Annotated in this window: 54 protein-coding genes and 1 pseudogene (2 of these 55 cut by a window edge); 18 read left to right on the top strand and 37 right to left on the bottom strand. The window is 71.4% G+C overall.

Annotated features, from left to right (window positions below; all coding sequences use genetic code 11):
- On the top strand, window positions 1-1,122 hold the 3' portion of the coding sequence (locus KGS77_RS34835; protein ID WP_347404423.1) for a GNAT family N-acetyltransferase. 357 nt of this gene lie to the left of the window's left edge; 1,122 of the gene's 1,479 nt are visible here — the last part of the coding sequence; the start codon falls outside the window, past its left edge; its stop codon occupies window positions 1,120-1,122.
- Window positions 1,123-1,171: 49 nt separating this feature from the next.
- On the opposite strand, the gene KGS77_RS02000 is transcribed toward KGS77_RS34835, so the two are convergent.
- Window positions 1,172-2,023, bottom strand: a complete 852-nt coding sequence (locus tag KGS77_RS02000; RefSeq protein WP_242578388.1) for an SDR family oxidoreductase — start codon at window positions 2,021-2,023, stop codon at window positions 1,172-1,174.
- Between the two features lie 251 nt (window positions 2,024-2,274).
- Here KGS77_RS02000 and KGS77_RS02005 point away from each other — a divergent pair, with 251 nt between their 5' ends.
- A complete protein-coding gene (locus KGS77_RS02005; protein WP_242578389.1) occupies window positions 2,275-2,664 on the top strand; it encodes a spore germination protein GerW family protein in 390 nt (129 codons plus the stop codon).
- A 153-nt stretch (window positions 2,665-2,817) separates the two neighbouring features.
- Here the strand turns inward: KGS77_RS02005 and KGS77_RS02010 are convergent, their stop codons facing one another.
- Entirely contained in the window at window positions 2,818-3,327 is a 510-nt protein-coding gene (locus tag KGS77_RS02010; RefSeq protein ID WP_242578390.1) for a rhodanese-like domain-containing protein, read from the bottom strand.
- A gap of 94 nt (window positions 3,328-3,421) precedes the next feature.
- Here KGS77_RS02010 and KGS77_RS02015 point away from each other — a divergent pair, with 94 nt between their 5' ends.
- A complete protein-coding gene (locus KGS77_RS02015) occupies window positions 3,422-3,868 on the top strand; it encodes an Lrp/AsnC family transcriptional regulator (RefSeq protein WP_242578391.1) in 447 nt (148 codons plus the stop codon).
- Window positions 3,869-3,972: 104 nt separating this feature from the next.
- On the opposite strand, the gene KGS77_RS02020 is transcribed toward KGS77_RS02015, so the two are convergent.
- From KGS77_RS02020 to KGS77_RS02040, 6 genes and pseudogenes are all read right to left on the bottom strand, one after another.
- On the bottom strand, window positions 3,973-7,380 hold the full coding sequence (locus KGS77_RS02020; RefSeq protein WP_242578392.1) for an SMC family ATPase: 3,408 nt from the start codon (window positions 7,378-7,380) through the stop codon (window positions 3,973-3,975).
- Window positions 7,377-8,543, bottom strand: coding sequence for an exonuclease SbcCD subunit D (locus KGS77_RS02025; protein WP_242578393.1), 1,167 nt, complete (start codon window positions 8,541-8,543; stop codon window positions 7,377-7,379). The genes KGS77_RS02020 and KGS77_RS02025 overlap by 4 nt, the downstream gene beginning before the upstream one ends.
- 362 nt (window positions 8,544-8,905) lie before the next feature.
- Window positions 8,906-11,224: an excinuclease ABC subunit UvrA gene (locus tag KGS77_RS02030; protein WP_347404572.1), complete on the bottom strand. Its 2,319-nt coding sequence runs from the start codon at window positions 11,222-11,224 to the stop codon at window positions 8,906-8,908.
- 336 nt (window positions 11,225-11,560) lie between these two features.
- Window positions 11,561-11,752 (bottom strand): annotated as a pseudogene (locus tag KGS77_RS34840) (hypothetical protein); the annotation flags it as partial.
- A complete protein-coding gene (locus tag KGS77_RS02035) occupies window positions 11,686-11,943 on the bottom strand; it encodes a hypothetical protein (RefSeq protein WP_242578395.1) in 258 nt (85 codons plus the stop codon). The gene KGS77_RS02035 and the pseudogene KGS77_RS34840, both read right to left, overlap by 67 nt.
- A 102-nt stretch (window positions 11,944-12,045) precedes the next feature.
- Complete coding sequence (locus KGS77_RS02040; protein WP_242587250.1) at window positions 12,046-13,662, bottom strand: APC family permease; 1,617 nt, start codon at window positions 13,660-13,662, stop codon at window positions 12,046-12,048.
- A 377-nt stretch (window positions 13,663-14,039) separates the two neighbouring features.
- Here KGS77_RS02040 and KGS77_RS02045 point away from each other — a divergent pair, with 377 nt between their 5' ends.
- A complete protein-coding gene (locus KGS77_RS02045) occupies window positions 14,040-15,425 on the top strand; it encodes an alpha-L-fucosidase (RefSeq protein WP_242578396.1) in 1,386 nt (461 codons plus the stop codon).
- Between the two features lie 66 nt (window positions 15,426-15,491).
- Here KGS77_RS02045 and KGS77_RS02050 read toward each other — a convergent pair whose 3' ends face one another.
- Complete coding sequence (locus tag KGS77_RS02050) at window positions 15,492-16,724, bottom strand: erythromycin esterase family protein (RefSeq protein ID WP_242578397.1); 1,233 nt, start codon at window positions 16,722-16,724, stop codon at window positions 15,492-15,494.
- Between the two features lie 69 nt (window positions 16,725-16,793).
- On the opposite strand from KGS77_RS02050, the gene KGS77_RS02055 reads away from it, so the two are divergent.
- Window positions 16,794-17,579, top strand: coding sequence for a TioE family transcriptional regulator (locus KGS77_RS02055; protein ID WP_242578398.1), 786 nt, complete (start codon window positions 16,794-16,796; stop codon window positions 17,577-17,579).
- A gap of 65 nt (window positions 17,580-17,644) precedes the next feature.
- Here KGS77_RS02055 and KGS77_RS02060 read toward each other — a convergent pair whose 3' ends face one another.
- The 3 genes from KGS77_RS02060 to KGS77_RS02070 form a co-directional block, all read right to left on the bottom strand.
- Entirely contained in the window at window positions 17,645-18,271 is a 627-nt protein-coding gene (locus tag KGS77_RS02060; RefSeq protein WP_242578399.1) for a YigZ family protein, read from the bottom strand.
- A gap of 71 nt (window positions 18,272-18,342) precedes the next feature.
- The gene (locus tag KGS77_RS02065; protein ID WP_242578400.1) at window positions 18,343-21,225 is read right to left on the bottom strand and encodes a hypothetical protein; all 2,883 of its coding nucleotides are present in this window, start codon (window positions 21,223-21,225) and stop codon (window positions 18,343-18,345) included.
- A gap of 88 nt (window positions 21,226-21,313) precedes the next feature.
- Complete coding sequence (locus KGS77_RS02070; protein ID WP_242578401.1) at window positions 21,314-21,493, bottom strand: hypothetical protein; 180 nt, start codon at window positions 21,491-21,493, stop codon at window positions 21,314-21,316.
- A gap of 213 nt (window positions 21,494-21,706) precedes the next feature.
- Between KGS77_RS02070 and KGS77_RS02075 the strand changes: the two genes are divergently transcribed.
- The 3 genes from KGS77_RS02075 (at window position 21,707) to KGS77_RS02085 (ending at window position 24,556) form a co-directional block, all read left to right on the top strand.
- Entirely contained in the window at window positions 21,707-22,114 is a 408-nt protein-coding gene (locus KGS77_RS02075; RefSeq protein ID WP_242578402.1) for a CoA-binding protein, read from the top strand.
- A 395-nt stretch (window positions 22,115-22,509) separates the two neighbouring features.
- Complete coding sequence (locus KGS77_RS02080; RefSeq protein WP_242578403.1) at window positions 22,510-22,899, top strand: hypothetical protein; 390 nt, start codon at window positions 22,510-22,512, stop codon at window positions 22,897-22,899.
- A 154-nt stretch (window positions 22,900-23,053) separates the two neighbouring features.
- Window positions 23,054-24,556 (top strand): prolyl oligopeptidase family serine peptidase, encoded by a 1,503-nt coding sequence (locus KGS77_RS02085; RefSeq protein ID WP_242578404.1) that lies wholly within the window; start codon window positions 23,054-23,056, stop codon window positions 24,554-24,556.
- Here KGS77_RS02085 and KGS77_RS02090 read toward each other — a convergent pair.
- Window positions 24,516-25,088 carry an XRE family transcriptional regulator gene (locus KGS77_RS02090; RefSeq protein WP_242578405.1) on the bottom strand — a complete coding sequence of 191 codons (573 nt, stop codon included), beginning with the start codon at window positions 25,086-25,088 and terminating at the stop codon, window positions 24,516-24,518. The genes KGS77_RS02085 and KGS77_RS02090 overlap by 41 nt on opposite strands.
- Before the next feature lie 118 nt (window positions 25,089-25,206).
- On the opposite strand from KGS77_RS02090, the gene KGS77_RS02095 reads away from it, so the two are divergent.
- Complete coding sequence (locus KGS77_RS02095) at window positions 25,207-26,076, top strand: DMT family transporter (RefSeq protein ID WP_242578406.1); 870 nt, start codon at window positions 25,207-25,209, stop codon at window positions 26,074-26,076.
- Here the strand turns inward: KGS77_RS02095 and KGS77_RS34535 are convergent.
- The 4 genes from KGS77_RS34535 to KGS77_RS02120 form a co-directional block, all read right to left on the bottom strand.
- Window positions 26,032-26,940 (bottom strand): acyltransferase, encoded by a 909-nt coding sequence (locus KGS77_RS34535; RefSeq protein ID WP_277994176.1) that lies wholly within the window; start codon window positions 26,938-26,940, stop codon window positions 26,032-26,034. The two genes, KGS77_RS02095 and KGS77_RS34535, sit on opposite strands and share 45 nt — an antisense overlap.
- Window positions 26,941-27,177: 237 nt before the next feature.
- Window positions 27,178-28,665 (bottom strand): tetratricopeptide repeat-containing protein, encoded by a 1,488-nt coding sequence (locus tag KGS77_RS02115; RefSeq protein ID WP_347404573.1) that lies wholly within the window; start codon window positions 28,663-28,665, stop codon window positions 27,178-27,180.
- Window positions 28,557-29,378 carry a hypothetical protein gene (locus tag KGS77_RS34845; RefSeq protein WP_347404424.1) on the bottom strand — a complete coding sequence of 274 codons (822 nt, stop codon included), beginning with the start codon at window positions 29,376-29,378 and terminating at the stop codon, window positions 28,557-28,559. The genes KGS77_RS02115 and KGS77_RS34845 overlap by 109 nt, the downstream gene beginning before the upstream one ends.
- 10 nt (window positions 29,379-29,388) lie before the next feature.
- Complete coding sequence (locus KGS77_RS02120; RefSeq protein WP_242578408.1) at window positions 29,389-29,886, bottom strand: DUF4231 domain-containing protein; 498 nt, start codon at window positions 29,884-29,886, stop codon at window positions 29,389-29,391.
- 239 nt (window positions 29,887-30,125) lie between these two features.
- Between KGS77_RS02120 and KGS77_RS02125 the strand changes: the two genes are divergently transcribed.
- Window positions 30,126-30,686 (top strand): gamma carbonic anhydrase family protein, encoded by a 561-nt coding sequence (locus KGS77_RS02125; RefSeq protein ID WP_242578409.1) that lies wholly within the window; start codon window positions 30,126-30,128, stop codon window positions 30,684-30,686.
- Between the two features lie 94 nt (window positions 30,687-30,780).
- Here KGS77_RS02125 and KGS77_RS02130 read toward each other — a convergent pair whose 3' ends face one another.
- The 3 genes from KGS77_RS02130 to KGS77_RS02140 form a co-directional block, all read right to left on the bottom strand.
- Window positions 30,781-31,803, bottom strand: a complete 1,023-nt coding sequence (locus KGS77_RS02130) for an alpha/beta fold hydrolase (protein WP_242578410.1) — start codon at window positions 31,801-31,803, stop codon at window positions 30,781-30,783.
- A 508-nt stretch (window positions 31,804-32,311) separates the two neighbouring features.
- A complete protein-coding gene (locus tag KGS77_RS02135) occupies window positions 32,312-32,986 on the bottom strand; it encodes a DedA family protein (RefSeq protein ID WP_242578411.1) in 675 nt (224 codons plus the stop codon).
- Window positions 32,987-33,358: 372 nt separating this feature from the next.
- Window positions 33,359-33,817 (bottom strand): DUF4442 domain-containing protein, encoded by a 459-nt coding sequence (locus tag KGS77_RS02140; RefSeq protein ID WP_242578412.1) that lies wholly within the window; start codon window positions 33,815-33,817, stop codon window positions 33,359-33,361.
- Between the two features lie 316 nt (window positions 33,818-34,133).
- Between KGS77_RS02140 and KGS77_RS02145 the strand changes: the two genes are divergently transcribed.
- Window positions 34,134-35,501, top strand: coding sequence for an MFS transporter (locus tag KGS77_RS02145; protein ID WP_242587252.1), 1,368 nt, complete (start codon window positions 34,134-34,136; stop codon window positions 35,499-35,501).
- Window positions 35,502-35,503: 2 nt separating this feature from the next.
- On the opposite strand, the gene KGS77_RS02150 is transcribed toward KGS77_RS02145, so the two are convergent.
- The 4 genes from KGS77_RS02150 to KGS77_RS02165 form a co-directional block, all read right to left on the bottom strand.
- A complete protein-coding gene (locus tag KGS77_RS02150; protein WP_242578413.1) occupies window positions 35,504-36,358 on the bottom strand; it encodes a fused MFS/spermidine synthase in 855 nt (284 codons plus the stop codon).
- 129 nt (window positions 36,359-36,487) lie between these two features.
- The gene (locus KGS77_RS02155; protein WP_242578414.1) at window positions 36,488-37,333 is read right to left on the bottom strand and encodes a patatin-like phospholipase family protein; all 846 of its coding nucleotides are present in this window, start codon (window positions 37,331-37,333) and stop codon (window positions 36,488-36,490) included.
- Window positions 37,334-37,596: 263 nt separating this feature from the next.
- Complete coding sequence (tuf, locus tag KGS77_RS02160; RefSeq protein WP_242578415.1) at window positions 37,597-38,772, bottom strand: elongation factor Tu; 1,176 nt, start codon at window positions 38,770-38,772, stop codon at window positions 37,597-37,599.
- A 109-nt stretch (window positions 38,773-38,881) separates the two neighbouring features.
- The gene (locus tag KGS77_RS02165; RefSeq protein ID WP_242578416.1) at window positions 38,882-39,082 is read right to left on the bottom strand and encodes a hypothetical protein; all 201 of its coding nucleotides are present in this window, start codon (window positions 39,080-39,082) and stop codon (window positions 38,882-38,884) included.
- A 285-nt stretch (window positions 39,083-39,367) separates the two neighbouring features.
- Here KGS77_RS02165 and KGS77_RS02170 point away from each other — a divergent pair, with 285 nt between their 5' ends.
- Complete coding sequence (locus KGS77_RS02170) at window positions 39,368-40,069, top strand: TVP38/TMEM64 family protein (protein ID WP_242578417.1); 702 nt, start codon at window positions 39,368-39,370, stop codon at window positions 40,067-40,069.
- A gap of 181 nt (window positions 40,070-40,250) precedes the next feature.
- Window positions 40,251-41,126, top strand: coding sequence for an undecaprenyl-diphosphate phosphatase (locus tag KGS77_RS02175; protein ID WP_242578418.1), 876 nt, complete (start codon window positions 40,251-40,253; stop codon window positions 41,124-41,126).
- 210 nt (window positions 41,127-41,336) lie between these two features.
- Here the strand turns inward: KGS77_RS02175 and KGS77_RS02180 are convergent, their stop codons facing one another.
- Complete coding sequence (locus tag KGS77_RS02180; protein WP_242578419.1) at window positions 41,337-41,681, bottom strand: hypothetical protein; 345 nt, start codon at window positions 41,679-41,681, stop codon at window positions 41,337-41,339.
- A 175-nt stretch (window positions 41,682-41,856) separates the two neighbouring features.
- Window positions 41,857-43,356 (bottom strand): DHA2 family efflux MFS transporter permease subunit, encoded by a 1,500-nt coding sequence (locus tag KGS77_RS02185; protein ID WP_242578420.1) that lies wholly within the window; start codon window positions 43,354-43,356, stop codon window positions 41,857-41,859.
- A gap of 24 nt (window positions 43,357-43,380) precedes the next feature.
- Between KGS77_RS02185 and KGS77_RS02190 the strand changes: the two genes are divergently transcribed.
- Window positions 43,381-43,908 carry a MerR family transcriptional regulator gene (locus tag KGS77_RS02190; protein ID WP_242578421.1) on the top strand — a complete coding sequence of 176 codons (528 nt, stop codon included), beginning with the start codon at window positions 43,381-43,383 and terminating at the stop codon, window positions 43,906-43,908.
- Between the two features lie 432 nt (window positions 43,909-44,340).
- Window positions 44,341-45,075 carry a dienelactone hydrolase family protein gene (locus tag KGS77_RS02195; RefSeq protein ID WP_242578422.1) on the top strand — a complete coding sequence of 245 codons (735 nt, stop codon included), beginning with the start codon at window positions 44,341-44,343 and terminating at the stop codon, window positions 45,073-45,075.
- Window positions 45,076-45,188: 113 nt separating this feature from the next.
- Here the strand turns inward: KGS77_RS02195 and eno are convergent, their stop codons facing one another.
- The gene (gene eno, locus KGS77_RS02200) at window positions 45,189-46,496 is read right to left on the bottom strand and encodes a phosphopyruvate hydratase (protein ID WP_242578423.1); all 1,308 of its coding nucleotides are present in this window, start codon (window positions 46,494-46,496) and stop codon (window positions 45,189-45,191) included.
- A 163-nt stretch (window positions 46,497-46,659) separates the two neighbouring features.
- Between eno and KGS77_RS02205 the strand changes: the two genes are divergently transcribed.
- Window positions 46,660-47,082, top strand: a complete 423-nt coding sequence (locus KGS77_RS02205) for a MarR family transcriptional regulator (RefSeq protein WP_242578424.1) — start codon at window positions 46,660-46,662, stop codon at window positions 47,080-47,082.
- Between the two features lie 205 nt (window positions 47,083-47,287).
- Here KGS77_RS02205 and KGS77_RS02210 read toward each other — a convergent pair whose 3' ends face one another.
- Complete coding sequence (locus tag KGS77_RS02210; protein WP_242578425.1) at window positions 47,288-47,761, bottom strand: MarR family transcriptional regulator; 474 nt, start codon at window positions 47,759-47,761, stop codon at window positions 47,288-47,290.
- A gap of 57 nt (window positions 47,762-47,818) precedes the next feature.
- Here KGS77_RS02210 and KGS77_RS02215 point away from each other — a divergent pair, with 57 nt between their 5' ends.
- Window positions 47,819-48,595 carry an alpha/beta hydrolase gene (locus KGS77_RS02215; protein ID WP_242578426.1) on the top strand — a complete coding sequence of 259 codons (777 nt, stop codon included), beginning with the start codon at window positions 47,819-47,821 and terminating at the stop codon, window positions 48,593-48,595.
- 147 nt (window positions 48,596-48,742) lie between these two features.
- Here the strand turns inward: KGS77_RS02215 and KGS77_RS02220 are convergent, their stop codons facing one another.
- From KGS77_RS02220 to KGS77_RS02245, 7 genes are all read right to left on the bottom strand, one after another.
- Complete coding sequence (locus KGS77_RS02220; RefSeq protein ID WP_242578427.1) at window positions 48,743-49,192, bottom strand: peptidoglycan-binding domain-containing protein; 450 nt, start codon at window positions 49,190-49,192, stop codon at window positions 48,743-48,745.
- A 351-nt stretch (window positions 49,193-49,543) separates the two neighbouring features.
- A complete protein-coding gene (locus KGS77_RS02225; RefSeq protein ID WP_242578428.1) occupies window positions 49,544-49,792 on the bottom strand; it encodes a hypothetical protein in 249 nt (82 codons plus the stop codon).
- 49 nt (window positions 49,793-49,841) lie between these two features.
- A complete protein-coding gene (locus KGS77_RS02230) occupies window positions 49,842-50,369 on the bottom strand; it encodes a hypothetical protein (protein ID WP_242578429.1) in 528 nt (175 codons plus the stop codon).
- Window positions 50,370-50,705: 336 nt separating this feature from the next.
- On the bottom strand, window positions 50,706-51,362 hold the full coding sequence (locus KGS77_RS02235) for an SDR family NAD(P)-dependent oxidoreductase (RefSeq protein WP_277994177.1): 657 nt from the start codon (window positions 51,360-51,362) through the stop codon (window positions 50,706-50,708).
- Window positions 51,257-51,535 (bottom strand): SDR family NAD(P)-dependent oxidoreductase, encoded by a 279-nt coding sequence (locus KGS77_RS34540; protein ID WP_277994178.1) that lies wholly within the window; start codon window positions 51,533-51,535, stop codon window positions 51,257-51,259. The genes KGS77_RS02235 and KGS77_RS34540 overlap by 106 nt, the downstream gene beginning before the upstream one ends.
- Window positions 51,536-51,826: 291 nt before the next feature.
- Window positions 51,827-52,690, bottom strand: coding sequence for a barstar family protein (locus KGS77_RS02240; RefSeq protein WP_242578430.1), 864 nt, complete (start codon window positions 52,688-52,690; stop codon window positions 51,827-51,829).
- Window positions 52,691-52,772: 82 nt separating this feature from the next.
- The gene (locus KGS77_RS02245; RefSeq protein WP_242578431.1) at window positions 52,773-53,621 is read right to left on the bottom strand and encodes a hypothetical protein; all 849 of its coding nucleotides are present in this window, start codon (window positions 53,619-53,621) and stop codon (window positions 52,773-52,775) included.
- 361 nt (window positions 53,622-53,982) lie between these two features.
- On the opposite strand from KGS77_RS02245, the gene KGS77_RS02250 reads away from it, so the two are divergent.
- Complete coding sequence (locus tag KGS77_RS02250) at window positions 53,983-54,744, top strand: hypothetical protein (RefSeq protein ID WP_242578432.1); 762 nt, start codon at window positions 53,983-53,985, stop codon at window positions 54,742-54,744.
- Between the two features lie 65 nt (window positions 54,745-54,809).
- Here the strand turns inward: KGS77_RS02250 and KGS77_RS02255 are convergent, their stop codons facing one another.
- Together KGS77_RS02255 and sigJ are read right to left on the bottom strand one after the other, a co-directional pair.
- Entirely contained in the window at window positions 54,810-55,451 is a 642-nt protein-coding gene (locus KGS77_RS02255) for an acyltransferase (RefSeq protein WP_242578433.1), read from the bottom strand.
- A gap of 119 nt (window positions 55,452-55,570) precedes the next feature.
- A protein-coding gene (gene sigJ, locus KGS77_RS02260) for an RNA polymerase sigma factor SigJ (protein ID WP_242578434.1) crosses the window boundary here: on the bottom strand, window positions 55,571-55,910 show its 3' end. The gene runs 596 nt beyond the window's last position; only the last 340 of its 936 coding nucleotides appear in the window; its start codon lies off the right edge, out of view — the gene reads right to left on this strand; its stop codon occupies window positions 55,571-55,573.

Below are 55,910 nucleotides of genomic sequence, written 5' to 3' on the forward strand. Positions count from 1 at the left end.
CGCACGGCCCATGAACTCCCCGGCTGGTACGGCACCTTCGCCGAACTGACCCCGCCCAGCCGCTGGCTGCCGTGCGCACCGGGGCGGGCACCGGACGCCGCCGAGCTGGCGCGGGCGGCCGGTGCGCTCGGCCCCGGCCCGCTGTTCGTCAAGGACTGGGTCAAGTCCCGTAAACACGAGTGGGACCAGGCCGCGTACGTACCGGACGCGGCCGACACCGCGCGGCTGACCGCGGTGGTCGGCGCTTTCGTACGGCTCCAGGAGGAGTTCCTGACCGGGGGCGTGGTGCTGCGGTCCTTCGAGTCCTACCGGGCGGCGACGGGTGAGGCCCGGGTGTGGTGGGTGGACGGCGTACCGGTGCTGACCACCGCCCATCCGGACGCGCCGGAACTGCGGCCGGCGCCCGATCTGTCGGCCGTGGCACCCGCCGTACGGGAGTTGGGCTGCCGCTTCGTGACCACCGACCTGGCGCTGCGCGAGGACGGGGCCTGGCGGGTGGTGGAGGTCGGTGACGGCCAGGTCAGCGGCCTGCCCGAAGGTGCCGACGGCCTTGCGCTGTTCGAGGCGCTGGGCTTGGCGGGCGCGGGGTTCCCGTCGGCGCTCACCGACGGCCGGGTGGTGCTGCGCGCCCAGCCGCCGAGCGCCGCGGCCCGTCTCGCGGACGGTGGGGGCGCCGGGCCGGCGTGGATCGACGGTCAGCCTCCTGAGGGCACCACGCGGACCGCCGCGAGGGTCGTCCAGGCCGTCGCGGCCGGGGTGTACCGGCCCGGCTGGGGTCTGTTCACCATCGTCCGCGGCACCGATGGCACGGCGCTGGGCAGTATCGGCTTCCACGGCCCGCCCGACGAGGCGGGTACGGTCGAGATCGGCTACACCCTCTCGCCCTCGGCACGCGGCGCCGGCTGGGCGACGGCCGCCGCCCGTCTGCTGGCCGGCTGGGCGGCGGCCCGCCCAGAGGTCCGTACGGTCATCGCCCTCACCGCATCGGAGAACACCGCCTCACAACGCGTCCTGGAACGCGCGGGTTTCACCCGGACGGGCGTACGGACCGTGGACGGCGACAGCTTGTACGCGTACGAGTACGCGGGCGTACCGGCGTCCCGGACGTCACCCGCCGCGTAACAGGGCCGGTGTGTCCACATGGGCGCCGTGTGTCCACGTGGGCGCCCGGTCAACGCCGGAAACCGCCCTCCGAGTTGATGACCTGGCCGGTGATCCACCCGGCCTCGTCCGTACTGAGCCAGGCGATCAGGCGTGCCGGGTCATCGGGTACGCCCCACCGCCCGCCGGGAAAACGCCCCGCGACCCGCTCACGCGTCTGCTCGTCGGCGTAACCGGTGTCCACCGGCCCCGGGTTGACGGTGTTGACCGTCACCCCGAGGTCCGCGAGGGCGGTGGCAAGGGTCCGGGTGACGGATGCCAGGGCACCCTTGGCCAGGGCGTAGGCGATCTCCTCGGGCATGCCTCCGCCCAGGTCCTGGCCGGAGGTGAGCATGACGACCCGGCCGCCAGCTCGCCGCTCCGGCCCGCGCAACTTGGCGTACGCCTGCACGAGCAGGATCACGGAGCGGGCGTCGGCCGCCCAGTGGGCGTCGAGCATGTCCGCGTCGACCGCGTCCAGGGTGCCGTCACGGCCGCTGAGCGCGTGATTGGCGACGAGGATGTCCAGCCGGCCGCCCAGCGCGCGGGCCGCGGTGGTGACGAGCCGGGCGGGCGCGTCGGCCGCGGTGAGATCGGCCGGACCGTGCGCCAGGGCCGCGCCGGGCGCGAGGAGTTCACGTACGCCCTCGGCCACCGCCTCGGGGCCTGCCGGGTCGGCTCCCCACGGCTGGGCCGCGTCGTGCAGCACGTGGTGGTGCAGATAGACGCTCGCGCCGTACGCGGCCAGCCGCCGGGCAACGGCGTACCCGATGCCGGCCCGCCGGCTCGCACCGGTGACCAGTGCCGTACGGCCGAGGAGCGGATGAGGCACCCGGCGCAGGGAGTCGGTGACGGGCACTCCGCAGACATCTGAACCAGACACCCGCCAAAGTCTAGGCGCCTTGGTGAAGTTCCTCGGCCGATGCTCGGATCCGGTGTCCTCGGAGCCGGTCTCCTCGGAGCCGGTTTCGCGGCTGGGGCACGGCCTGGTTGACGATCTCCCGTGCTGACCTCGGACGTGTGTATCCTCACCACGGTGAACTGCTTCGCTTTTGCCGAGATTCGCATGGCCTCCCTGGCCGCCACCGGCCTTCTGAGCCGAGCCGAACGCCCGGCCGCCGAGGGCGGCCCCCGATGACCGCCTCTGAGCACGCATCGCTGGAAGCGAGGACGGCGGACCAGGCCACTGCCGATCTGCTGGAACAACTGGCCGGCAAGCTCGGCCGCCGGGCTCCCGGCACCGTCGTGTTCGGTGAGCCCGTCGTGAGCCAGGACGTCACGGTGATCCCCGTGGCGCGCATCGGGTTCGGCTTCGGCGGCAACACCGGCCAGGCTGCCGGTGAGGACGGCTTGGTCGGCGGCGGGGTCGAAGCAAAGCCGCTGGGCTTCATCGAGATCAAAGAGGGCAGGACCACGTACAAGCCCATCCGCGATCCCTGGGTGAACGTCCTCCTACCGCTGACGGGCGGCCTCCTGGCCGGAGCCGCGATCGTGCGCTGCCTGGCGCGGCGCGGGGGGCGCTGAAGCAGAAGCGTCCGCGGATCCGATGAAGGGGGCTGGACCGCTCCATCCGCCGCCACCCACCCCGGAGTTGAACGCACCGAGCCGACCTGGTGGGCAGGCTGAGCACGAGGACTACCCTCAGCGCGTATCAGCAGGAAACGTCACCCAAGCCGCTCAGCAGCCGCAGCCGTCCGTGTCGACCGGTGCCGTCAGAGGGTCGGCCGGGTGCCGCACGCTGCCCTGCCTGGTCTCGACCTCGTACCCCTCCCGGACCCAGTACTCGAAGCCGCCGAGCATCTCCTTGACCCGGTAGCCGAGTCGGGACAGGGCGAGGGCCGCGCGGGTGGCGCCGTCGCAGCCCGGGCCCCAGCAGTACACGACGACGGGAACGGACGGGTCCAGAGTCCTGCCGGCCAGCTCCGGTATGAGTGCGGTCGGCAGGTGCCGGGCGCCGGGGACGTGGCCCTGGTCCCAGGACCGGGCGCTGCGGGAGTCCACGAGGACGAAGCCGGGGTCGCCGGCACCGGCCGTGAGCGCGGTGTGCACGTCGGCGACGTCGGTGTGGAAGGCCAGGCGTGCGGCGAAGTACGCCGCCGCGTCGGCGGGGGCGGCCGGCGAAACGGCCAGGACAGGGCCGGCGGCAGCGGCAGGAGCGGGGACGGGGTCATAGGTGTTCGTGGTCATGGCAAACAATCTACGAACGTCCACCCTGGCCGAGAAGTGATGTTCACCGGGGAAACGCTTGATCCGCCAGGGATTCCACTGCTAGACAGCCATCATGACCGACTATTCCCCGGATGCCACCGACTGGCGCATCCTCGACGTCCTCCAGAGCAACGGACGCGCCGGCTACGCCGAGCTGGCGCGGGCCGTGAACATGTCCGCGAGCGCGGTCACGGAGCGGGTGCGGCGCATGGAGGAGGCGGGGGTGATATCCGGGTACGCGGCGGTGGTCGAGCCGGAGGGCATCGGGCTGTCGGTGCTGGCCTTCGTACGGCTGCGCTACCCGAACGGCAACTACAAGCCGTTCCACGACCTGTTGGAGACCACACCGGAGATCCTGGAGGCGCACCATGTCACGGGCGACGACTGCTTCGTGATGAAGGTCGCCGCACGGTCGATGAAGCACCTGGAGGAGGTGTCCGGGCGGATCGGTGCCCTGGGCTCGGTGACGACCAGCGTCGTCTACTCCTCGCCGCTGCCGCGCCGCCCGCTCAGCCCGTGACCGCCGTCGGCGTACGAGGAGTCCGACGCCGCCCGGCTACGGTCGCCCAGCACGTCGCCGGGCGCGATCCAGCCGCCCGCCACCGTGCGTGAACCTTGGTACCCTTACGCGTCCGCCCGGTGCCGTACGGAGGAGCCCGACCGCTCCTTGACGATCTCCAACTGGGCGGGGATGCGCCGGCGCAGGTCGGCGACATGGCTGACGATGCCGACGCTGCGGTCCCGTTCGCGCAGCGAGTCCAGCACGTCCAGGACCTCGTCCAGGGTCTGTTCGTCGAGGCTGCCGAAGCCCTCGTCGATGAAGAGGGTGTCCAGGCGGGTGCCGCCCGCCTCGTCCGTGACGACGTCCGCGAGACCCAGCGCCAGCGCCAGCGACGCGAAGAAGGTCTCGCCCCCGGAGAGGCTGGCGGTGTCGCGCTCGTGGCCGGTCCAGGCGTCGATGACATGCAGGCCCAGGCCCGAGCGGCGGGTGCCGCCGGTGCGCTCGTCGGAGTGGACGAGGGTGTAGCGCCCGGAGGACATACGGTGCAGACGGGCGCTGGCGGCGGCGGCGACCTGTTCCAGGCGGGCCGCCAGGACGTAGGACTCCAGGCGCATCCGCCGCTCGTTCTCGGCGGAGGTGCCGGCCGCGAGCGAGGACAGCCGGGCGATGCGCTCGTACTCCGCGCGCAGCGGGGCCAGTTCGCGGGCGTCGTGCTGGGCCCGCGCGGAGAGCCGGTCCAGTTCGGCGCAGCGCTCGCCGGCCGCGGAGTGTGCCGTGGCGGCGGCGCGCAGCCGGTGGCCGGCGTCCTCCAGCGCGGCGCGGGCCCGTTCCGGCTGCGCGGGCGGCAGCGCCGCGGCGGCGCGGAGCTGCGGGTCGGCCAGTTCGGCGGCGACCGTGGCGGCCTCGGCCTGCCACTGGTCGAGCCGCTGTTGCAGGGCGCGCCACCGCGCGTCGTCCAGCAGTGCCCCGGCCGCCGCGCCGGGGGTGTCGAACCCGGCGCGGAAGGACGCGTCGGAGAGCTGTGCGTCGGTCTCCTTGAGCCGCTGGGCACACGCCTGCGCGGTACGGGCCGCCTCGGCGGCGGCGGCGAGCAGCGCGACCTGGCGCTCCAGCCGCCCGGCCCGTTCGGCCACGCTGGCGCAGCCGTCCCTGGCGAGCCTCAACTCGGCCTCCAGCGCGGCCTGTTCACGGTCCAGCGCCTCGCGGTGGGAGGTACGGGCCGCGGTCCGGCGTTCGATCCGCCGCTGGTCCTCCCGGCGCTGCTCGTACTCCCGCTCGGCGCGGGCCAGCGCCTCGCGGGCGGCGTGCAGGCCCGCTCCCTCGGCGTGCGCGCGGGCGTAGGAGTCCCGCAGCTCCGTGGCCGTACGGGCGAGTTCACCAACGGATGCCTCCCCGGCACCGGCGAGCGCGCCGGCCAGCTCCTCCTTGAGCCCCTGGAGGGCGGCGTCGGCCTTCTGCCGCGCCTCCTCGGCCGTACGGTAGGCCTCCAGCGCCCGTTCCTCGGTGTCCCGGCCCACATGACCGGCGCCCGCACGGGCCGGCGCCGGGTGCTCGGTGGCCCCGCACACCGCGCACGCCTGTCCGTCCCTGAGCCCCGCGGCCAGTTCGGCGGCGATGCCGCGCAGCCTGCGGTCCTTCAGGTCCAGCCAGTGCTCGTGGGCGGCGGCGGCCCGCTCCCTGGCCCGCAGCAGTTCCTGTTCCGCGTCGCGTACCTGGTCCAAGACCCGGTCCCGTCGGCGGGCGGCCTCCAGGCGCCGTTCGGCCGGCTCGATCTGCGCGCCGAGGTGTTCGGCGCGGGTGGCGGCTTCCTGTGCCGCCTCGATGCGCCGCTGGTGGTCGCGGCGGACGGCGTCCCAGCCGGCCAGCCATTCGGTGGCGTCCAGGAGGGCCTGCTCGTCGGCGCGCGCCTCCCGTTCGATGGCGGCGCGCTCGCTCTCGATGTCCTGCGCCCGGCGCTCCGCGCGGCGGGCCGCCTCCAGCGAGCCCAGATCCTGCCGTACCCGCCGTTCCCGTTCGGCGAGCCGGTCGCCCTCCGCGTCGGCGAGGTCGGGGGGCAGCACGGACCGGCAACGGCGCTCGGCGGTCTGCGCCGCGTCGTGCTCACGCCAGGCGGCGTCGCGCAGGGCCAGCGCGGGGGCGACGTCCGCCGCCGCGCGGGCCCGCTCCAGTTGGGTACGGACGCTCTCCCGCTCGCCGGCCTGCGCGTCGAGTGCGGCGGCACGGTGGCGGGCCCGCTCGTACCGCTCCTGGAGACGGGCACGCTCGCGGGCCTCCTCCAGCCGCCCGGCCGCCGTGGTCTGGTCCGCTTCGGCCAGCGCCAGGGCCGAGGCGGCGATGTCCAGCCGCTCCCGCGCGCCCGCCCTGGCCACGGCCGCCCGGATCAGTACGGCCTCGGCGAAGCCGGGTTCGCCGGGGGCGGGTACGTCTAGGGCGGGCGCATCGGCGGGGTGCGGGGCGGCAGCGGTCCGGGAGCCGGCGGCGCGGGCTGTCGTCCGGGAGCCGACGGCGGCGCGGGGCGCGGAAGCCTGAGCCGGTACGGCTGTCCCGGCCGTCCCGGCTGTTCCGAATGTCCTGGATGCCCCGGCTGTACGCTCCGCGACCGCGGCGGCGCCCGTGGCCGTACGCTTCGCCGCCGTGGCCCGCGGCCCGGTGACCGACGGACCGGAACCCGGGGAATCGAAACCTGACGTATCGGGACCCGGTGACCCATGCACCGTCGGACCGGCCAGATCGGCGCTCGCCCCGGCGGCCTGCGCCATCCGGTGGGCGAGCGCGAGCAGCCGCTCGTCACCGGCGGCGACCCGGTCCGCCGCGGCCTTGCGTCGCGCCGCCAGTTCCTCCTCCAACGCGGCGAAGCGCCGGGTGTCGAAGAGCCGGCCCAGCAGGCGGGCGCGGGCCTCGGCGTCGGCGCGCAGGAAGCGCGCGAAGTCCCCCTGCGGCAGCAGGACGACCTGGCAGAACTGCTCCTTGCTCATGCCCAGGAGCTGGCTGATCTCCTCACCGATCTCCTGATGCGACCGGCTGAGCGCCTTCCACCGCCCGCCGGGAGGCCGCCCGGCCACGTCCGCGTCCCCGAAGCCCCCGGAGTCTCCAGCGCCCTCGGAGTTCTGGGAGTTCCCGTTGCTCCCGGCGCCCCCCGTTCCCTCTCCTTCCGCCCCCTCCCCCACGACGTACTCCCGCAGCCGGCTCTGCGCCTTCTCCCGCGTCGTACCGCTCCCCCGCTTCTTGGGGCGCGGCTGCTCCGGCAGCCGGGTGATCTCCAACCGCCGCCCGGCCACGGTCAGTTCGAGGACGACCTCGGTGGGCGTCCAGGGGTCGGCCAGGTCGCTGCGCAGCGCCTGCCCGCCCTGCCGGGCGCCCGGCACCGACCCGTACAGCGCGAAGCAGACCGCGTCCAGGACGGAGGTCTTGCCCGCGCCCGTCGGTCCGTGGAGGAGGAAAAGGCCGCCGCGCGAAAGGCGGTCGAAGTCGATGGTCTGGGTCCGGGCGAACGGGCCGAAGGCCGTGACGGACAGCCGGTGCAGCCTCATCGCGCCACCTCGCGCACCGCGTCGCCGGCCCGTACGTCCTCGATGGCCGACCGCAGCACCGCCCGCTCCTCCTCGTCGGCCGCGCGCCCGGCCCGTACGTGTTCCACGAAGTCCTCGGCGATCTCCTGGTCGCTGCGTCCGCGCAGCCGCTGCGCGTAGGAGGCCAGGGAGCGCGCGGGGCCCTCCTCGGGGTCGAAGGCGAGGCTGAGGATGTGCGGGAAGCGCGCCGCCAGCCGGGCCATTGGCTCGTGCGGGCGGGCGGCGTCGGTGAGGGTCGCCTCCACCCACGCGTCCTCGTGCCGGGCCAGGTCCGGGTCCTTCAGCAGGTCCGCCAGCCGACCGCGGACGCGGGCCAGCGGCCGGGGCACCGGGCAGTCCAGCCGCTCGGCGCCCACCTCGCCGCCGGGCCCGAGGTCGATGAGCCACATCGACTTGCGGTGGTGGACCTCGGAGAAGGAGTACGCGAGCGGGGAGCCGGAGTAGCGGACCCGGTCGTTGATCGTCTGGCAGCCGTGCAGATGGCCGAGCGCCACGTAGTCCACGCCGTCGAAGACGGCCGCCGGCACGGAGGCGACACCGCCGACGGTGATGTCCCGCTCGCTGTCGCTGGGAGCGCCGCCGGTCACGAAGGCGTGCGCGAGCACCACCGACCGGGTCCCCGCCGGGCGGCTCGCCAGATCGGCCCGTACGCGCTCCATGGCAGCGCCCAGCACCGCGGCGTGGTCGGCCTTCTCCGCGCCGAGTTCCGCACGGACCATGGCGGGCTCCAGGTACGGCAGGCCGTACAGCGCGACCTCGCCGTGCGCGTCGTCCAGCACGACGGGCACGGCGCAGCCCGCCGGGTCGGTCCGCAGGTGGACGCCGGCCTTCTCCATGAGTCCGGACCCGACGCCCAGCCGGCGGGCGGAGTCGTGGTTGCCGGAGATCATGACGGTGGGGACGCCGAGGCCGGCGAGGCGGTGGAGCGCCTCGTCGAAAAGTTCGACGGCGGCCAGCGGCGGTACGGCCCGGTCGTAGACGTCCCCGGCCACGACCACGGCCTCGACCTCACGCTCCTGGACGGTGGCGACCAGATGATCGAGGAACGCCCGCTGCGCGGGCAGCATGTTCACCCGGTGAAAGGCCCGCCCCAGATGCCAGTCGGAGGTGTGCAGAATCCTCACAGCACCGCTCCGGCCCGCATGTCCACCATTTCTCCGCTCACACTCCCACAACGGCACCAGCACCGGCACCGTTCCCAGCACCGACCACGCCGGCGCCGATGGGCACCGTACCCATCACCGACCTCAGTGTGCCTTCTCCGCCGGAAGCCGGTCGAACGAGTGAACGGTCGAACGGAGGTGCTGCCGGTCGGCGACGAGCCGGAAACGGGCCCTTTCGGCCGCGGCCGGGTGGCCAGGTGACCGGGCGGAGTGATCCGCATCACCGTATGAGGCAGGAGGCCCTCTGCTCACACAGGCGCAGGTGAGCACCGGGGCGGGGCGGGCCGGCTGTACGCGGCCCGCCCCGCCCCGCCCTGGTCCGGCTATGCGTCGCCGCCGGTCCCGCTCACGTACTCCCGCAGATGCCGGGCGGTGAGCGTGTCCCCGTGCGAGACGAGGTCGGCCGGGGTGCCGGTGAAGACGACCCGGCCGCCGTCGTGGCCGCCGCCCGGTCCGAGGTCGATGATCCGGTCGGCGTGCGCCATGACGGCCTGGTGGTGCTCGATGACGACGACCGAGTTCCCGTCGTCGACCAGCCGGTCCAGCAGGGCGAGCAGCTTGTCCACGTCCGCCATGTGCAGGCCGGTGGTCGGCTCGTCCAGCACGTAGGTGGCGGACCGCTCCGCCATGTGGATGGCGAGCTTGAGGCGCTGCCGTTCGCCACCGGAGAGGGTGTTCAGCGGCTGGCCCAGGCGCAGATAGCTCAGGCCCACGTCCGAGAGCCGGCCCAGGATGGCGTGCGCCTGGCCGGCGGGGAAGAACTCGTGCGCCTGCGCCACCGACATGCCCAGCACCTCGCTGATGTTCTTGCCGCGCAGTGTGTAGGTGAGCACCTCGGGGGTGAAGCGCCGGCCCTCGCACTTCTCGCAGACCGAGGCGACCCCGGCCATCATGGCGAGGTCGGTGTAGACCAGCCCGATGCCGTTGCAGTGCGGGCAGGCACCCTCGGAGTTGGCGCTGAACAGGGCCGCCTTGACGCCGTTGGCCTTGGCGAAGGCGGTACGGATCGGGTTCAGCAGACCGGTGTAGGTGGCCGGGTTGCTGCGGCGCGAGCCGCGTATCGGGGACTGGTCGGCGACGACCACACCGTCCCGGCCCGAGACGTTGCCGTGGATCAGCGAGCTCTTGCCGGACCCGGCGACGCCGGTGACCACGGTCAGCACGCCCAGCGGGATGTCGACGTCGACGTTCTTCAGGTTGTGCTGCCTGGCGCCCCTGATCTTCAGGTGACCGGTGGGCGTACGGACCGTCCCGCGCAGCCGGGCGCGGTGCTCCAGGTGGCGCCCGGTCAGCGTCCCGGAGGCGCGCAGTCCGGCCACGTCGCCGGTGTAGCAGACCCGGCCGCCGGCGGTGCCCGCGCCGGGCCCGAGGTCGACGACGTGGTCGGCGATGGCGATGACCTCGGGCTTGTGCTCGACCACCAGTACCGTGTTGCCCTTGTCGCGCAGCCGCAGCAGCAGGTCGTTCATCCGCTGGATGTCGTGCGGATGCAGCCCGATGGTGGGTTCGTCGAAGACGTACGTGACGTCCGTCAGGCTGGAGCCGAGGTGGCGCACCATCTTGACCCGCTGGGCCTCGCCGCCGGAGAGGGTCGAGGAGGGGCGGTCCAGGCTCAGATAGCCCAGGCCGATCTCGACCAGCGAATCCAGGGTGTGGCGCAGTGCCTCCAGCAGCGGCGCCACGGAGGGATCGTCGAGGCCGTGGACGAAGCCGGCCAGGTCGCTGATCTGCATCGCCGAGCACTGGGCGATGTTGACGCCGTTGATCGTGGAGGACAGTGCGGCGGGGCTCAGCCGGGTACCCCCGCAGGAAGGGCAGTCGGCGAAGACCACGGCCCGGTCCACGAACGCCCGCACGTGGGACTGCATCGCGTCCCGGTCCTTGGCCAGGAAGGTCCGCTGGATCTTCAGGACCAGTCCCTCGTACGTGAGGTTGTGCGTACCGACGCTGACCTTGACGGACGGCTTGTGGAGCAGGTCCTCCCATTCGGCGGGGGTGAAGTCCTTGAGCTTCTTGTCCGGGTCGTAGAAGCCGGAGTGGGCCATCACCTGCCACTGCCAGGAGCCGACGGCGAACCCCGGTACGGTGATGGCCCCTTCGTTGAGCGAGAGTTCGCGGTCCAGTAGCTGATCGACATCGATCTTCGATTTCTGTCCGAGGCCCTCGCAGTCGGGGCACATCCCCTCGGCGCTGTTGAAGCTGAAGGCGCTGGAGGTCCCTATGTAAGGGGTACCGATCCGGCTGAAGACGATCCGCAGCATCGTGTACGCGTCGGTCGCCGTACCGACGGTGGAACGGGAGTTGGCGCCCATCCGCTCCTGATCCACGACGATGGCCGCGCTCAGATTGCGCAGTTGGTCCACATCCGGCCGGCCGAGGCTGGGCATGAACGACTGGATGAAGGCCGTGTACGTCTCGTTGATCAGCCGCTGCGACTCCGCGGCGATGGTACCGAACACCAGCGAGGACTTCCCGGATCCGGAGACCCCGGTGAAGACCGTGAGCCGGCGTTTGGGGATGTCCAGGGAGACGTCTGCCAGGTTGTTCTCCCGGGCCCCGCGGACCTGGATGGTGTCGTGGCGGTCCGCGGGCGGCGGGGAGCCGGCGGCGGTCGGCTGGTGGCTGGACAGGTCTTGCGGCATACCGGCTCTCCTGGGTTCCCTGTTGATCCGTACGGGTCCGGGCGCCCCGGCGCGACACCTGCCAAGGTGCCTGCTGGTGACGCGGATTGGGGGCTCGGGCAGCCGCACTCTCCCTGGCCGGCCCGCCCGGACCCGTACATACTGCCCTGCGCCGGGCCGTTGCGCCGCTCGATTAGCAGGCCCCATCGGAAAGGGCCGGTTATCAGGACTGGCCCTTACGTTGGCTCCGGCGCACTCGAAGGTGGCGTACCGCGAACCGCCGGCCGTGTCGCGGATGTCCTCCAGGACGAGCGGCCACCAGCTCTCGCGATCGGCGAAGGCCGTCGGGTCCAGGGCGGGCAACCACCGCTCCGCGTCCGCGAACGCCTCCGCCGCGACCTGCGGCCGGCCGGTGCCGAGGATGACGCGCAGCGCTTCGTCCAGGAGGAAAAGTGACCGGGCGAAGACGTCGGCCGAGGTGTTCACATACCGCGACGGCTCGTCGTCGTCGAGGAGTACGGCCTCCACGGCGCCTCCGGGCTGACGCACAACTCGTAGCCCCGGTCCGTACCGAGCCGCACCAGTGCCCGGTGCTCTTCGGCGGCCGGTTCCCGGCCGACGGAGGCCGCGTATTCACCAAGCGCCACGGGATCGGTCGCAGAGGTGGAGAAGTAAGGGCCCACCTGGCAGGGGACGGCGATCTGTCCGATGTGGCGTATGTGGTCTTCCGGGGCCGTCATGCGGTGCTCCTGGATCGATCGTGGGCAGCCGTGAACCGCCGCGGAACATGGTCTTCGCGATCTACGACATCGGCGGGGGCGCACCGGTTTCGATCAGCGTCTTCATTCCGGACCGGATGACCGGCCGGCCCGCGCCGCCGTGCGGTGGGCGACACCTGCCCGTACCGCCCAGAAGAAGACCGCCAGGGCGACGGCCGCCACGGTGAGCGAGTCGTACGGGGCGGGCAGCCGCCCGGAGCCCTTGAAGGTGCCCAGCCAGGACAGGACGGTCAGCGCCGCCAGGTACACCACCAGCCAGGCGCCGGTACGCAGCTCGGCGACGAGGGGGCGCCACCGGCCGGCGCCGGTCGGTCCGGGACCGGCCTGGCCGGCGCCGCCGGTCCGGCCGCCCGGCACGCCCGGCACCCCCGGTTCACCGGTGCGCCGCATGACGGCGAAGAGCAGCAGGCCGCCGAGGACGAGCGGCAGGGCCAGCCGCAGGTCGTGCCAGCCGGACCAGTAGACGAACTCGCTCGCCACCACGAAGCTGACCGGCGCGATCCAGCGCAGCCCCGGCACCCAGCCGGCGGTGCCGCCCGGCTCGGCGCGGAAGACCGCGACGGCGACCGCCGAGGCTGCGTAAATCAGCAGATACATGTCCCCCATGACGCTGACGATCTCCTGCCAGCCCCCGAACGGCAGCAGGAAGACCACGATGACGGCGAGGTTGACCGCCAGAGCCCGGCGCGGCACGCCGAACCGTTCGTTCACCGCCATGAAGAACCGCGGGATGGTGCCGTTCTTGGCGAGCGCGTAGGTGTGCCGGGCGTTGATCGCGACGCCCACGTACGCCGAGCCGCCCGGGGAGAGCACCGCGTCCGCGTAGAGCAGTCCGGAGAGCCAGTGCAGGTTGAGGATCAGTGCGAGCTGCCCGAAGGGCGACTCGAAGGAGACGCCGTGCCAGCCGCCGCCGAGGAGGTCGTCGGGCACGGTGAAAAGGAAGGCCAGTTGCAGCGCCAGGTACATCAGTACGGCCAGGCCGATGCCCGCCAGGACCGCGGCGGGGATGGACCGGCGGGGGTTGCGGGTCTCGCCCGAGAAGTCCAGCGGTGCCTGGAAGCCGTTGACGGAGTAGACGATGCCGCCGCCGGCCAGCGCGGTCAGACAGGCCGCGTAGCCGTACGGGGCGAATCCGCCGTGGTCCGTCAGCCGTCCGGAGTGCCACCCGGAGGCGAACAGGGCGATGACGGTGACCAGCGGTACGGCGATCTTGAAGATCGAGATCAGGTTGTTCAGCCGTGCGAACAGGCGCACCGCGAACCAGTTGAGCGCCGTCAGCAGCACGCTCAGCCCGGCGGCCAGGGCCAGCCCGCCGGCCGTCAGCGTGCCGCCGTCGTAGATGCCGGGCAGGTAGTGCGCGGCGTACTGCATGATCGCGCTGATCTCGGCCGCGGTGCCACCCACCGACAGCAGCACCGACCAGCCGACGAGCGTGCCGACCAGGCGTCCGCTGGCCTGGAGCGGCCAGCGGACGGTGCCTCCGCCCTCCGGGCGGGACGCCCCCAGCTCGATCATGACCAGGGCGACCAGCGCGCACAGCAGGCCCGCCCCGATCCAGGACAGCAGGGCGGCGGGGCCCGCGGTCTGTGCGGCGTACAGGGCCGCGAACAGCCAGCCGGAGCCGACGATGTTGGAGAACCCGATCGCCGTCAGGCCCCAGAACCCCAGGTCCCGGTGCAATCGGCGCTCCTGCGCCAGCACTTCCGGCGCGCCGGTCCCATCGACCCCACCCGGCACCGCCGCCGGTACCGGTCCTGGCTCGGGCACCGGTGCGGGCACCTGACGTTCCGACACGAAATATCCTCCTGGCTTGCTGCTGCGGCTCTGCGGCCCTCTGCGTCTCTGCGACGTCCGTGATGTCCGTGACGCGTCCGACGTGTGTAACACCTGCGGTGAGGGCTCTGGAGCGGATTCTCCCGCTCCGCATCAAGGAAACATCACGTCACCACGCGCTCCGTCAACGCAGGATGACAACTGTGTCAACTTCCGACAGGTCCTCGTGCGTCCCTCCCCATGAAGAGTGAGACGTTCAGGTTTCCTGGCTCAGGAGGTCACCCATGTCCCCCTCACCGGTCCCTTCGTGGTTCGACGAAGCGAAACTGGGCGTCTTCATCCACTGGAACCCGGCCGCCATCCCCGCCTTCGCCCCCGTCCACCTGATCGACGACCTCGCGCCCGGGCTCGGCACCGACCTGCCCAAGTGGCGCCAGGAGCAGATCTGGCGCACCCTGCCGTACGCCGAGATGTACCAGAACACCCTCGCCGTACCCGGCAGCGAGACCGCCCGCTTCCACGCCGAGCACTACGGGAACCGCCCGTACGCCGCCTTCGCGGAGGAATTCCGTACCGTGTCGGTCCCCGGCTGGGACCCCGAACCGTGGGCGGAGCTGTTCTCGCGCGCGGGCGCCGGGTATGTCGTCCTCACCACCAAGACCGAGGACGGCTTCCTGCTGTGGCCCAGCGGCCACCCCAACCCGCGCCGCGCCCGCTGGCAGGTGACGCGGGACGTGGTGGGCGAGCTGGCCGCGGCGGTACGGGAGCGTGGCATCCGCTTCGGCACGTACTACAGCGAGGGCATGGACTGGACCTTCGGCGGCATCCCCGTCACCGACGGCGAGAGCCTGCTGGCCGCGCTGCCGCGCGGTGAGGAGTACGCCGCCTACACCGACGCCCACTGGCGGGAGCTCATCCGGCGCTACCGGCCCGCCGTCCTGTGGAACGACTACGGCTTCCTGCCCAACCCGGACGCGGACGCGCTGCTGGAGACGTACGCGGAACAGGTGCCGGACGGCGTGGTCAACGACCGCTTCGACCCGCGCCAGCATGACGGCGGGCTGCGGGCGGACTTCGTCACCCTGGAGTACGCCCGCACCGACGGGCCCGCCGACCGCAAGTGGGAGGCGTGCCGGGGCATCGGCACGTCGTTCGGCTACAACCGTATGGAGAGCGACGCCAGTTACCTCGGCTCCGCCGAACTCATCCACCTGTTCGCCGGCATCGTCGCGGCCGGCGGCAACCTGCTGATCAACGTCGGCCCGGACGGAGCCGGACACATCCCGCCGGAGCAGGAGGAACGCCTGCTCGCGCTGGGCCGGTGGCTGCGCACCCATGAGGAGGCCGTCCGCGCCACCCGCCCCTGGCACCGGGCCAGGGGCGTCACGACCCGGGGCGTCCCGGTCCGCTACACCAAGGGACGGGAGGCGGTGTACGGGATCGTCCTCGGGGAGCCCGGGGGCGAGGACGTGGACATCGACGTACGCCTGGCCGCGGACGCCACGGTCTCACTGCTCGGCGTGCACGGCGCCCTGCCGTGGACCGCCACTGCGCACGGTACGCGGATCACGCTCCCCGGGCGGCGCCCGGAGGGGCCGGCGCCGGTGCTGCGGATGGCGCCGGCGGACGCGGTACGCGATCCGGACGGACCGGCCGGGCAGCGGCCTTGACCCGGTCGGCCCGTCGGCTGTCGGCTGTCGGCTGTCGGCCCCGTCAGGGAGCGTGGGGCGTCGATGTCACGGGACGTCTTTCGGAACGTCCTTCGGGACGTCCTTGACGAAGGCGATCCCGTCGACTCCCGTCAAGTGGGCCGGGTCCAACGGGGCATAGCCGTAGTAGGGGGACACACGGGGAGCGGGACGTGTGTCGCCGAGGGCGGCGGCCAGCCGGTGGGTATCGACCAGGTGGCGGTCCTCCGGCAGCGCGTACAGAAGTCCTTCGACGGTGTCCGGGGGCGGGGTGTCCACTCCCTGGTGGCGGATCGTACCGAGGCCCGTGGCCAGGAAGGCGTACCCCTCGCCCAAGTGGGCGCTCACGATCGCGCCGGCGCTCCACCACTTCAGCAGCGGCTGGTCCCACATGCGCATCGTGCTCTTGTGGCGTTGGAGATGGCCGTTGTGGGCGTGGATCAGCGCCGGGCCCCGTTCGGCGAGGGCGAAGAGGTTGTCGGCCATCATCTGGTCCCGCAGGGTCACCAGCCAGGTCATGCGGGCCGGTGAGGTGTCGGCCATCCAGTAGTGGTAGCGCAGCAGGCCGGTCGCGGTGCGCCCGTACAGGCGCGCCCGGTCCCAGCCCTCCCGCGAGGTCGCCGTGAACAGGCGGGGCGCCTGCGCGTCGAGCAGTGCCACGAGATCGTCGGCGAGCAGCCGCAGCTCCCTGGCCTCGGCCGACCGTCCCGCGGACCGGGCCGGGTCCGTCATCGCGGCGGGGTCGGTCCACCGGTCGTCGGGGCCGAGCAGGCGGTCGAGGGTTTCCGCGGTGCAGGGGAGCAGGTCCGCGTCCACCCGGGCCGCGAGGTAGTCGTGGAGTGCGGTGAGGGCCTGCCGGGGGCTCGCGGCGCCGGTGATCTCCAGTGGGCCGTCGAAACCGGCGAAGCGGAGCTGCTCGGAGGCGGGCCGGCTGTCGTTGTAGGCGCGTATCCAGCGCACGAGTTCGCGGTTGCCCGCATACGCGCCCCAGCCGTGGCTGAAGCCGTACTCCATGGCCTCCTCCAGGGTGCCCGTTCCCAACGTGACGTAGTCGTCCACGACCAGGCCCGTCATGCAGTCGCTTTCGATCGCGATCGTCCGGTAGCCCTCCTCCTCGACGAGCTGCCGGAACAGCTCGTTGCGCAGGTCGAGCAGCGTGTCCTCGCCGTGGGTGGGCTCGCCCAGGGCGAGCAGCCGGGGCCGGGCCGGAAGCAGTTCCATGACGGCAGCGGCCTCGACGGCATGGGCGGCGTCTTCGATGTCCCTGATGCCTGTAACCATGCCTTCAACGGTATCGTTGAACTCACGGTTGAGACCTTCCGCGAAACCACCCGGGATATGGTCAGGACCATGGGTCGTAACCTTCAAAACGGTGGGCAGCTCAGGCCGGTCGATCTCGCACGCGGGCACGGCCTGTCGACGCAGGCCATCAGGAATTACGAAGAGGCGGGCATCCTTCCGGCCGCCGGTCGCACACCCCACGGTTACCGCACCTACACGCCGCTGCACGCGCGGGCGCTGAGCGCGTTCCTCGCCCTGGTGCCCGCGCACAGCCATCAGACGGCGACGTCGATCATGCGGGCCGTGAACCGGGGTGCGACCGACGAGGCGTTCCTTCTCATCGACGAGAGCCACGCCCAGCTCCTGGAGGACCGGCGGACCCTTCAGGCCGTGGAGCGCGCCCTGGGCGACCTGACGCCCGCCACGGCGTCGTCCGCATCCGACGCGGCGGCGTCCGGGCGGGCCGTGGGCTCCGGGCCGGCCGTGGCGTCCGGGCCCGGCGGCACGGCCAACGGCACATTCATCGGACCACTGGCGGAGCAACTGGGAATCCGGCCCGCGACGCTGCGCAAATGGGAGCGCGCCGGGCTGGTGCGCCCGCGCCGCGACCCGATGACCGGGTACCGCGTCTACGACGAGGCCGACGTACGGGATGCCCGGCTGGCCCACCAGCTCAGGCGGGGCGGTTACCTGCTGGAGCAGATCGCCCCGCTGCTCGCCCAGGTGCGTACCGCCGGTGGGCTGGAACCGCTGGAGGCCGCACTGTGCGACTGGCACGGCCGGCTGTCCGCCCGTGCGCGGGCGATGCTGACCGGGGCCGCCGAGCTGGAGGCGTACCTCCGCGAGCGCGGATGAGACCCCGGTCGTCGGCGGAGAATCTCGTGGGGCGCGCAGCCTCGTGACGCATGGCCCCCGGGCCGTTACATCTCCCCGTACGCCTCGCCGCCCAGCTCCCACCGGGCCGTACCGGCCGTCACATCGGCCAGCCAGGCGCGGAAGGCGTCCAGGTCCGCCTCCGGCAGCCCGACCTCGATCCGTACGTCCGCGCCGTACGTCACCTCGCGCACCGCACGCCCGGACGTGCGCAGGTCGTTCTCCACCCGCCCGGCCCGCTGGTGGTCGACGGTGACGGTGACCAGCCGGTAGCGCTGCCGGGTGACGGTGCCGAGCGCGTCGAGCGCCTCGCCGACCACGCCTCCGTACGCGCGGATGAGGCCGCCGGCCCCCAGCTTGATCCCGCCGAAATAGCGGGTGACGACCGCGGCGGCGTAGCGGACCTCGCGCCGCACCAGCATCTGGAGCATGGGCACGCCCGCCGTCCCGCCCGGCTCACCGTCGTCGCTCGCCTTCTGGATGCCGCCCTGGGCACCGATGACGTACGCGTAGCAGTTGTGCCGGGCGGTGGGGTGCTCCTTGCGGACGCGCGCGATGAAGTCCTGGGCGGCGGCCTCGTCCGCGACGGGTGCGAGCGCGCAGATGAAGCGCGACCTGCTGATCTCGATCTCGTGAACGCCCTCGCGCGCGAGAGTCCGGTACTGCTCCTGCATCGCACCAGCCTATGCGTACGGGATGACGGCGGGCGTCAAGGGTCGATGTCAGCGGGCGTCAAAGGGCGGTGTCAGCGGTGGGGGCGGCCGAACACCTCGGTGAAGTGGGTTCGGACATGGTCCAGGATGTGATGCCTCAACTCGGAGGGTGAGTCGTCCACCAGCACGGCCACGACGAACCGGGCGTCATCCGGACGCAGCCGCGGCAGGTCACGGTCGAGCAGCGCGGTCAGCAGCGGACCGAGGCGCCAGGTGACCAGATCGTGCGGCGAGAGGAAGGTGAAGGCCGCGCCGATCCCGTCGTAGGCCGCCGAGATCTCTTCCACCGTCATTCCCGACCCGCCCTCCAGCCACAACCGCAGCAGATCGTGTACGGCCGAGGTGGCGGGCCTGGACCGGCTCCCGGTAAACGTGGTCATCAGCGGCCCCAGGGCTTCGAACAGCGGACGCAGCGCCAACAGCGCCACCCCGTCGTTCGTCCCGGCCGAGACGTCCATCTTGTGCCATATCTCGTCCCAGTACGTGCGGTGCCACGTAACATTTATCTCCGCTCCCTCCTGCCCTTCCTCTCCTGCCTCCCGCGGTATCCGGAAGAGCCAGTGGGCGTCCACCGGCTCAGGAGAGGTCAACTGGCCGTCTCTGAGCGTGATTTCCAGGTCCCTCCGCTCCCTGTTCGTCCTCACGCGCCGCACCTTCAACGACAGGGCGAAGTCGGTCCACTGCTCCTCGTCGAAGGACGACCGCCACAGCAGCGCACGCCGGTGCCAGGCGCTGCCCGGGTCGACCCACGAGGGGAAGAGTTCGCCGGCCGTCGTCCCGCCGGTCAGCAGCAGGGCGAGCACCACGAGGTTCGCGCCGTAGATCCCGTGCCGGGAGGCGGCGCGGATCCGCCGGGGCAGGTACGCCGCGTGCGGCTGCCCGGCGCGCAGCTCCCGCTCTTCCATGACCTGGATGACCAGGCGGGCCAGGCGCTCCCGCTCCGCTTCCGGCAGCCGTTCGATGCGGGCCCGGGCAAAGCGCAGCAACTGTCGTGAGGACAGGGGTGCGAAGGACAGCAGGGCGAACAGCAGATCGTCGTTGACCGGTTCGCTGCCCACCGACAGCACCGGGCGGTGGTCGAGGAGCCCGGTCAGCAGTTGTACCGCGAGACGGACCGACAGGTATTCACCGAACGTGGCGTGCAGGAACTCGTACGTGGACAGTTTCTGACCGCCCCTGATCGACTGCGCACGCTGGACGAAGAAGAACCGTCCGAGGGCAACTTCGGCCTGCCCCACGGGCGCACGGAATCCGCACGGCCCGGACGACCCGGACGACCCGGACGCCCCGGACGGCCCGGACGGCCGCGTCGGAGACCGCCCGAGGAGAGCCGTCAGATCCTCCTCCAGCTCGTCCGTGGACACCCACTGGCGCCGCCGGTTGAGCATCGCGAAGGCGACCAGCGACAGCCGCTGGAGTTCCTGCTCGACCCGGTGCTCCACCTGGGCGTCGGGCACCGCGCCGCGGGCGTCCTTGCCCACCTCGCGACGGGCGAAGGAGCTGAGCAGCGCTTCGTAGAGATCGGCCTCGCTCAGCGGGCGTTCGTCCGCGCCCTGGAGGTCGTTGCCCGCCGCGTGGTAGAGGGCGAGCATGGTCAGCAGCAGCGGCTGCTCGGCGAGGGAGCGGTGGGGTTCGACGACGTCCCAGGTGAGCGGGGACAGCCCCCTGGCCCGGAAGTCCGTGCCGTTGGACAGGTTCCAGTTCGCGAGCCACGCCTGGATCTGCTGCGGCCGGAAGGGCTCCAGGCGCAGCGCGACCGTGCCCTGCGGGTAGCGGGCCCGGTCGGCCACCGCGGTACGGCTGGTGACCACGGCCAGGACCGGCCGCCCCTGCTCCTGTTCCCGCTCCTGGAAGCGCGCCACGCGGACCAGGAAGTCGTTCTGGTGCACTCCGGTGGTCTGCAGCAGCTCGTCGAAGCCGTCGAGCAGGACGACCGGTACCGCCGTACCCGCCGATCGCACCAGTTCGGGCCAGGTCGTCTGTTCCCCGGTGGCACCGCGTATCGCCTGTTCGATCTGGTCCTGTATGTCGTCATCCGCCCGTACGTCGCGCAGCGCCACCCGCACCGGCAGGAACCCGGCGGCCGGCAGCCGGGCCGCCAGGATCCGGACGAGCACGGACTTGCCGGCGCCCGGCTGCCCGAGCACCAGCAGCGGAGCCGTCATGAGCCCTTCCGAGGTCAGCGCCCCGGCCAGGTACTCGGTGAGGTCCCGGCGCACCGGGACCCGCGCCCACCACTCCTCCTCCGCCGGGCTGCTCTGCCCGCCCACCGCGCGCACCCGGAAGTCGGGGTCCAGGTACCCGTCCCGCAGTGCCGGCATCTGGATGCCCTCGGGTGCCGACTCGGTGTCCAGGACCCGGCGGTCCAGCGCCGCCCGGTGTGCCCGTGACAGGGCCTCGGCGATGTTCACCGGCGGCCTGCGCAGCGTGGCGGATTCCGACAGCAGCGCCTCCAGGCCGGCCAGTGCCCGGCGCAGTTCGGCGCGGGTGGCCCGATGCTCCATCCGGCCGGTCCAGTGGCCGAATTCGGGTGCCTCCAGGACGAGTCGGGCGTAGAGCGTCTCGTACCGCTCGACGGCGCCCTGCGGCACCGTCTCGCGTACGGTCTCCGCGGCCTCCCGGCGCGCGGTCTCGGTCAGCCCCTCCCATACGGCCAGCCCCCGCAGGAAGTCCTGTACGCGGATCGCCAGACGGCCGTACCAGCGGCCGAGTTCCTCGATGTGGTCCTCGTAGGGAACGTGCGGCGCGGGACGTGGCGCGTCCACCTGCGCCATGGCGGACGCGAAGCCCTCCTCGGCGGGCAGCCGGCCACCTGCCAGGGTGAGCTGATCACGGCGGTCCAGCCGCACATCATCCAGGGAGAAGGGCAGTTCGGCCGTCTCCAGGGCGTCGAAGAAGGCGAGTACGACGATCACGGTGTGGGCCGCCTCCAGCAGACGCGCCCGTTCGACCCGCCCGTCCGTGCGCCCCAGACGTTCACCCAGCCCCGCGCGGCTGCGCGTCCTAGCCCAGGACCCTGCCGCGCGCGTCGACCATGCCGAGCACCCCGCCGCTCAGACCGCCGGTCGCCAGATTGAGTGCTCCGCCGAGCGCACGGTCCAGCGCCGCCATGGCAGGAGGGTCCGCACCCAGAAGCACCAGCGCGTCCCCGAACGACAACAGCCTGCGCGGCATCCCCAGCACCCCTCCCCTGCGGCGCCCACTCCCGGTTCGTGGCTCTCCGGTTCGTGGCTCTCCCGCTCCCGGCCCGCTCCCGGCTTCGCGGCGCCGGGCCAGCCTGGCACGGAAAGCACACCGGTGAACCTCTGCCCGGAAACTTCGCCGGTGCCCGGGAATCTTCGGCGGGCCGTGTTCGTTACCGCACACAAGCAACCGTCCCGCTGCTGGGAGGCGAAGGTGTACGGCGAACCTGCGACGATTCGCAAGATCCTCACGGACCTCGGTGACACCTGGGCCGTCGTGGGACTCTCCCCGAACCGGCAGCGCGCCGCTTACGCAGTGGCCGGAGTCCTCCAGCGGCACGGCAAACGCATCGTCCCCGTCCACCCGTCGGCCGAGACGGTGCACGGCGAGAAGGGGTACGCATCCGTGTCGGAGATACCTTTTCCCGTCGACGTGGTCGATGTGTTCGTCAACAGCGACCTCGCCGGGGCGATCGCCGACGAGGCGGTGGACATCGGCGCGAAAGCGGTCTGGTTCCAGCTCGGCGTGATCGACGAGGACGCGTACGCACGCACCCGCGCCGCCGGCCTGGACATGGTGATGGACCGCTGCCCGGCCATCGAGATCGATTCCCTGGGTTAGGGCGCTTCTACCTGCTCAGCCACCGCCTGGTCCTTCGCAACGACCCGCCATCCGGGCGGGGACGGACAGGAAAGCCGAAGCGAGACATCGGCAGACAGGTGCCCAGGACACACGTCCCGGCCGCCCGGACGGCGAGCCCGCGGCCCGGCCGGCGACGGATTCCCCGATCGGCCAGGAGTTCACACAGTTGGGGGCCTTCCGGTCCGGGCGAGGCGGGAAAGGTATGGGGTCGAGACCCTGGCCCACGTCCCGGTCGACCGCCTGATCCCCTGCGTGACGGGCCCGTGGGTGCCCAGCACCGCGACCGGCAACCTCGACCGGCAACTGCATCGCCGGCATCCGCACCTGCCTCGCCGGAGCGGTGCGGACGCCCTCCACCACACGGAGCAGACGCCATGACGACCACGCCCACCCGCGCGCCCTTCGGCACCTGGCGTTCCCCGATCGACGCCGCCCTCGCCGCGGCGGGCCGCGCCATCCCTTCCTGGCCCGCCTACGTCGGCCGGGAGGTGTGGTGGACCGAGACCCGTCCCGAGCAGGGCGGCCGGACCACGCTCCTGCGGGCTCCCGAAGCCGGTGGCTCCCCGGTGGACCTGCTGCCCGATCCCCGCTGGAACGTCCGCAGCCGGGTCGTGGAGTACGGCGGCCGGTCCTGGGCCGCACGGCCCGCCGACGCCCACCGGCCGCTGCGCGTGGTCTTCAGCAACTACACGGACCAGCGCCTGTACGCCCTCGACCTCCCAGCCGGCCCCTTGGAGCGGAGGGCGCCGTACCGTACGCCCTGACGCCCGACGACGCATCGCGCTACATCACGCCGGAGTTCTCCGCCGACGGAGAGACCGTGCGCTGCCTGCGTGAGCGGGCCACCGGTCCCCAGCCGACCGACATCGCACGCGACTTCGTCTCCGTCCCGGTCACGCACCCGGCCCAGCCCCCGCCGTGCTGCTGGACCAGGACTGTCACTTCCTCAGCGGCCCCCTCACCAGCCCCGGCGGCCGGAGCCTGGCATGGATCGGCTGGGACCATCCGCGGATGCCCTGGGACGGCACCGAGCTACGGGTCACGGACGCCCCGGCGGCCGGCCGCACCACTGTCTTCGGCAGCCAGGAGGACGGGCAGCAGGTCTCCGTCGTCCAGGCCGAATGGGCCGATGAGGACACCTTGGTCGCCTCCGGTGACCCCTCCGGCTGGTGGAACCTGTACCGCATCCGCCGCACCGAGGGAGCATGGGGCGCGCCGGAACCCCTGTGGCCCGTCGAAGAGGAGTGCGGCGGGCCCCTGTGGGGGCTGGGGTACCGCTGGTTCGTCCCCCTGCCCGACGGCCGGATCGCCGTCCTGCACGGCCGGGGGCCCCAGCGGCTCGGCGTGCTCGACCCTGCCACCGGCAAGGTCACCGACCACGCCCGCGACCTGGAATGGAACGGCGCCCTGGACCTCAGCCCCTGCGGCCACCGCGTCACCGGTATCGCCGGCAACGCCCGGCAGGCGGCTGCGGTCGTCGAGGCCGACCTGGTCACCGGCGAGGTACGTACGCTGTCCACCGCCTCGCCTCCGGTCGACGCCGCCTATCTGCCGGTGCCGGAGGAGCGGACGTACACCCATCCGTCGGGCCGGCCCGTCCACGTCACCGTCTACCCGCCGCGCAACCCCGGCTACACCGGTGGCCGCGAGGGAGAGCGCCCTCCGTACGTCGCGTTCGTCCACGGCGGCCCCACCATGCGGGCCCAGGCCACCCTGGACCTGTCCGTCGCCTATTTCACCAGCCGCGGCCTCGGTGTCGTCCAGGTCAACTACGGCGGCTCGACCGGATACGGCCGTGCCTACCGGGAACTGCTACGGCGGCGGTGGGGGCAGACCGACGTCGAGGACGCCACCTTCGTCGCCGCCTCCCTGGAAGGCTCCCACCAGGCCGATCCCCAACGGCTCGCCATCCGCGGCGGCAGCGCGGGCGGCTTCACCAGCGCCGCCGCCCTGGCCTTCGACCCCGAGCACACCTTCGCCTGCGCCACCATCATGTTCCCGGTGCTGGACCTCGTCGGCTTCGCCAAGGGCGGCACCCACGACCTTGAGGCCCACTACCTGACCGCGCTGGTCGGCCCGTACGACGAAGAGACCTACAAGGACCGCTCCCCCATCAACCACACCGACGCTCTCGCCTCCCCCTTCCTCCTGCTCCAAGGGCTCCGGGACCCCGTCTGCCCGCCCCCGCAGTGCTACACCTTCCTCGAACGCATCAGCCGCCGCGACATCGGCCACCAGTACATCGGCTTCAGCGCCGAAAGCCACGGCTTCCGCAAAGCGGCCAACATCATCGCCGCTCTCCAGGCCGAACTCCTCCTGTACGGCCAGGCCTTCGGCTTCACACCCGTCCTCGACCGCCTCCCTTCAGCCCTCCCGGGCCTCAGCGGTCGAGGGGAACCGTCACCGCCATCGTCATCCTGACGGGCACCGCGCCGTCGTTCCGGTAGCCGTGTGACGCCTTGGCCTCGAACGCCGCCGAGGCGCCGGCGGGCACGGTGTGCTCCGCCCCGTCCACGACCAGCGTCAGCTCCCCTTCGGCCACGTGGATCAGCTCGACCGTCCCCGGCGGATGTGCGTCCGAGGTGCTCAGTTCGCCCGGCATCAGCCGCCAGTCCCACAGTTCGAAGGGGCCGGGGGCCTGCGCGCCGACCAGGAGGGTGGTGTGGCTGCCGGCGTCGGTGGACCACATCCGTACGGCGTCACCGGGCGGCACGATCCGGACCTGCGGGCCCTGTTCGTGATCGAGGAGCGCGGTGATGCTGACGCCGAGCGCGTCGGCGATCTTGACGGTGGTGCCCACGCTGGGATTCGTACGGGCCTGCTCGATCTGGATGATCATGCCGCGGCTGACGCCGGCCCGGGCCGCCAGCGCGTCCAGCGTGTAGCCGCGCTCGGTGCGCCAGCGCTTGAGGTTGCGGGCGAGCGACTGGGTGAGCTGGTCCAGATCCGTCATACGCCTCGTCCCTCCTCCTCGTCAGCGAGGTTCAATATAATGAACCTCGGAGTAATTTTTACTGCACTATGGTGTGCTGCACTGCATCGTTCAGCTCACTGTACTGCGAGGTCTCTCCATGACTGCCGTCTTCGCCCTGGCCACGAGCCTGCTGTGGGGATTCGCCGACTTCGGCGGCGGGCTCCTGACCCGACGGATGCGGGCCCTGACGGTCGTGGTCCTCTCACAGGTCATCGCCGCCGTGGTGCTGGGCGCGGTCGTGGCGGCCACCGGCGGCTGGCGCGAGGCGGGGCCGGGGCTGTGGTTCGCGGTCGCGGCCGGCCTGATCGGGCCCGCCGCGACCCTCTGCTTCTACCAGGCGCTGGCGCTCGGCCCGATGGGCGTGGTCGCGCCGCTCGGCTCGCTGGGCACCGTGGCCGTACCGGTCGGCGTCGGCATCGCGCTGGGCGAGCGGCCAGGAGCGGTGCCGGCCCTGGGCATGGTGGTGGCGCTGACCGGTGTCCTCCTGGCGGGCGGCCCCCAGTTGCGCGGCGCTTCCGTGGAGCGCCGGGCCATCGTCCTCACCCTGGTCTCGGCCCTCGGGTTCGGTGCGGTGATGGCCCTGATCTCGCAGGCGTCCACGACCGTGACCGGGCTGTACCTCGCCCTGTTCGTACAGCGCCTGTGCAATGTCGCGGTCGGCGGGGCCGCCCTGTACGTGACCGCGCGCCGCGGAGAGCCGGCGCTGCCCGAGGGCGGCATGGCGGCGATCCGCTCCGCGCTGCCCGCACTGGCCTTCGTCGGCCTGGCGGACGTCGCCGCGAACGGTACGTACGCGCTCGCCGCCCGGAACGGCCCGGTCACCATGGCGGCGGTGCTCGCCTCGCTCTACCCGGTGGTGACCACCCTCGCGGCCCTGGGCTTCCTGAAGGAGCGGATGCGCGCCGTGCAGACGATGGGCGCCTCACTCGCCCTCGTCGGCACCGTGCTGCTCGCGTCCGGGGGCTGACACCCGCTCTCGTACGGGCGCCACCGCTCCCGTCCCGTCGCCGGCCACCTGCCCGCCGCCCGTCGCACCCGCCACGTCCGCAGCGTCCACCGCGTTCACCCGCTCCCCGGACGACGTCTGCGCCGCCGACTCCGCCTCCCACTCGGCCAGCGCGAGCAGTTGCCGGGGCGTGACGCCCTCGGGAATCGGAACCGGCGGCGGGGTGCGCAGCGGCGGCTGCCAGCCCGCCTCCGGATCCCAGGTACGGACGATCCTGGCGGGCGCGCCCGCGACCACCGCGTGGTCGGGGACCTCGCCCCGTACGATCGCACCGGCCGCGACCACCACATTGCGGCCCAGCCGCGCGCCCGGCAGGATGACCGCGCCGGTGCCGATCCAGCTCCCGGGGCCGATCTCGACCGGCTCGGTGCGCGGCCACTGCTTGCCGACCGGTACGTCGGGATCGTCGTAACTGTGATTGGTGGTCGTCACATAGACGTCGGGCCCGAAGAAGCAGTCGTTCCCGATGGTCAGCCGGACGTCGGCGATCACATGGCTGCCGCGCCCCAGCACGACGCCGTTCCCGAGGGTGAGGATGGGGTCGGGGCCGAGGTCCAGGTCCGGCATCATCCCGGCGGTGAGGGTGACGTCCTGGGCGATGATGCAGTGCTCACCGATCTCGATCCACGGGTCACCGAAGACCGTGCCCTGCGGGAAGGCCAGCCGGGCGCCGGCTCCCAGCCGCCGGAAGCGGTACGGACCGGGCCGCTCGGCCGTGACGGCTCCGGCCTCCCTCACCCAGCGCGCGCCCCGGTGGACGGCGCGCGTCACGGCCCGGCGCCGCCAGGCCGCCACGGATGAGAACACGTTCTGCTTCTTCGGCACCCGCACACCGTACTCAGCCCGTCCGCACCCCACGCCCGCGCCGCCCTGTGATCTTCGCCCCACCCGGAGCCCCACCCGGAGCCCCACCTGAAGTCCCGCCTGGAGTCCCCACCCGGATCACCGAGCCGCGGCACGCGGTCCGGGCCGCTCGGTACGCGCGCCGGCCCGGTACGGATCACCGCCGCCCGTCCACCATCCGCAGCAGCGGCTCCACCACCTCCGCCGGGTCCCCCGCCGTCAGGTACAGCACGAGCTGTTTGCGGATCGAGGACAGCGCCTGGCCGTTCGCGGCGTGGACGGCCAGGGCGTAGTGCCGGGCGGCATCCGCCAACGGGCCGCCGCCCGGAGTGCCGTCACGCGCGGCGCCGTCACGCGGGGTGCCGTCACGCGGGTGCCGTCACGCGGGGTGCCGTCACGCGCGGCACCGTCACGCGCGCCTTCTCCATGTGAAGCGCCGTTCGGGCGGCGGCGCAGAAGGTGCTCGTTGAGGGCGATTTCGCCGAGGGTGGCGTGTTCCCACACGTTGCGCGGGCCGGGCCGGCGGCGGACGGCGAAGCGTACGACCGGCAGCAGGTCACGTGCCGCGTCCAGGTCCTCGGTACCCCCGCCGAAGTACTGGGCCCGCAGCCGCAGCAGCGACACGGCGTTGATGCCGGGGTAGTAGTCCCCCGGGTCGACGGCCGTGCCGTTGCTGTAGGCGTCGATCGCCCGGGCGAGGTGTGCCTCGTGCTGCCGCTCGCCCAGTTGGAGGGAGAGCAGCCAGGTCTGCTTGGCGGCGCTGCCCAGCAGTGCCTGGGTCTCCGAGGACTGCGGATGCCGCTGGTCCAGCCGCAGCAGGCGCAGTTCGGCCTCGCGCAGGTCGGCCAGCCGCTGTGCGCTGGTGGGGGCCTCGCTGTGGATCAGGGTGAGCGCGTACTGCTGCTGGAGGCGTATCCGGCTGAACGCCGTGTCGGCGGCGGCCGGCTGCTCCAGGACGGCCCGGCCCGCCTCGTAGCGCCCCAGCGAGACCAGGGCCAGGCCGGTCATCTCCAGCAGCGCGTGCCGGCTGTCCAGCGGGAGGTCCTGAGCGCACAGCTCCCGCGCCAGCGCGGTGAGCCGGTGTTCGTCCCGCAGGTCCACGGCGAGCGAGATCTGTTCGGTACGGCGGGTCAGGGCCCGGCTCAGTCCGGGGTCGGGGCGGGCCGGCAGCCGGACCGGTTCCAGATGGGGGAAGACCGCCCATACAGGGCTGCTGGTCTCACCGCAGGAGCCGTTCAGCGCGGCTCTGACCGTACGGATCGCGGCGACGGCCTGCCGGTCGCTGACCGTCTTCATGCCCCGGTCGTACGGGTGCACCCGCGCGTGGTTGATGTCGAAGGGGGCGGTCACCCAGCGGGGCGCCAGCAGCAGGGTGCCGGAGGGGACCCAGGCGTGCCGGACGCCCAGCTCCCAGAAGACGTTCGGGTTGAGTGTCGCCAGGTCGGCGACGAACAGGTCGGACCGGTTGATGTCCGACAGCATGTTGATGTCGATGGTGTCGAGGTGGGACTCGATGTCGGAACGGATCGGCCGGTACCCGCTGTCGTACAGGGCGGGTACGAGCACCCGCCGCCAGGTCTCGTCCGCCTCCAGGCGGTTCAGGCCGCGGGTGGCGTCGGCCCTGGTTCCGTACGGCATCGCGACGAAGGCGGCCGGGGTCTCCTCGCGCCGGGCCGTGGGGTCCAGGCGCAGCACGAGGAAGCCCATGGACTCGGCTCCGGCGGCGAGGTTCTCGGTGTGGTCCTCGCCGTCCCTGCGGCCGGCGCTGACCACGACCACGACGAGTTCCTCACCGTCCTCGTCCGCGTCGCCGTCCTTTCCCCCGACGCCGTCTTTTCCTCCGCTGCCGCCCTCGCCGCCCTCGCCGTCCGTTCCCTCGCGGTTGGTCCCCCGCGATCCGCCCCCTCGGCGAGTGCTCGCCGGGCGTCCGCCAGGATGGCGCGGTTGACCTCCTTGAAGCCGGCGTCGTCCGCGCGGGTCCCCGCCAGGGGCACCACCTCGACGGCCGGCCCGGCGCCGTCCCCGTCCGTGTCTCCGCCCCGGCCTCCGTGCCCGAACCCGTCCGCGTGCCCGAACCCGTATCCGTCCGCGTGCCCGTGCCCGTACCCGTACCCGCGCCCGTCCGTGTCCGCCGCCGTCAGCGCGCGGAACCGTTCTTCCCAGTCGCGGCCCTTGTCCCGGACCGAGGCGGCCACGAACGCCTCGACGTCTTCGGTGACCAGCAGCCGGACGTGTGCCTTGGCCTTGCGCGCGGCAGCGGCGGCCAGCAGGTCCGTACCGGCCGCCGCGGAACCGATCGCCAGCCGTGGCCGCAGCCCGGCGAAGAGCCGGTCCAGGCGCTCCTCCAGCCAGTCCTCGCAGGCCGGTGGGAACTGGCCGTCCGGGGCCGACGGGCGCCGGCCCGCGAAGACCACGATCACTGCCTTCTCCCTAAGAAGCCGGCCGTTGTACGGGCTGGGCGGTGACCTGCGCCCACTGGGTGTTCTCCTGACTGGTGAGCGCCTCCACCCGCTCGGCCAGTACGGTGTCGGCGGCCGTCGGGTCCCCGTACGGCCCGGCATGAGCCAGGTAGAGGTACTGCTCGTGGCGGAGCGCTTCGCACACCGAGCGGTAACCGATCCAGTTCTCCTGGTACTTGTACAACTGCTGCGCCCCTTCGATGACCGCCACCAGCGCCCCCATGAGCGCGACCGTCCACGACGGCGCGGACGCGGCCACCGCGACCGGCAGCCCGGCCGCCAGCGCCAGGGTGGCCAGCTTCAGCCGCTTGAACCACTGCTGGGCGGTGCCGCTCTTGCGGTCGTACCAGCCGATCTGGTCCTGCAGCCGCTCCCAGGTGATGTCCGCCGGGTCCGCGGTACGCAAGAGCTGCCGGTCCTGCCGGTTCTCCCGGTCCTCCCGGGGACCGGGTACGCCGGACTGGTTCATCGCCGCCCCCTGACCGCCACCGGTCGCCATCGGTCGCCACCGGCCGTCGCCGCCGCCCGACACGTCCTGCCCAGGGCAACGATGCCGGAGCCGGGCAGGCGCGACAAGGGTGACAAGGGTGGGCCCGCTCGCCGTCCGGCACGGCGTCAGGCGTACGGTGCACGGAACTCGGGATACGGGACGCGGGATACAGGACGCGGCCGTCGGCCGGGCACGACCGAGCACTGGAGGAACTTCCCATGGCGGACCGGGCACTTGTGGCGGGCTTTGGCGGCAGAACGCCCCGTATCGACGCCGAGGCGTTCACCGCGCCCTCGTCCGTCGTCCTGGGCGAGGTGACGATGGCGGCCGGTTCGAGCCTCTGGTACAACGCGGTGCTGCGCGGCGACTGCGGCCCCATCTCGCTGGGGGCGGACAGCAATGTGCAGGACAACGCCAGCGTGCATGCCGACCCCGGTTTCCCCGTGACGATCGGGGCGCGGGTGACGGTTGGGCACAACGCCGTGGTGCACGGCTGCACGGTCGAGGACGACTGCCTCATCGGTATGGGAGCCACCGTCCTGAACGGCGCGGTCATCGGCGCGGGCTCACTGGTGGCCGCGCAGGCGCTGGTGCCGCAGGGCATGCGGGTGCCACCCGGTTCGCTGGTCGCGGGCGTCCCGGCGAAGGTCAGGCGCCCGCTGACGGACGAGGAGCGCGACCACGTCAAGCTCAACGCGGAGGGCTATCTGCTGCTCGCCCGCGAACACAGTGCGGCGTTCGGTCAGCCTGCTTCCGAGCCGCCTGTCGCCGGGGACTGACCAGCGCTCCGACCAGGCCGTACGGTACGGAGGACAGGCGGCGGCCGACGCCCGCCCCGTCCCCCGGGACCGGGACCGGAACCGGAGTCGCGGATCAGGAATTCTTCCGCGCCGGCGCCGGCACCGGGCCCTGCATCCGCTCGCTGATCCAGTGCAGCGAGTCGGCCAGCTTGTGGATGTAGGTGTGGCCGCTGTGCACGCCGTCCGGTATTTCGAAGAGCGTGGTGTGGATCGGCCCGCCGGTGTGCCGCCGGATGAATCGCTTCACACTGGGCACCGCGGGCTCCTTCGTCCCGAGTTCGAAGGCGAGATAGACGTCGGGCCCCCTATGGGCCTGAAGCTGCCGGGCCAGCCAGTTAGGGTCGTTGGCCCGCTTCTCCTTCGGGTGCCCCTTCCACATCGGCGAATCGGGCACGATGTCCGGGCCGTTGGCGATGACCGCCTTGAATTTCTTCGGGTATTTCAGGACGGCTTTCAGCCCGGCGAATCCACCGGAGGAGGACCCCATGAAGGCCCAGCCGTCCCGATTGGCGTACGTACGGAAATTGGCGCGGGCAAAGGCCGGCACGTCCTCGGCCAGCCAGGTGCCCATCTTCGGCCGGCCGGGGATGTCACTCCCGTCGAAATACCTCTTCGAGGGATTCAGAACCGGCATCACCATGATGAACGGCAGAGTCTTCCCGGCCGTCGACCACTCGGCGATCTTCTCCTGGAGCTTGAACGTTTCACTGCTCCAGTAATTGTTCGGGTACCCGTACGCGCCGGGCAGCGCGATCAGCACCGGGAAGGCGCTCTTGGCGTACTGCGCCTCGTTGTACTGCGGCGGCACCCAGGCCCAGATGTCACCGGTGAAGCCGGACTTCTTCCCCTTCCACCTGGTCCTGACGACCTCGGTGCCGTCGTCACCGGTCTCACGCTGCGTGACGAAGGAGGAGCGCGGCCCCGTCGGCATCATCGCCCTGGGCGTGCCGTTGCTGGCACCCATGGCGTGCGAGCTCAGCCGGGGCACGCCGGAGGCGTCGACCTCGTCCCGGTCCCTGCCGCACCCGGCGAGGAGCACCGAGGCGAGCAGGCTCGCCACAGCCACCGCCGCGGTACTGGCACGCAGGCACTTCATCGGGAGAACTCCTCGCCATCGCATGTCCGGCGTCCGGCCGCACGGTCACCGCTGTGACCAGCGCTTTGGGCGCAAGACACCAGAATAAGAACCTCGGACAGCCCGATCCGGCTCCCCTCGGAGCACGCGGACGAACCCGGGTGTCACGGGCCGCCCGCACGTACGTCGCGCCATCTCTCCAGACCGTCTGACGGTGTACAGGGACCCCGGGTTCCGTTCCGTCGGCCGGACCGGCTGTGATGTACGTCGCCGTAACTCCTAGTTGCGCCGTACACGCCGTACATAACGCTCTGTCCCGTATTTCACGGACTTGGAGTGTATCGGCACCGGTCCCGTGACGGCATGGCGGCCCACACTCTCGTCACGGAGGGTGATCTTGCCACAACGGGGGCGGACCACCGGCCGGACGGCAGCCCAAACGACCCGGGCCCCGTACCGGCAGGTCTGCTGCCGATACGGGGCCCGGGTGCCACTCACGAGACGACCGGCCGGTGACCGGTCGCCCTACTCAGTCGACGGGGGATCCGACCGCCGTCGAGGCCGAGGCCGACGCCGACGCCGCCTCTTCCTCACGCTTGGCCGCGGCCTTCTGCGCACGCCGCTTCATGACCAGGGCGGAGCCGATGCCGAAGAGCACTGCGGCTCCCAGCCCCCACAGCGAGAAACGGCTGAGCCAGGCTTCCGCGACCACACCGACGCTGTAGATCAGCGCGGTCGTACCGCCGGCCCAGATGATTCCGCCGAGCACGTTGGCGATGAGGAACTTCCAGTACGGCATCTTCAGGACGCCCGCCAGCGGACCGGCGAAAATACGCAGCAGCGCGATGAAGCGGCCGATGAACACCGCCCACATGCCCCACTTCTCGAACTTCTCCTCCGCCAGGGCGACATGGTCGGGACCGAAGTGCTTGGGGAATTTCCGGCCGGCCCAGTTGAGCAGCGGCTGACCGCCCTTGCGGCCGATCAGGTAGCCGATGGAGTCTCCGATGATCGCGCCGGCGCACGCGCACGCGCCGAGTATCCACGGATTGATGTGATCCTGTGTCGCGGCCAGGATCGCCGAACTGACGAGGACGATCTCACCGGGCAGTGGAATGCCCAGGCTCTCCAGACCGATGACCACCCCCACCAGGAGATAGACGCTCACGGCCGGTACGGTCTCGAGCCACTCCTGGATGTGCAACGCGCTTCCTCCGCCTGGTGTCGGGCCCCCGTGGGCCGTTGCTCGGCGTCCCCTGACGCCGACGAACGTGTTGAACGCCGCTGAACGCGGATGTCGTGCGCGCCACGGCGCGCGGCGCGCCCGGGCAGCGTACTCGATCCGCGAATGAGTTCGGCCCGTCGCACGGTACGCGACGGGCCAGGAGGGGCGGAAGTGACGACAGAGAACAAACGGATGACGGATGAATCGGGGAAAGCCGGAGGAACCGGGACCGGGACGGAAGCCGGAGGAACCGGGACCGGGACCGGGACGGAAGCCGGAGGAACCGGGACCGGGACCGGGAAAGGATCGGCGGACCGGCCACCGGCCCTTGGGGTCACCGCCGGTCGCAGATCACTTCTGGTTGGGCCGCAGCGTCCACACGATCGTCATCTCACCCGTCACCGCGCCGTCCTCGCGCGTGATGGCGACCTTCACCGGGAATTCGGGGCGCTCCCCCGCGTCGAGCTCGGCGACGATCTCGGCCGCCGGCCTGCCGAGTTCCGCGGTGGCGGTGACCGGCCCCATGGCCAGCTTCTTGTAGCCGATCTCGGCTCCTACGGCCAGCGGAACCGCGCGCGAGAGCTGGTCACCGAAGGCGGCCAGGACGATCGCGCCGCTCGCCGACTCCGCAAGTGTGAACATCGCCCCGGCGTGCGGCCCGCCCACGTGGTTGTGGAAGTCGGCCTGATCCGGGAGCCGGACCACGGCACGCTCGGTGGTGGTCTCGACGAACTCCAGGTTGAGGGTACGAACCATCGGCACGGTGGCCGCCATCATCTCGCCGATCGACGGCATGGTCTCGGAGGACATGGCGGCATGTTACCTGCGGGTAGCTTGAGCTGGGAAGCCCCGCCGGTGATGCGACGGACGAGTCGCATCCGGGCCCCGGATCCCCGTACGGCAGCCTCCCGGACCTCACGTACGGCCCGTTTCCGGTCTGTCACCGCCGTCGGCCGCCCGTATCGTGGTGCGTCATGTGGCCAGATCAGCAGACGCGCCCCACAGCCGTAGACATATCCGTGCCCGTAGACGTAGACGTAGCCGTATCCGTAGACGTGGCCGAAGCCGCACCCATAAGCGCAACGCGGCAGCACCACTCCCCCTCGCGGGTGCCGTCTTGGCGATAATGCGCCGCCCCGCCTGGGCGGGGCGCAACTTCACCCTGCTGACGGCCGCGGCCATGGTGGCGGGCCTGGGAAGTTCCGGTTCGCTGATCGCGACGGCCTTCGCCGTACTCGGGGCCGGGGGCTCCGCGACCGACGTGGGACTGGTCGCCACGGCCCGTACCGTCCCGCTCGTCGTCTTCCTCCTGATCGGCGGCGCGGTCGCCGACCGCCTGCCCCGGCACCGCGTCATGGTCGCCGCCAACGCCCTGAACTGCCTCTCCCAGGGCCTGTTCGCCCTGCTGGTCCTGGCCGGGGAGCCGCGGCTGTGGCAGATGGCGCTGCTGGCCGCCCTCGGCGGTACGGGTCAGGCGTTCTTCAGTCCGGCGTCGGAGGGCATGGTGCTCTCCAGCGTGTCCGGGGAGCATTCGGGACGTGCCTTCGCGTTCTTCAGGATGTCGATGAACGGCGCGAACATCGGCGGCGCGGCGCTGGGCGGCGCCATGGTCGCCACCATCGGCCCCGGCTGGGTCCTGGCCGTCGACTCCGCGGCGTTCGCCGTCGCGGGCGCGCTGCGGGCCTTCCTCGACGTCCGGCACATCCCCCGGCGGACGCCCACCGGCGGGGTCTTCCACGATCTGCGCGAGGGCTGGCACGAGGTCGTCTCCCGGCCGTGGCTGTGGGCGGTGATCGTACAGTTCTCGCTGGTCAACGCGGTCGTGGCAGCCGCCGAGGCGGTGTACGGACCGCTGGTCGCCGAAGAGAGCCTGGGCGGGCCACGGCCGTGGGGGCTGGCCCTGGCCGCGTTCGGGCTGGGTACGGTCGGCGGCGCGCTGCTGATGATCCGCTGCAAGCCGCGCCGCCTGCTGCTCGCCGGCACACTGTGCGTCTTCCCGCTCGCCCTGCCCTCGGCCGCGCTCGCCGTGCCGGTGCCGGCCGCCGTCCTCATCGCGGTGATGTTCGGTACGGGGGTCGCCGTGGAGGTCTTCGGCGTGACGTGGATGGTGGCGCTCCACCAGGAGGTGCCCGAGGAGAAGTTCTCCCGGGTCTCGGCGTACGACTGGTTCGGGTCGGTGGCGATCGTCCCCCTGGCCACCGCGCTGGCCGGCCCCGTACAGGACCTGATCGGGAGGCGGACGGCACTGTGGGGCTGCTCCGCACTGGTGGTGGTGCTGACGGCGGGTGTGCTGTGCGTCGGGGACGTCCGCCGGCTGACGCGCCGTACGGATCCGGTTCCGCGGCCGGGCCCGGAGTCCGGGTCGGGGCCGGTTCCGGAGGCGGACGAGGCACCGGGCAGGGTGCCCGTACCCACACCCGCCTCCGCGTCCGAGCCCCCGTCCCCGTCTCCGCCCCTGTCCGAGCCCGCGTCCCCGTCCCCGCCCTCCGCCTGATCTCAGCCGATGCTGAAGGCGCCGTCCGGAGGTTCCGGCGACGGTATGGCATCCGCGTCGCGCACGGGTGAGGCGCCGGCCATCAGCCGTCCCAGTGCGGCGCCGTGCTCCACCCGTGCGGGAAAGGCGTCGGCGGCGGTGCGCCGGGCCAGCGGCCCGACCGGCAGCGGCACCCACGAGGCGACCAGCACCGCGTTGCCGAAGCGACGGCCGCGCAGCACGGCCGGCTCGGCGATCAGACACAGGTGCTCGAAGACATGGGAGAAGTTGGCGAGCTGACCGCGCAGGAAGGCGAAGGGCGCGCTGTCGGCGAGGTTGGCCGCGTAGAGACCGTCCGGACGCAGCGCGCGGGCCACCGCGCCCGCGTACTCCAGGGACGTCAGATGCGCCGGCACCCGCGATCCCCCGAAGACGTCCCCGACGATCACATCCGCGCCGGCCTCCGGCGCCGCCTCCAGGGCCGTACGGGCGTCCTCGGCTCGTACCGCTATGCCGGAGCCCTCGGGCAGCGGCAGGTGTTCGCCGACCAGGGCCAGCAGTCCGCGGTCGGCCTCGACGACGGTCTGGCGGGAGCCGGGGCGGGTGGCGGCGAGGTAGCGGGGCAGGGTCAGCGCGCCACCGCCCAGGTGCAGTGCGTCCAGGGGACGGCCGGGAGCGGCGGCCTCGTCCAGTACGTGTCCGAGCCGGCGCGCGTACTCGAACTCCAGGTGCTCGGGCGCGTCGAGGTCGACGTATGACTGGGGCGCGCCGTTGACGGTCAGCAGCCAGGCACGCGGACGGTCCACGTCCGGCAGGAGCTTGGCGGTGCCGTGGTCCACGGGCCGGGAGACCGGTATCGGCTCGGATGCTTCGTCCACCGGCTCATTGTGCCGGTACGTCCGGGCGCCGGACGCCGGTGCGGCACGGCGGCCGGACGCCGGCGCTCGAATCCGGTCACGGGGGTCCGTACGGGAGAGAGGACCGGTGGGAGTCCTCGTGTCACGTGATCACTGCGACCAGGCGCGTGCCGCCTCCACGAGGTGTGCGACTGCCTGCCGGCGTCCCGCCCGCGCGGCGTCCGCACGCTTGGCCGGATCCAGGACGTTCCGGCCGAAAGCGGCACGGGCCGCGCGGTCGGGCGTGAACACGCACACCCGGGCACCGCTCCGGGCCAGCCGTGCACCCTGGGACCGAGGTGTGGCCAAGGGGCCGCCGCCGGCCGCCATCGGCGCCAGGACCACGACCCGGTCGTACCCGGCGGCCAGATCGGCATTGGAGCTGGAGTGGACGCCGCCGTCGATCCACCACCGGTCGCCGATCCGTACCGGCGGCCAGATGCCGGGGACCGCGCAACTGGCCGCCACCGCATCCAGGAGTTCCACGCCGCTGCTGTCGTCGAAGGCCGTCCGCTCCCCTGTCTCCGCGTCCACCGCGGTGATCATCAGCCGCCGCCCCGTCGGCCAGTCGTGCGAGGCCAGCCGCTCGGCGACGGCGACCCGCGGCCCGGGTCCCGGGGCCGTACGGGCGGAGCGGGCGAGGCGGCCCATCCGCGCGCCGAAGTCCACGGCGTCGCGGGAGCGCAGGGCGATGACGGCGAACCGCGCCATCGCCGTCGGGCCCATCCGTACGGCGCTCTCCCCGGCGGGCGGCACGAGCTGGCGCTCGTACAGCTCTTCCGGTGTGAACTGCCCGGTCGTGATCTGGGCGCCGACGACCGAACCCGCCGAGGTCCCGATGACGGCGTCGGCGCCGCCGAGGCCGATCCCGGCCGCCGCGAATCCGGCGAGCATGCCGATCTCCCATCCGATGCCCGTGACTCCGCCGCCGCCCAGTACCAGTGCGGTCCCCGCCATCGCCGCCTCCTGCCCCTCGCCCGCCGTCCGCCGCCTGCCGTCCGTTCTTTCGCTTTTTCCGCCCGTCCATCAGGGCCGCCCCGTTCTCATACCCGCGCACGGGCGCGGTGACGACATCCCATCCCGCACGCGCCATGGCCCCCGACCATGGCGCGTACGGGCTCCTCACCGCTGCGGCGCGTACGCGCTGCGGGCCTGGCCCGCACCTCCCTCGTACGTGCCCCGTCCCCCCGCGCCTCGCGCCCGCGGTCTCCGCGCGCGGCCTACTCGTCCCCGACCGCGCGGACCGTGCCGGCGCCCACGGTCCGGCCGCCCTCGCGGATGGCGAAGCCGAGGCCCGGCTCCAGCGGCACAGCGCGGCCCAGCTCGACGGTCACCCGCACCGTCTCGCCGGGACGGGCGACGCCCCGTTCGCCGAGGTCGATGTCGCCGACCACGTCCGCCGTACGGATATAGAACTGCGGACGGTAGCCGGTGGTCAGCGGCGTACGACGGCCGCCCTCCTCCGTGGACAGGATGTACACCTCAGCGGTGAAACGGTGCCGCGGTGTCACACTGCCCGGCGCCGCGACGACATGTCCCCTGCGCACCTCGTCACGGTGGAGTCCTCGTAGGAGGAGTGCGACGCTGTCCCCGGCCTGCGCGGACTCCATCGGCTTGCCGAAGGTCTCCAGCCCGGTGACGATCGTCTCCCGGTCGGCACCCAGGACCGCCACCCGGTCGCCGACCCGCACGGAGCCGCGCTCCACGGCCCCGGTGACGACCGTGCCGCGCCCGGTGATCGTCAGCACGTTCTCCACCGGCAGCAGGAACGGCGCGTCGACATAGCGCTCCGGAACCGGCACATAGGTGTCCACGGCGTCGAGCAGCGCCTCGATCGCCCCGGTCCAGCGCGGGTCCCCTTCCAGGGCGCGCAGCCCGGAGACCCGTACGACCGGTACGTGCTCCCCGTCGTAGCCGTGCGAGGTCAGCAGCTCGCGCACCTCCAGCTCCACGAGGTCGGTGAGTTCCGGGTCGCCCGCGTCGGCCTTGTTGAGCGCCACGACGATGTGCCGGACGCCCACCTGCTTGGCGAGCAGCACGTGCTCGGCGGTCTGCGGCATGATCCCGTCGAGCGCGGAGACGACCAGGATGGCGCCGTCCAACTGCGCCGCCCCGGTGACCATGTTCTTGATGAAGTCGGCGTGTCCGGGCATGTCGACATGGGCGTAGTGCCGCGTCCCGGTCTCGTACTCGACGTGCGAGATGTTGATGGTGATGCCGCGGGCGGCCTCCTCCGGAGCCCGGTCGATCCGGTCGAAGGGGACGAACGTCCCGCTCCCCCGGTCGCTGAGTACCTTGGTGATCGCGGCGGTCAGGGTGGTCTTGCCGTGGTCGACATGGCCCATGGTGCCGATGTTCAGATGCGGCTTGGTACGTACGTATGCCGTCTTGGACATGATGGTCGTTCCTCGCAACAACGCGGTGATGACGGCGGCTGGGCGCCGTGGGACCCCTGGATCCGGCCGACCCTCCCCTTGCGGGGCCCGCCGGACGTGCCGGAGAGGGTCAGCTTCGCGTGCCGCCGGTTGCCGTGGCGGCGGTGAGCGCGGTGACGGCCGTCTGATCGTCGGCCGTGCAGGCCACGGCGGCGCAGTCGACGGCGGTGCAGATACCGGGGGCCGCGAGGAGCGCGGCGAGGGAGTTCACGGCAGCCTTCGGCGCGTCCGCGACTGCGGACGGGAGCGCGTGGAAGGAGTACCGGAACATGTGCCGAATCATCCCGCGTGGCCGCTCCCACGTCGAACGATTTATCCGCGGACGCCGTCGGGGCGGCGCGGCGGCACGCAGCCGACGCCGCCGGCGGCCGAACCGCCGCCGGCCGCCGGACCGCTCCCTGCGACCATCCCGGCCGGACCTGGGCCGGTCCGGGCCGAACCGAGCCGCGGGCCCGGCACCTCCCCCTCGCCTCCCCCTCGCCTCCCCCTCACCCGGTTCACGACCAAGACCCCAGAATGATGCCTTCCTGCCACTCTCGTCGGTTACGCTCCCGGGATGTTCGAACCCGCCGCACCACCCGTCGGCCCCGCCACGCGCTGCACGCGTGTGCTCTTCTCCCCGTGGTGCCGGCTGGCCCTGCTACTCCTCCTACTGGCGGGTGCCCTGACGGCGGTGCTCCTGTGGCAGCCGCAGCGGCTGCTGGCGGACGGCTGGCCGCCGCAGCTCGCCGGCGGCACGGCCGTGGCGGTCTTCGCACTCGCGTACGGAATCTGCACGGCGGCCTTCGTACCGCGCCCGATCCTCAACGTCGCCGCGGGCGCGCTCTTCGGCTCCCAGGCCGGCACGGTCTCCTCACTGGCCGGTACGGTCCTGGCCGCCGCCCTGACGTTCGGGCTCGGCAGGCTGCTGGGCCAGGACGCGCTGCGCCCGCTGCTCCGGGCCCGCTGGCTGACCGCCGCCGACCGGCAGCTCAGCCGGCACGCCTTCCGTTCGATGCTGCTGATCCGGCTCCTCCCCGGCCTGCCGTTCTGCGCCACGAACTACTGCGCCGCGATCTCCCGTATGGGCTGGCGGCCGTACCTCCTGGCCACCGCGCTGGGCAGCATCCCGAACACCATCGCGTACGTCGTCGCGGGCGCCCGCGCCGCCACCCCCACCTCGCCCGCCTTCCTGCTGTCCACGGCCTTCATCGCCGTCAGCAGCCTGGGAGCGGTGGTCGTGGCCTGGCGCAAGCGGAAGCTGCTGGGAGGCCGCTGACCGGCCGGTCTCCCCGGGCCCTTGAACCGCCATGAAACCTTCGGACGCTACGCTGCCCCCTGCCACGCAATACCCGCCCCCACACCCCACCATCCGTCCCCTTCATCTCCCTACTCCCACCCCGTCCGTACCGCGCCCCGCTGGTATCCGCTTGATCACCCTTTGGATAGCGTAGTTTTCAATGTCTTGGTTCGAATCATTCATCCTCGGCCTCGTCCAAGGGTTGACCGAGTTCCTTCCGATCTCCTCCAGCGCCCACCTGCGGCTGACCGCGGCGTTCGCGGGCTGGCAGGACCCCGGTGCGGCGTTCACCGCCATCACCCAGATCGGTACCGAGGCCGCCGTACTGATCTACTTCCGCAAGGACATCGCGCGCATCATCTCCGCCTGGGCCCGCTCCCTGGCCAACCGGGAACTGGTGCGTAAGGACCACGACGCCAAGATGGGCTGGCTGGTCATCGTCGGCTCCATCCCCATCGGCGTACTGGGCGTCACCCTCAAGGACGCCATCGAAGGCCCCTTCCGCGACCTGCGCCTGATCGCGACGACCCTCGTCGTCATGGGCGTCGTCCTGGGCATCGCGGACCGCCTGGCCGCCCGCGACGAAACCGGCGGCCGGCACCGCGCCAGCAAACAGCGCAAGTCCCTGACCGAACTCAACGTCCGGGACGGCCTCCTGTACGGCGTCTGCCAGGCCATGGCCCTGATCCCCGGCGTCTCCCGCTCCGGCGCGACGATCAGCGGCGGTCTCCTGATGGGCTACACCCGCGAGTCCGCGGCCCGCTACTCCTTCCTCCTGGCCGTCCCTGCCGTACTGGCCTCCGGTGTCTACGAACTCAAGGACGCCGGCCAGGGTCACGTCGCCTGGCCCCAGACCATCTTCGCCACCCTCATCGCCTTCGTCGTCGGCTATGCCGTCATCGCGTGGTTCATGAAGTTCATCTCCAGCAAGAGCTTCATGCCCTTCGTCATCTACCGCATCCTCCTTGGCATCGCCCTCTTCGCCCTGGTCACCGCCGGCGTCCTGAGCGCCCACGCGGGCGAGATCAAGGGCTGAGGAGACACCGCCAGTCCCCGGACCGCGCCCTTCCGCAAGGTGCGCGATCCGGGGCCGACGCCCTATCCGGCGATCGGGCGAGCCCCCGGGGAAGTCATGAGCCAACCGCTGGAGGGCGCACGCCAGGTCCGCCTGGCCGGTCAGGTCGTGCAGTAGGCGATGCGCGCAGGGCGTCGTGTCAGCCGTTGCTTCGGCTACGGACTCGGCGACTCAGCCCTGCGGGCCGGAGAACCTCTGCGCAAGGTCGCGATGCCTGTCCGCGGCCAGCTTCCCTTGGGCAAGGCTGATGGTCGATCCAGTCATACGGCTGAGGCGTTCGACCTCTTCCGAGAAGCGCAGGTGCTCGCGCCGCGCGTGCTCACGGCAGGCGCGGCAGGTGACACGGTCCGGGCGAGGAGAGGTCATCGCATACGGCACCCGCAGCCCGCATCCAGTAGTGACCAGGCTCGGCAGGTCACCGGCCAGTCCGAACGTGGAGGCCAGCACGTTGCGGGCGGCGGCATCATCGTGGACCACCTTCGACTGCACGTGGATGTGCGGATCGTTCCCGCCCATGAGCCCTCCCCGCCCCGGCGACCGGACTGACCGAGGTGCTTTCGCCCGGCCGCATCCTGCAGGACGAGTCTGCCAGGCGGACGAACCTGACGTCACGGCAGTTGGCGCCGCCGGTCGGGATCTCGACCGGTGTCTGCCGACGTACCTGTGGTCCGCCCGCCCGGTGGCCGCTTGCTCACCGTTGGGGTGCTTGCGTCATGGCCGTTCCCGGCTCGCTCGCTGCCGGCGCGTCCATTCGCTCGAACAGCGCGGCTGCTCGTACGGCGGTGCGGGAAGCCCGGTCCCCTGTGCTCACCAGAGCGAGCACCACGATGCCCACGCCGAGTACGGCCACCATCCACCAGACGCCGTGCGCCGCGCCCGTGAACGCCGTGCCGCCACGGGCGGTCGCCGCGCCGATGACCGTACCGGAGATCGCGACGCCCAAGGTGGTGCCGGCCTGGCGGCCGGTGGAGGCCAGCGAGCCGGCCAGCCCGGCCATCGAGCGGGGCATCCCGGAGATGGCCGAGTTGGTGATCGGCGGGTTGACCGCGCCGAGGAAGACGCCGAACAGCAGATAGACCGCCAGTACTGCCGGGAGGGGAGTATCCGGCCCGAGCCACAGTGACACGCCTCCGCCGAGTGCCAGGGCGGTACCTGCCACCAGCAGCGGCAGCAGGGGCCCGCGTTCGCCGACCACGCGCCCGGTGAGGGGCGATATCACCAGGACCGGCAGCCCGACCGGAAGCAGGCACAGTCCTGCCGTCACCGGCGGCAGGCCGCGTACATCCTGCAGGTACTGGGTGGTCACGAACAAGAACGCGCCGAAGCCGCACAGGGCGAACAGCGCCATCACGATCGCCGAACTGAACGGCACGCTGTGGAAGAGACGCAAGTCCACGAGCGGGTCGGCACGGCGCGATTCGTAACCGAGGATGCCCGCCACACCGAGCGCGGCCACGGCGAACAGTCCGACGATGACCGGCGATGTCCAGCCCAGCGATCCCGATTCGATGATCGCGTACACCACACTGCTCAGGACCAGGACCATCAACACCTGCCCGACAGGATCGAACCGGCGGGCCCGGGGTGCACGGGACTCGGGCACGAACAGCGCGGCGCACACGATCGCCGCGGCCACGATCGGGATGTTGATCCAGAAGACCGACCGCCAGCCGAGGGCGTCGACCAGCCCGCCGCCGAGGATCGGGCCGAGCGCCAGCGCCAGCCCGGACATCGAGGCGAACACCCCGATGGCCCGTGCCCGCTCGGCGGCACCCGTGAACGTGTTCGCGACGATCGCCATGGCCACCGGGTTGAGCATGGTCCCGCCGGCGGCCTGCAGCACACGTGCCGCGATCAGCCAGCCGATGCCGGGCGCCAGTCCGCACAGCAGCGACCCGAGGCCGAAGGCCGCGAGACCGGTCTGGAAGACACGCCGCCGGCCGATCCGGTCGGCGGTGGACCCGGCCAGCGCGAGGAACCCGGCCAGTACGAGGGTGTAGGCGTCGACCGTCCACTGCAGGCCGGACTCCGAGGCATGCAGGTCGCGGCCCATGGCGGGAAGGGCGACGTTGACGATGGAGATGTCCATCACCACGACGACGATGCTGGCACAGCAGATCGCGAGCACCAGGGACTTGCGGCGCGGGCTCGGTTCGCACGCCGCGGCGGGGGACAGTACGGATGGACTCATGGCCACGACGCTAGGATTTAGAGCGTGCTCGAAATCAAGTCGTACCAGGCACCGGCACCGGCATCCGACGCCGCCGAGCCGACGAAGGCGCAACCCGGCGCTGTGCCCGCAGAAGGCGTCACCATCGCCGATGCGGCCCGCCGTACCGGGGTGAGCGTGCACACGCTGCGGTACTACGAGCGCGCCAACCTGGTCGTCAGCCCGGTCGACCGCACGAGCGGCGGTCGCCGCCGCTACCGGGAACTCGACCTCAAGTGGATCGTCATCTGCACGAAGCTGCGCGCCACCGGCATGCCCATCAGGGGCATCCGCCGGTACGCCGAGCTGGTCGCCGCCGGACCGGGCAACGAGGCGGAACGGCTCGCCCTCATGGAGGCCCACCGTGCCGATGTGCTGGCCAAGCTGGCCGAAGTCCAGGAGAACCTGAAACTCATCGACCGCAAGATCGACATCTACCGGGGCAGCCTGGCCGCCGGTGACGCCGACCGGCTCTGGGCACCCGTTGACGACACCGCCGGGCGGCGCCAGGGCGGCAACGCAAACGCAGGCTGAGGTCGCCGGAGCAGCAGCCAGAGCCCTCCCAGAGCCCGCCGGGAGCCACGCGGAGCATCCGCCTGCTCTGCACGTGCCTGGCGGCGCTCAGTTGGGCCCGTACCAAGCAGGTCACCCGCCGGCAACACCCCAACCCGACATCACTGCCCGAATTCGGTCCTGCCGGGCCGGCCGTGTCGGACCACGCAGCTCGCCCCGGCACTTGCGGACCAAGGGAGCACTGGCCTCCATTCCATCCGGTGAGCTAGGTTGTGCGGCGATGACTACCGGGACGGCTTCGCGCCACTCACAGATAGATGACCCGGCGCTGCTTTGAGCGCCGTACGGGCCGGTGCCGGCCCGCTGTCGGACCGGGGATCCGGGGCTGCCGCGCGGGCCCCGCCTCCGTCGTGTTGACCAAGGCTCGATACGTCAACCACGACAGGAGAACTCATGTCCACCAAGACGCTGCACATTCCCACCGCGGACGGCCGCGCCGACGCTTTCGCCGCCTTCCCGGACGGTGGCCAGCGGCACCCAGGGGTGCTCATGTACGCGGACGGCTTCGGCATCCGGCCCGTACTGCGGGAAATGGCCTGCGAACTGGCCGGGCACGGGTATTACGTACTCGTCCCCAACTTCTTCTACCGGCACGGCCCGGCACCGGTGATCGAGCTTCCCGAGTACATCGGAGAAGAGGCCCGGCCCGGCATCTTCGCCCAGCTCATGCCCATGATCGAGGCGCACACCACCGAACGTGTCCGCAGCGATGCCGATGCCTACCTCAAGTTCCTCACCACCCAGCCCGAGGTCGTCGCCGGTCCGGTCGCGGTGACCGGCTACTGCATAGGCGGCCTTCTGGCGACCCGCACCGCCGCGGCCCACCCCGGCCAGGTGGCAGCCGTCGCCGCATTCCACGCTCCGGTGAACGCGGACGGGCCCGACGCCCTCGCCGCGATCACCGCCCAGGTCCACTTCGGCCATGCCGAAAGCGACCTGACGCCCGAGGCCCTGAGCGAGCTCAACCGGGCCCTGGATGCCGCGGGTCTCGACTACACCTCCGAGATCTACCCCGGCACCGTCCACGGCTTCACCATGTCCGACACCGACGCCTTCGACTCCGCCGGACTCAAGCGGCACTGGGACCGCCTGCTCCCCCTCCTTGACCGCACACTGGCCGGCAGTTGAGGCGAGGGCGCGAGCCCGGTGCGCCCAGCCACCAGGTCGTCAGCGACGCGGTGGTGCGAAATGACCAGGCCCGTGTCCCGGTAGCCGCCGTCCGATGCGGCAGGCGCCGCGGTTCACGCCCGCCGCAGTACGGAGCGGCCGGCGAAGCGTGCCGAGTCGCCCAGTTCCTCCTCGATCCGGATCAGTTGGTTGTACTTCGCCGTGCGGTCGGAGCGGGAGAGCGAGCCGGTTTTGATCTGACCGCAGCCGGTCGCCACCGCCAGATCCGCGATGGTGGTGTCCTCCGTCTCGCCCGAGCGGTGGGACATGACAGCCGTCCAGCCCGCCTGGTGGGCCGTGGACACCGCGGCCAGCGCCTCGGTCAGGGTCCCGATCTGATTGACCTTGACCAGGACCGAGTTGCCGACGCCGGTGCGGATGCCCTCACGCAGCAGCGTCTCGTTGGTGCAGAACACGTCGTCACCGGTGAGCTGGCAGCGGTCGCCTACGCGGGCGGTCAGCTCGCGCCAGCCGTCCAGGTCGTTCTCCGCCATCGGGTCCTCGATGGAGACGACCGGGTAGGCGTCGATGAGCTTGACCAGGTAGTCGGCGTGCTCGGAGGGGGTGCGGCGCACCCCCTCGCCCGCGTAGTCGTACGCCCCGTCGCGGAAGAACTCCGACGACGCCGGGTCCATGACCAGGCCGATGTCCGCGCCGGGGCGGTAGCCGGTGCGCTCGATGGCGGTCATCACGAAGTCGAGCGCCTCCTCGGCCGTACGCAGCGCGGGCGCGAAGCCGCCTTCGTCGCCGACGCCCGTGGAGTGTCCGGCGGCCAGCAGATCGCGCCGCAGGGTGTGGAAGACCTCGCTGCCCATGCGGACGGCTTCGGCGAAGGTGTCCGCGCCCACGGGCGCGATCATGAACTCCTGGAAATCCAGCGGATTGTCGGCGTGGGCGCCGCCGTTGACGATGTTCATCATCGGTAGCGGCAGGAGGTGGGCGTCGGCGCCGCCGAGGTAGCGGTAGAGGGGCTGGCGGCGGGCCGCCGCGGCGGCCTTGGCGGCGGCGAGGGAGACGCCGAGGATCGCGTTGGCGCCGAGCCGGGACTTCGTGGCGGTGCCGTCGAGGGCGACCAGCGCGGCGTCGAGACCTGCCTGATCCGCCGCGTCCCGGCCGCGCACGGACGCCGCGATCTCCTCGTTGACGTGGGCCACCGCGCGGTCGACGCCCTTGCCGTGCCAGCGCGCGGAGTCTCCGTCACGCAGTTCCACGGCCTCCCGGGCACCGGTGGAGGCACCGGAGGGCACAGCCGCGCGCCCCAAAGACCCGTCCGCCAGGACGACGTCGACCTCGACCGTGGGGTTGCCCCGGCTGTCGATGATCCGGCGGGCGGTGACGGCCTCGATGGAGGCGTTGACGGTTCCGACTGCTGTTGCGGACATGGGAGGCCCTTCCCGTTGTCGTGTGCCGTGGCCCCGGCTGCGACGACACTGGCGCTGAGCCCGACAGCACCAAACCCTACAGCAATGCTGCTCAGTTTTGCTGTACAGCATTGCTGCGCAGGCTGGGTGCACAGTTTTGCTGACCAATGGGGTAAAGTGCCCTATGCCCACCTCGGAAGCCGCCGCCATCGCCGCCGAACTGCGCACCGCGATGAGCAAGCTCACCCGCCGCGTCAAACACGAGGACCGGATCCCGCTGGGTCAGGTCGCCGTGCTCGGGGCGCTCGACCGCAACGGCGCCATGACCACCAGCGAGCTCGCCACCGATCAGCGCGTACGCCCCCAGTCGATGGCCCGGGCGGTGGGGCTGCTCATGGAACAGGACCTGATCACGCGCCGGGCGCACCCCACGGATGGCCGCAAGTCGCTGGTCGAGCTGTCGGACGCGGGCCGGGCCGCACTCGAAGCGGAGCGTGGCCGCAGGGTCGGCTGGCTCGCGCAGGCCATTGACGCCGAACTCACGGACGAGGAGCGGGCGTTGCTGGCACGGAGCGCCGCCCTGATGGAGCGGCTCGCCATGCGCTAGAGGAGCCACTCCGGTGAACTGGACCGATCCGGCACGCTTGTCAACGCAACGAGAAAAGAGCAGTAGGGCAGCGTCCTAGGTGGCGCGTCGCAAGAGTCGTTTGTAGCAGCACAGGGCTGCAGTGGCAGCGGCCGGCTGGAGCCCCGTACGGTCCATTGCGGTACCACTTTCCGCGCGCGACCTCGCCGACGCCATCTGGCCCGGTTCAGTCGAGGTCGACGTCGCCCATGGCTTCGAGGAGGCAGGTGAGGACTCGGAGGCAGGCGTCGATCTCGGTGCCGGTGAGGCCCTCGCCGGCCTGGCGCAGCACTACGCGTTCGCGGTTGACCGCAGCGGTGATGGCGGCCTGGCCCTGTTCGGTCAGCCGGATGAGGGATGACCTCTTGTGGGCCGGGTTGGGGGCGAACTCGACCAGCCCTCTTGCGGCGGCGTCGTTGACCATGCGCTGGACGAACTGGCGGCTGAGCGCCTGTGCCCGAGCCATCTGGGGGGCGGTCATGGGGCCGTGCTGACGGAGCAGGCTGAGGACGGCCCGCACCCCCACCGACAGCCCGTCGGCGGACATGTCGTGTTCCACCTTGCGCTGGGTACGCCGGTACAACGGCCCCACCAGGTCGAACACCTCGGTGAGCCGGTCCGCCAGCTCTTCGGACACCAGGCCGGAATCTGATTCCTTCACATCACCATGATGACACCTTGGTTGCCATTCTCTCCCGAGAATGACACCTTGGTTGTCATGAATGATCTGTTCTGGCTCGACACCGGCGTTGGCCGGCCCCTCGTCCTCCTGCACGGCGGCTTCCTGGACCACCACATGTGGGACGACCAGATACCCGCCCTCGCCACGCGGTACCGCGTCATCGCGCCCGACGCCCGCGGCCACGGCCGGTCCGCCAACGCCACCGAACCGTTCCGGCACACCGACGATCTCGCCGCGCTGCTACAGCACCTGGGCATAGACTCCGCGGTCCTGGTAGGCGTCTCCATGGGAGCAAGCATCGCGGTCGACACCGCACTGGAGCATCCGGAACTGGTCAGTGCCGTGGTCGTCAGCGGCGCCGGGACCAGTGAGGCGTACTTCACCCACCCCTGGACCATCCGGACCTGGGCCGACTGGCAGACGGCGATGGCCGCCGGCGACCTGGACGCCGCCGTCGAAGCATTCACACTCTTCGCCGCGGGCCCGGACCGCACCCTCGACGATCTCGCCCCTGAGGTCGTCGGCCGCCTGCGCGAGATGACTCGTAACACCCTGTCCAAGCACACCCCCGACGAACCCGACCTGCGCATCCCTGTCCCCGACACCTGGAACCGTGCCGCCGGGATCAAGGTGCCTGTGCTCGCCATCAACGGCGCCATCGACGCACCCGATCACACCGGCATGGCCGAACGCCTCACCCGTACCGTCGTCAGGGGCAGCGCGACCTCGATCGACGGGACCGCCCACTTCCCCAACATGGAACGCCCGGAAGCCTTCAACCAGGCCCTCGAAGACTTCCTGCGTACCTTGTGACCACGCGGCTGACGCCTCAGCTCCGCGCTGACCGGCGCCCGTCCACGACCGGCGGACCAGCGCAGGCCCTCGGGGCGGCTGCCCCAAGGGCCGTACCCGTGCGAACGCGTGCGCGGGCGCGGGTCGCCGTGGTGCGCCGTGACGTCGTCAGCACCAGGTTCCACCGTCACCGAGGTGGGAGAACGCCTTCCAGGCGGCCCGGGTCTTGGTTCCGGCAACGCCGTCGATGCCGCCGGTGTCGTAGCCGATGTAGACAAGGAACCTCTGGAGGCCCCGGATGGTGTTGGGGCCGACCTGGCCGTCGACGGTTCCGGCGTTGTAGCCGCGGTCGTTGAGGAAGAGCTGCCAGGCTTTCCAGCTATTGGTGCCGAGCTGGCCGTCGATGGCGCCGGGGTTGTACCTACCGCGCGGCGCGGCGTCGCGGACGTAGCACTGCACGCTCTTGCCTTCGGAGGTGGAGAGGCCGAGGTTGTTGACGGCTTGGACGGTGCTGCTCCCGCTGCGGACTTGCTGGGCAGGGGCGGCGGGGGCGGCGGTGGCCGCTGTGGCGCCGGCGAGTGTGCCGACGCTCAGGGCGGCGGTTGTGAAGGCCGCCAAGAGTGCGTTCGTGAGCCTGCTCGATGCCATGAGCGTCCCCTTTGGTGGGCAACCGGTGGAGTCGGCCGAGGTCCCGGCGGCGCAATGTCTAGCAGCGTGGCCACGACCGGGCGAGGGGCCACGGAAGAGTTGCCCTGTGAACCGGACAGGCTTGGACAGGCTCGTATCGAACGGTGGTCCCGGAGCGTGCAGTCGGCGTGCCGGCTGTCGACGCTCAACGACTTACCAGCCGGCCTGAACGAGCCCGTGAAGCATCAGCACTTTGATTGACCTGTACGGCCGGTGGCAGCCATGCGCGCCGACGGCGGCACCACCGGCCGTACCGAGGGTGTGGAATTACCTATGGGCGGTTTATGACGCCCCGCCGTCGATGTCGTTCTGCTGTTCCGCGAGAATGCGCGCTTTTCGATACCGCAGATCGGCCTGCCGGTGCCACAGCCGGGCCACCAAGGCGACGGCGCCGGCCGCGGCGATTCCTGCCACGGTCGACTGCCAGCCGGACATGGAAGCCATGACGGCCGTTCCCACGCAGACGGCCACGGCGATCGTGCCCGGGAAGAACGCCCTGCTGTTCGGTGGACGCGGCTCCTTGCGATTCATCACAGCACCGCTTCGGGACGCCATCACCACTCACCTCCCGATGCGAGGATCAGCACTGGTGAGCGCCCTGGACCGCGCCGGCCACGGCCCCTCCGAAGCCTCCCACGGCGGCGCCGCCCACACAGCCGGTCTCGATGCCGGTGACACAGCCGGCGACGCCGCCGAGTTCGGCCGTGTCCAGGCTCTTCTTGCCGAGGCACTTGGTCCAGTCCCAGAACCCGCGCGTCGACACCGTGGGAGCCACGACGCCCTTGAGTGTGGCCTTCGGAGTGTCGATGTGCTGGTGGAGGGTGTTGCCCTTGACGGTCCATGTCACCTTGTGCAGGTGGCCGTCCAAGTCCTTGACCGGTTTGGGCGTCATCGTGAGCAGCTTCTCGCCCTTGCCGTCCTTGATGGACACGCTGCCGTCCTTGTCGGCGGCAAGGTGGTGATCCCCCTTCAGCTTGGAGAACGTCCACGAGGTGTCGCGGGCAAAGGTCGTGGTCTTGCCGGAATCGGCCAGGACCTTGTCCAGCGTCTGTCCCGAGTGATTCGCCGCGGTGGCGCTCGGAGCAGCAGCGATAAGCGCGGTACCCACCGCAACGACCGCTGCTATGCCGGTTCGCCGACGTGCCGCCGTACGCATTAAGTGATTCATCTCCTGTTCGTATCCGCCGGAAGAGGGCACATGAGCCCCTGCCGAATGCATGCACACCGACACCAACATCTTTGCCCACCGCCCCGCAAAGCGTATTTACTGACTTGAGGCACCATTTGCCAAGGGTTTGCGAACGACGGCAAGCGGATCTGCTGGGGCCAGGGCGTTCCTGATGACTCTTGGACGGTGCCGCGGAGTCAGGTGCCGGCCGCGGCGACGGTCAGGGTGCCGGTGCTGTTGAAGCGGAGGGTCAGAAGCGGAGCGCCGGGGGAAGTTTCATTGCCGGAGGTCCCAGATCGCGGCCTGTTGCCGCTTCACCTCTTCGACGCGGTCCGCCGGAAGGAAGTTGCGGAAGAGGTCGGATTTCCCCTCCGCGACTTTCACGAAGAGTTCGACGATCTCCTCGGGGTCCTTCTGGCTTTCCCCGGTCATCTCGCCGTAGTCGTCGGTGAGCCGGACCTCGACGCCGAGATCGGTGGTGAAGTGCTCGGCGCTGAAGGATTTCTCCCGGTCGAACCAGACGCGTAGCGCGTCGCCCATCCGGTCGTTGAAACCGGTCTGATACGGGCCCGGGTTGATCGTACACACCTGGACGCCCAGCGGTTTCAGTTCGTCGTGCATCGCCTGGGCGATCGCCTCGATGGCGTATTTGGACGCGCAGTACGGGCCGAGGTACGGATTGGTCGTCAGGCCCGCGATGGACGACAGCCAGACGATGCGGCCGTTGCCGCGTTCCACCATCTGCCGGGCGAATCCCTGGGCCAGGGCGAGGTGGCCGAACACGTTCACCTCGAAGACCTGTCGGACCAGTTCCAGGGGAATTTCGGTCAGCGGGCCCATTTCTCCGACGGCCGCATTGTTGAACAGCACGTCCACGTCCCAGGCGTGTGCCTGGCGGCGGTGCAGCGCTTCGGTGACGTCCAGGTTCTCCACCTGAAGCCGATACCGCGCCGGTCCGCCTCCTCGATCAGCGCGGTCATCTGCGGGCGGTTCTCGGCCGCCGCGATGACATGGTGGCCACGTTCGGCCAGACGCAGGGCGGCGTCACGGCCGAAGCCGGAGCCCGCGCCGGTGATGAGAATGCGCTTGCGCTTGCCACCTGCCACGGCAACTCCCTTCCGCGGGTGATGACCGGTTCACGGCGCAACCTCACCCATTTCAGCGATACACACAGACAGTAGTCGATTGACTACCTTTTGCACGGGAACCGAGAGGCTGCTGGGTCCATTCGTCCGCCGCGCGGACCGGCGTCCTGATGCTGACTGCCGCGCCGATCCCGCTCCCCGCACGGTTCGACGGACCGACCCGGCCGCGGACGGACGCGGTGGCGTGCTCTTCGAGGGGCGGCGATCCGTCTCAGGGGTCTTGTGAGTGGGCTTCGGCGTCATGCCCAGCGGTCATCGCAGGACGACGTGGACACCCTGTTCCTCGAAAATTGTCAGGAGCAGGTCGAAAAGGGGCGCCTCATCTGCCTCATCTGCCTCACCGCCGCCGGCGGGCCTGTGCTCCGCCAACCGTGCCCTGGCCTCGGCCGAGCACTGCCATTCCAGGGTGAACGGAGGAACGGCACCCCAGCCGCCTCTCAGGCAGTCGTCGAGGGCATCGAGGTTCCATCCGAAGTATCCGCCGGGCCCGTTGACGGCCTCGCCGAGCGCGCAGTAGAAGCTGTCCGCATCTGCGATATGCCGACCGTCCAAGGTGAACACCTGGCCCGCGGGAAAGTCGGGCTTCCCGCGACGTCGATACTCACAGGACCGCAGGGCAACCGACAGCCAGGCTCGCCTGTCCTCCGGGTCGAGTTCCTGCCACATGCCGGTACGGTTCAGTCGGCCCGTACGGATCAGGTCCCACATCCTGGCCGCCCCCGGCAGCGCTTGATCACACCACAGCGTCACCGTGAGGTCGACGAGGCCGGCACCGTGGGCGCGGGCGGAGGGCTGGACGGCGACGACGGTGACTTCGTTGACGAAGTAGGACCCCATGGTGGTGCCGTGGGCGTCGAGGAGGTCGAGCCAGGCGTTGCCCGCCACGGCGCGGCGGCTGCCGACGTGGGCAAGGCTTTTCCGTAGGCCGCCCTGTGGGACGCAACCGACGAAGCGCACACGGCGCGCCCCCTCTTCATCGCGTTCCTCAAGCGGCGTGAACAAACCCTCGGCCTCGTGGGCGAAGCCCCAGAAGCCGGCGTCGTCCGCGTCCGCGGTCAGCGCGTATTTCTGTCCTTCGCCGTCCCGGCCGCCTGATGTTCGTATCGCACTGCCCATGAGGGCGTTGATTCTACCGGCGCAGCCGCCAGGCGCCGGGCCGGCTGCGTACGGCCTTGCAGACGCAGACGGTATCGCCCGGTCAGGCTCCCTCCGCCTCCAGGGCTTCGGCGACGGCCGTCACATATGCGGCGGCGGTCGTGGCGCCTGTCGTCAGGACGATGGCCTCGCCTCCCGGGCCGAAGCCGATGACCGCACCGGGGCCCGGGTGGGCGGTGGGCAGGGTGTAGCCCAGTCGGCTCATGAAGGCGCATGCGTCCGCCCATTCCTCGGGGCGTTGCCGCCGGGCCCAGTTGTTGAGGGAGACGGCCAGGGAGGCACGTCCGTCGGGGCCGTGCGGCGGGGTGCAGAGGAAGAGTCTTTGCTGCCGTCCGGTGTCGCGGACATGCTTCAACTCCCACTCCAGTCCCGGTGATGCGTGGATGACGGCGAGGAGGCAGCGTGCCTGGGCGATGAGGTCGGTGATCTGCGTTTGCCATTCGTCGTCCTGGACCCAGTTGCGGACGGCTCCCACGCGCGGCAGCCGGTCCGTCGGGTCCCCCAGGGCCGTCAACGGGCCGAGGCGCCGGTCGATCTCGTCCGCGAGGAAGAACTCGATCGTCTGCACGCCCTCGTACTTGTCCTCGAAGAACCTCCTGGTGATGCGCTGCCCCCGGTTCAGTCCGGCGGGCAGTTCCTTCCTGGAGAAGCTGACGGACTCCTTCCCGAAGGTGCGCAGGAACACCACCGGTGGACGCTCGTCCACCGCCCTGACCTGCTCGGCCGTGGGCAGCCTGCTCCGCTTGTCGAGCCATGCCATCCAGGCCGCCAGCGTCCCGCACAGGACGACTCCACGCCCCGCGAGGGAGATCGTGAGGTCCGTGTACAGGGGTGACAGGCCGACGGCCACCGCGCCCAGCACCGCGATGCCCGCGATCGTGGTGAACGGCACCTTGGACTGCCGCGGTCCGCTCGTACGGCGTCGGCCTGCACGGCGTCGGCCTGCACGGTGTCGAACTGTACGGCGTCGAACCACGAGGCCCCCTCTCTCGCGGTGCACCACCCCACGGCGAGCCGTCGCCCGCGCGTCCAGTGTGCTCCGTACCGGGCGGCGGTCACCACCCTTACCGGCTGATGCGGCAGGGCACTTCGAGCAGTTCGTACGACACGGGGCCGACCCCGAGCGAGATGCGCACCGAGTCCGGCATCGCCCGGCAAATGCCTGCCGCCGCCACCCTGCGTCCGGGACACTGGTGTACGGGCGGAACCGCGCTCGCGGCCCGCTTCCGGCGCCGAGGATCGGAGGCCGTCCCATGGCCCTGCACCGCAGTACGTGGCCGGTGGCCGTCGCGGCATGCGCGCTCCTGGCCCTGCCGTTCGTGACGGGTTGCTCGGGCGACACCGTACGGCCGAGCCGGGACACCACGCCGGCAGCCCCGCCAAGCACACCGAACACCCCGGACACACCGAGCAGTACGGTCCGGTCGTCCAACGGCCAGGCGGCAGACAGTGCCTGGCCCGCGGAGGCCCGGGACGCCGTGAACGTGGTGGACGACTTCTGGCGGTCGCACTGGAACACGTACTTCACCGGCACCTACCGCTCCCCCAAGGTGTTCGGCACCTACACGCCCGGCACCCCACAGGCCCCCGCCTGCAACGGTGAACCGGCCACCCCGTACAACGCGTTCTACTGTCCCTCCGGGGACTTCATCGCCTGGGACGGACAGCTCATGCGCGACGGATACGCCCGGGGCGACTCCTGGGTATACCTGGTCATCGCCCACGAGTGGGGCCATGCGGTGCAGCGCCGCGTCCTGGGACTCGGCGTCGCGGCTCAGGAGCTCCAGGCCGACTGCCTGGCCGGAGCCACCCTCTTCGGCTCGGACAAGCTGCAGTTCGAGCCGGGAGACACCGACGAACTGGCCGGGGCACTGACCGCCCTCGCCGATGACACCCCCTGGACCAACTCCCAGGACCACGGCAACGCCGAACAGCGCGTCACCGCTTTCAGCAACGGCGGTCGCGCGGGAGTCCGCGCCTGCCTCCCCGCCCGAGCGGCGCCCGACGCTCCGTAACGGCGGATCATGCTGTCCCGACGGCGCGTCACCTCTGGGCAGCGCGAGGGCCGTTGGTGCGGCGCCTAGCCGGGGTTGAGGACCTCATCGTCCGCGTGCGTGCCGAACTCGGCGACGCGTACCTCCGCGATGCGCTCGTACCGGCTGATCCGGTCGGTCCACTCCGCGTCGACACCGAACGCCACCTGCGCGAAGCCCACCCGGCCGACGGCCTCGGCCAAGCCCGGGTCGCCGGCGGCCAGCAGCCGCACCGGCGCGTCCAGCGCCACGGTGTGCGGCGGCACGAAGAACTCGTCCGGCAGAACGGTGCGCGCATGGACGAGCGCGCCGACAGCGACAACCGAGCCGGCCCCCAACCATGCGCCCTGCAGGACCGTCGCCGTGGTCGCCACATAGACGCACCTGCCGACCTCGCAACCCAGCAGCGTGGCATGCGGCCCCACGAAGACGTGGTCCTCGACAAGCACCGGCTGATCGCCGGCGACCGCAGATCCGCGCAGCACCGCGTTCTCGCAGATCACCGCCGCCTCCCCGACCTCGATCCGAGACCCCTCGGCATCGAGCACCGCACCGTACATCACCCGCGCCCTCGGCCCCACGCGGACATCACCGACCAGCGTGGCCGTCGGGGCGACGTAGGCGGTGGGGTGGACCTGCGGTTCCTGCCCGCGATGCCGGATGCGGATTCCCTGCGTTTCAGCGATCATGAGCGGATTCTCGTCCGATCGACCGCAAGCATGCTCGCGGGTTTCCGACGTCGTGTTCGTCGAGAACCGTACCCTCCGCGATCTGAGGCACTACAGGGCGAACCTTGCCTGATGCGGCACTAGATCGCCCGCGCCCACGGCCGTAGCTTCTCCGGGTTGCGGACCGCCCAGATCCTCGTGACGCGCTTGTCGGAGACGTCGAACGAGGCCACGGTGACGACGACGCCGGCACGCCGGGCCACCAGGCCCGGGGCACCGTTGACCGACCGCTCCAGGAGTTCGAGCCCCGGTGCCCTGTCGGCGATGGCGATCATGTAATGGGCGATGCGGGCGCCGCCTTCGACCGGGCGCAGGACGGTGCCGACCATGCCGCCGCCGTCGGCGGTCATCACGGCGGCCGGGTCGAGGAGGCCGACGAGCGCCGCGATGTCCTTGGTCTGCCAGGCTTCTTTGACGTGC

The sequence above is a fragment of the Streptomyces sp. MST-110588 genome, assembly GCF_022695595.1.
Taxonomy (GTDB): domain Bacteria; phylum Actinomycetota; class Actinomycetes; order Streptomycetales; family Streptomycetaceae; genus Streptomyces.

Excerpts from the sequence above, each read along its gene's own strand:
- KGS77_RS02225 (WP_242578428.1), bottom strand. The coding sequence starts at position 49,792 with ATGAATCGCAAGGAGCCGCGTCCACCGAACAGCAGGGCGTTCTTCCCG.
- KGS77_RS02255 (WP_242578433.1), bottom strand. The coding sequence starts at position 55,451 with ATGATCGCTGAAACGCAGGGAATCCGCATCCGGCATCGCGGGCAGGAA.
- KGS77_RS02095 (WP_242578406.1), top strand. The coding sequence starts at position 25,207 with ATGACTGCCGTCTTCGCCCTGGCCACGAGCCTGCTGTGGGGATTCGCC.
- KGS77_RS02055 (WP_242578398.1), top strand. The coding sequence starts at position 16,794 with ATGGGTCGTAACCTTCAAAACGGTGGGCAGCTCAGGCCGGTCGATCTC.
- KGS77_RS02050 (WP_242578397.1), bottom strand. The coding sequence starts at position 16,724 with ATGGTTACAGGCATCAGGGACATCGAAGACGCCGCCCATGCCGTCGAG.
- KGS77_RS02250 (WP_242578432.1), top strand. The coding sequence starts at position 53,983 with ATGGCCCTGCACCGCAGTACGTGGCCGGTGGCCGTCGCGGCATGCGCG.
- KGS77_RS02165 (WP_242578416.1), bottom strand. The coding sequence starts at position 39,082 with ATGTTCCGGTACTCCTTCCACGCGCTCCCGTCCGCAGTCGCGGACGCG.
- KGS77_RS02005 (WP_242578389.1), top strand. The coding sequence starts at position 2,275 with ATGACCGCCTCTGAGCACGCATCGCTGGAAGCGAGGACGGCGGACCAG.
- KGS77_RS02120 (WP_242578408.1), bottom strand. The coding sequence starts at position 29,886 with ATGAACCAGTCCGGCGTACCCGGTCCCCGGGAGGACCGGGAGAACCGG.
- KGS77_RS02115 (WP_347404573.1), bottom strand. The coding sequence starts at position 28,665 with ATGGGCTTCCTCGTGCTGCGCCTGGACCCCACGGCCCGGCGCGAGGAG.
- KGS77_RS02130 (WP_242578410.1), bottom strand. The coding sequence starts at position 31,803 with ATGAAGTGCCTGCGTGCCAGTACCGCGGCGGTGGCTGTGGCGAGCCTG.
- KGS77_RS02240 (WP_242578430.1), bottom strand. The coding sequence starts at position 52,690 with ATGGGCAGTGCGATACGAACATCAGGCGGCCGGGACGGCGAAGGACAG.
- KGS77_RS02180 (WP_242578419.1), bottom strand. The coding sequence starts at position 41,681 with ATGGGCGGGAACGATCCGCACATCCACGTGCAGTCGAAGGTGGTCCAC.
- KGS77_RS02045 (WP_242578396.1), top strand. The coding sequence starts at position 14,040 with ATGTCCCCCTCACCGGTCCCTTCGTGGTTCGACGAAGCGAAACTGGGC.
- tuf (WP_242578415.1), bottom strand. The coding sequence starts at position 38,772 with ATGTCCAAGACGGCATACGTACGTACCAAGCCGCATCTGAACATCGGC.
- KGS77_RS02060 (WP_242578399.1), bottom strand. The coding sequence starts at position 18,271 with ATGCAGGAGCAGTACCGGACTCTCGCGCGCGAGGGCGTTCACGAGATC.
- KGS77_RS02145 (WP_242587252.1), top strand. The coding sequence starts at position 34,134 with ATGCGCCGCCCCGCCTGGGCGGGGCGCAACTTCACCCTGCTGACGGCC.
- KGS77_RS02215 (WP_242578426.1), top strand. The coding sequence starts at position 47,819 with ATGAATGATCTGTTCTGGCTCGACACCGGCGTTGGCCGGCCCCTCGTC.
- KGS77_RS02030 (WP_347404572.1), bottom strand. The coding sequence starts at position 11,224 with ATGCCGCAAGACCTGTCCAGCCACCAGCCGACCGCCGCCGGCTCCCCG.
- KGS77_RS02010 (WP_242578390.1), bottom strand. The coding sequence starts at position 3,327 with ATGACCACGAACACCTATGACCCCGTCCCCGCTCCTGCCGCTGCCGCC.
- KGS77_RS02080 (WP_242578403.1), top strand. The coding sequence starts at position 22,510 with ATGACGACCACGCCCACCCGCGCGCCCTTCGGCACCTGGCGTTCCCCG.
- KGS77_RS02195 (WP_242578422.1), top strand. The coding sequence starts at position 44,341 with ATGTCCACCAAGACGCTGCACATTCCCACCGCGGACGGCCGCGCCGAC.
- KGS77_RS02155 (WP_242578414.1), bottom strand. The coding sequence starts at position 37,333 with ATGGCGGGGACCGCACTGGTACTGGGCGGCGGCGGAGTCACGGGCATC.
- KGS77_RS02020 (WP_242578392.1), bottom strand. The coding sequence starts at position 7,380 with ATGAGGCTGCACCGGCTGTCCGTCACGGCCTTCGGCCCGTTCGCCCGG.
- KGS77_RS02175 (WP_242578418.1), top strand. The coding sequence starts at position 40,251 with ATGTCTTGGTTCGAATCATTCATCCTCGGCCTCGTCCAAGGGTTGACC.
- KGS77_RS02170 (WP_242578417.1), top strand. The coding sequence starts at position 39,368 with ATGTTCGAACCCGCCGCACCACCCGTCGGCCCCGCCACGCGCTGCACG.
- KGS77_RS02015 (WP_242578391.1), top strand. The coding sequence starts at position 3,422 with ATGACCGACTATTCCCCGGATGCCACCGACTGGCGCATCCTCGACGTC.
- eno (WP_242578423.1), bottom strand. The coding sequence starts at position 46,496 with ATGTCCGCAACAGCAGTCGGAACCGTCAACGCCTCCATCGAGGCCGTC.
- KGS77_RS02205 (WP_242578424.1), top strand. The coding sequence starts at position 46,660 with ATGCCCACCTCGGAAGCCGCCGCCATCGCCGCCGAACTGCGCACCGCG.
- KGS77_RS02090 (WP_242578405.1), bottom strand. The coding sequence starts at position 25,088 with ATGACGGATCTGGACCAGCTCACCCAGTCGCTCGCCCGCAACCTCAAG.
- KGS77_RS02185 (WP_242578420.1), bottom strand. The coding sequence starts at position 43,356 with ATGAGTCCATCCGTACTGTCCCCCGCCGCGGCGTGCGAACCGAGCCCG.
- KGS77_RS02035 (WP_242578395.1), bottom strand. The coding sequence starts at position 11,943 with ATGACGGCCCCGGAAGACCACATACGCCACATCGGACAGATCGCCGTC.
- KGS77_RS02140 (WP_242578412.1), bottom strand. The coding sequence starts at position 33,817 with ATGTCCTCCGAGACCATGCCGTCGATCGGCGAGATGATGGCGGCCACC.
- KGS77_RS02125 (WP_242578409.1), top strand. The coding sequence starts at position 30,126 with ATGGCGGACCGGGCACTTGTGGCGGGCTTTGGCGGCAGAACGCCCCGT.